We start from the raw sequence: 54875 nt of genomic DNA on the forward strand, positions 1-54875 counted from the left end.
CCTGGGTGGATGGGTTGGAGTAGATGCCGGACTCGATCTGCTCCAGCCAGAACTCCAACAAATCCTGGTAGTCCACCAGGTTCCACGATTCCTTCTTCTTGGTGTAGCGGCGGGCCGCCTCGGCCAATTCTCCGGGCACCGGCTGGCGTCGTTCCCGGGCAAGCTCAAGGGTGGCGAAGGCCTGCTTGAGCCGCGCTCCGGACAAATCGGGGGCGCCCTCGGCGAAAACGCGCAGGGCGGCCTCGTCGTCCATGACCACCGGGGCCTCGCCGTAGGCGTCGCGCCAGACCTCGAAGGCCAGGGCGTGCAGGGTGTCCGCCCTGGGCGGGGCGGAGTCGCCCCCCAGGGAAGCGCCCAGGCGGCGGCGCATGGACTCGGCCGCCCGGCGGGTGAAGGTCAGGCAGAGGATCTGCCGCGAGGGCACGCCGGCGTCCAGCAGGGAGGCCACCCGGGCCATGAGGGTCTGGGTCTTGCCAGTGCCCGGCCCGGCCTCCACCAGCACCGGCCCGGGCCCGGCCTCGGCCGCCTCGCGCTGCTCGGGATTGAGGCTGACCATGCCGCAGGCCTCGCCTTCTCCGGCGTTGGCCGGGGCGAAGGGCGTCAACGGCGATTCGGCGGGCCTTTCCGTGTCGGGCGCGGAGGCCACCAGGAAGCGGCCCTGGCGCATCTCCCGCTTTTCCGCCTCGGTAAAGACGTGGATGACCCCGAATCGTCCGTCGAAGCCGGGGTCGCGGAAGACCCTTCCGGCCCGCATGCGCTCCACCGCCTCGCCCAGCAGGGGATGGACCTTGGCCAGTTCCTCTTTGGGAGCCTCGGCCAGAGCGGCCATTTCCGAACCCACCCGGCTCACGGCGCGGGTGTAAAGATTTTTGACTTTCTTGGTCTTGGCCCCGCAGCCGAGGATTTCCGCCAGCATCTCGTCCAGGGGAATGAAGGAGTCGTAGCCGGGCTGGGTGCGCGGCTGGCCGGGCTGCTCGCGGTCGGCCAGCTCCATGACGCGGTGCAGCACGCCGAGGGTCAACGGCTTGTTGCAAACCGGGCACAGTCCGCCCCGCGACAGGGCTTCCCTGGGCTCCAGCACCACATCGCAGGCGCGGTGGCCGTCCAGGTGGTACTTGCCCTCCTCGGGGAAGAATTCGTAGGTGCCCAGGAAGGCGTTGCCCAGCCCCTCGCCGCGCAGGGCGCGGTAGACGGTTTCGTAGGAGACCTCGCCTCGGAAGATGTTGGCCTCGCGCCCCAGCTTCTCGCCGGAGTGGGCGTCGGAGTTGGAAACCATGCGGAAACGGTCCAGGGCGGACAGCATGCGGTTCATGTCCGGGTCGGAGGACAGCCCGGTCTCCAGGGCGAAAATCTCGTTGGACAGTTCGCCGAAGCATTCCTCGATGGTGTCGAAGCCGGAACGTGAGCCGAAAAGGGAGAACCAGGGCGTCCAGATGTGGGCGGGGACCAGGAAGGCCATGGGGTCCAGCTCGAGCACCATCTCCAGCAGGTGCCGCGCGTCCAGGCCCAGGATGGGGCGGCCGTCCGAGGCAAGGTTGCCCACCTGCTCAAGCCGCTGGTTGAGCTTTTCCGCGGCCTCGAAGGTGGGCACGTAGACCAGGTTGTGGATTTTGCGGACTTTGCCCCCGCGCTTGTAGATGGAGGAAATCTCCGCCTGCAGCATGAAGCGGGTGCGTCCCGGGGGCAGCCAGCCGTCCAGCCAGGAAATCTCGCGGCCCAGGCCCTGGTCGGTACGGGGGACCAGCAGGCCGGATCCGTCCTCCACCAGCGCCTCGCGCAGCTCCTCCAGCCAACCGGGGTGGGTGAAGTCGCCCGTGCCCAGCACGTCCAGCCCTTTGACCAGCCCCCAGGCCGCCAGATGGCGCGGGGTCAGGGCCTTGGAGGTGGCGCGGGAGTGGCGCGAATGGATGTGCAGGTCTGCCCGGAATTGATCCATGCGAAAGCCGCTCAGGTGTTGCCGAAGGTTTGCGGAACACGCCGGTGTCGCCGGGGTGTGGCCCGGAAAACCGCCGGATGCGCCGCGTTGTGGGGACCGTACTCGTTATGCCGCCAAAAAAACTCAGCCGGGAACGATGCGGGCGGCTCCCCGGAACCAACCGCCATGTCTGAAAAATCTTCCACTCTGTGTACGGTTTCCTTACACTTCCAGGGGATATGGAGAAACGTGGCCACGCCGCGCATGTTCTTCCCGTGAAGTGAAACCCTTATCCCCGCCCGGCGGACGGGTCAACCGCGGCGCAGTCCGCCGGGTCTCCGGCCAGCTTGTCCAGGCAGTGCGGCACGGCTGGCAGGATGGCCTCAAGGTTCTCGCCCACGCCCTTGGGCGAGCCGGGCAGGTTGACCACCAGGCTGGAACCCAGGGAGCCGCAGACCGCCCGGGACAGGGCGCCGTGCGGGGTCTTTTCCAGGGAGGCGGCGGTCATGGCTCGCTCCAGACCGGGGAAGCGCTTCTCAATGACGCCCAGGGTGGCCTCCGGAGTGTGGTCGCTGGGCGCGGGGCCGGTGCCGCCGCAGGTCAGCACCAGGTCGAAGCCCTGCGACAGGCACAAATCCATGAGCAGGGCAGCCAAGCCGCGCGGTTCATCCGGTAGCAGAAAACCCCTGGTCAAGGCCAGCTCCAGCCGCTGCCCGGCCAACTCGGCGATGAGCGGCCCGGCGGTGTCCTCCCGCTCGCCGCGCGCGCCTTTGTCGGACAACGTCACCCAGGCCAGGGCCCAGCCCGCCCGGCAGGGGGAGAGGTCCAGGCCGCCGTCCAGGGTGATGGGCTGGAGGGTGCGCAGCAGCCGGGTCGGGGCGGTCCCTTCGCCCGCGGGCCAGTTGACGGCTCCCTCCACCCGCATGAGCGGGCGGTCTCCCATGGACAGCACGGTTCCGGCTCGCAGTTCCGGGGCGGGCGGGGCGCAGCGCAAAAGCGGCAGGGGCAGGCCTTCCGGCCGGCGGGGGCCCAGCAGGCACAGGTCGCCCGCGTCCAGGGCCAGTCCGCTGGGCGTATCCACGGTGATGTCGGTCATGTCCTGTCCTCGCTGAAGGTGTGGCGCGCCAGCACGGCGTGCAGGAATTCCTCGCGGGCCTTGCCCCCGGCCAGCACGTGCTCGTCCGCCACGGGCAGCCCCTCGAAGGCGGCCAGGAACATTTTGGCGAAGAGGCCGAAGGATTCCCCGCAGGCCCGGCCGGTCTCCCGGTCGAAGACGGGGATGCGGCGGCAGACGGCGCAGGAGGGGGAGCGCGACTTGAGCAGCGCGCCGCACACCGGCAGGCCGCACAGCCGCCTTATCTGGGCGCGCATGACGCGGGTCAGGGCGAAGGTGTGGTCCTCGCCGTTCCGGTCGATGGCCCGGGGCGAGAGGGGGGAGTCGAAGAGATCCATGGGCTGTCGGGGCACGGGCAGCCCGGCCTCCACCTCCGGGCAAAAGGGCAGCGGGGTGAAGTGTTCGGTGACGAACTCCCACAGGCCGGGGTGGAACACGCTTCGGCCGTCGTAGCGGACGTTTTCGCCCGCCAGGCAGGCGCTGACGCAGAGCAAGGGTTTGTCCATGTGGCTCCCCTCCAGGTTGCCGTCAGGAAATGAGCACGGCGAAGATGCCGGTGATGAAAATGCCGTCGAAGGTGCCCGCGCCGCCGATGGAGAGCAGGGGGGCCTCGAGCTGCTCCATGGTCTTGGGGTTGAGGATGTGCAGGACGTCCGCGCCCAGCAGGGTGCCGGTGACGCCCGCGATGTAGGCGTAGGCCGGGGCCTGCTCCGGTCCGGCCAGGGTGAGGGCGCTGAGGGCCGCCACCAGGGGGGGCACCAGCAGGGGCACGCCCAGTCCCACGCCCTGCACCGGTCGGGTCAGCACATAGCACACGGCCGTGACTGCGGCCACGCAGAGCAGCAGCGGCAGGGAGACCCCCACGCGCATGAGCAGGAAGGCGGACAAAAAGCAGGGGATGAGGCAGCCCCCGAAGTTCACCGCCACCCACTGTTCCTTGGTCTCGCCTTCCTCGCAGCGCACCCAGGGGCCGGAGTGGCGTTTGAGCATGGCTTGCAGGTCCGGTTTGCAGACCCGCACCCGGCGGCCTGTGGAGAAGAGGGGGATGTTGATGCCGCCGCCGAAAAGGATGGCCAGCAGCAGCAGGAAGGCGGTGTTGGTGTCCAGGCCCAGCTTCTGGAAGGCCAGGGTGATGGCCCCCACCTGGATGAGGGCGAAGAGGAAGGCCACGATGACCAGGGCCAGCACGATGGCCGCCTTGGCCAGGGGCATGTGGTAGTTGGGGCCGTTGCGCATCGATTCTCCTTTGGTGGGGAGAATCTACACGCAAGGTTGCCCCGAGTTCAAGAAAGGGTCACTATCGCGCCCGGTGAAATTTCCCGGAAAAGGAGACGGCATGAAGGGCATCATACTGGCCGGTGGCTCCGGCACGCGGCTCTATCCCATCACCTACGGCGTCTGCAAGCAGCTGCTGCCGGTCTACGACAAGCCAATGATCTACTATCCCCTCTCGGTGCTCATGCTGGCGGGCATCCGCGAGGTGCTCATCATCTCCACCCCGCAGGACCTGCCCCGCTTCGAGGCCATGCTGGGCGACGGCTCGCGGCTGGGCATGTCCTTCTCCTACAAGGAGCAGCCCGAGCCCGAGGGGCTGGCCCAGGCCTTCATCCTGGGCGAGGAGTTCATCGGCGGGGAACCGGTATGCCTGGTGCTGGGCGATAACATCTTCCACGGCCACGGATTGTCCGAGAAGCTGCGCCGCTGCGCGGAGCTGGAAAAGGGCGGGGTGGTCTTCGGCTACAAGGTGCGCGACCCCGAGCGGTACGGCGTGGTGGAGTTCGACGGCCAGCACCGCGTGGTCAGCATCGAGGAGAAGCCCGAACGGCCCAAGTCCCGCTACGCCGTCACCGGGCTGTACTTCTACGACGCTGGCGTGGTGGACATCGCCAAGGGGCTGGGCAAGTCCGCCCGGGGCGAATACGAGATCACCGACGTGAACAACGCCTATCTCAGGCGCGGCGACCTGAACGTGGAGTTTCTGGGCCGGGGCTTCGCCTGGCTGGACACCGGCACCTTCGAGTCGTTGCACCAGGCCGGGTCCTTCGTGCAGGTCATCCAGCAGCGGCAGGACGTGGTGGTGGCCTGCATCGAGGAGATAGCCTACCGCATGGGCTTCATCGGCCTGGAGCAGCTGGACCGCCTGGGCGCGGAGCTGCGGAAGAACACCTACGGGGCCTACATCCGGGAAGTGGTGCGGGAGGAACGGGGCTAGCCCGCAGCCGCGATTCGGGAGCGGGCCGGGGGCTCACCGTTTTCGCGCCCGCTCCAGCTCCGCCCGCATGTCGCCCGCCAGCCGCTCCAGCGCGCCCGCCTCGGCCACGTCCGCTGTGCGGCGCAGCACGGCCAGGGTGGAGGCGGCCCGGTCATGCCGCCCCGCGTCCAGGTGGTGCCGGAACAGTTCGTAGGCCGCGCGGCTGACCGGCTTGACCGCCATGGAGCGGCGGATGGCCTCCATAGCCTTGGCCGGTCGCCCCAGCACCCTGCGGCAGGCCGCCGCCAGGGCCCATGCCTGGGCCGACTGGAAGCGAGTGGCCGCTACACTGGCCTCCCGCTCCGCCTCAATGACGTTGTTTTTCCGCAGCAAACCCTCGGCGCGCGCCAAAGCCTCCCCCTCGCTCTCCCGCCGTGCGGCCACCGCCTTCGCGGCCAGCTCAAGCGCCGCCGCGGGCCGCATGGCCCGGGCCACCGCCTCGGCGAAGGGCTCGGCGGTCATGTCCGTGCGCACGGCCGTGCGCGCCTGCTCATAGAACAGGTCGTACTTTTTGGGGGCGGAATAGTCCGCAGGTCCACGGGCCAGCTTTTCCTCGTACTCCCGCTGGGAGCGGAAAAAGTAGTGGTGGACCCGCAGCCGGTCGGCCTTGAAGGGGCTGAAGGCGTCGAACAGGGGCGTGCCCTCCTCGTCCACGCAGTGCCAGCCGGGCCGGAAGGTGAAGTGGTGGGCGGTGTTGGGCGCGGCCACCCGGTCCGGCCGGACGATGGATTTGACGTGGAGGTTGAAGGTGTGGGCCAGGGGCCAGCGCTGGGTGTACCGCTTGAGTTGCAGGCCGCCCGGCCGGGTGAGATGCCCCTCGGATCCGAAGCAGACCCAGTTGGCCCCCAGGCCGCCGTATCCGTCGTAGTCGGCCAGCAGGCGGGGCAGGTCGGGCGGGTCCAGGGGAATGAGGAACTCGTCGGCGTCGATGAAGGCCAGCCACCTGGCCCTGGGGCCGAACTCCTCCAGGCACCCGGCGTAGACGTCCAGCTGCCGGTTGCGGCCGCGAATCTCGCGCACGTGGCAGGCCCCGGCCTCCACCAGGTCGGCCAGGGTCTCGGCCACTGGCACGGCGGATTCGTTGTCGTAGACGATGAGGCGCTCGGCCCCGAGCAGCAGGTGGTGCAGGGCCCATTCGCGCAGGGTGGCGGTCTCGTCGCGGACGATGGCGCAGACGGCGAGGCAGTCCATGGCTGGTTCCATCCTGCCCAGGCTGATAGCCCGTTTTCCCCGCCCGGGGCAAACAGAAATGGCCGGGGGAGGACATCAGCGGCGCGAAAGAGGTACGGTGGCGGGAGCGAACCCATCCGCTGAAAAGGAGCCAAGCCATGAGCAAAGCCATTGTCATGCACGGGACGGGCGGGCCGGAGGTGCTGCTCTGGGAGGACTTCGACCCGGGCCAGCCCGGACCGGGCGAGGCCCTGCTGCGGCAGGAGGCCGTGGGCCTGAACTTCATCGACGTCTACCACCGCAACGGGCTGTATCCGCTGCCTTCGCTGCCCGCCGTCATCGGCATGGAGGGCGCCGGCGTGGTGGAGGCGGTGGGCGAGGGCGTGGACGAGGTCGCCGTGGGCGACCGCGTGGCCTACGCCGGACTGCCCCCCGGGGCCTACGCCCAGGCGCGACTTATTCCGGCGCACCGGCTGGTGAAGCTGCCCGAATCCATCCCCACGCGGGACGCCGCGGGAATGATGCTGCAGGGCATGACCGCCCGCTATCTGCTCAAGGGCTGCTACCCGGTGGGGAAGGGCACCACCATGCTGCTCACCGCGGCCGCGGGCGGGGTGGGGTCCATCGTCTGCCAGTGGGCCGCCAGCCTCGGGGCCACGGTCATCGGGCTGGTCGGCTCCAAGGAGAAGGCGGAGGTCGCCCGGAAAAACGGTTGCGCCCATCCCGTGCTCTACCGCGAACTGGACTTCGGGGAGGCGGTGCGGGAGATCACCGGCGGCCGGGGTGTGGACGTGGCTTACGACTCGGTGGGCAAGGCGACCTTCGATACCTCGCTGAACTGCCTGCGGCCCATGGGCACCATGGTCACTTTCGGCCAGTCCTCCGGCCCGGTGGAGCCGCTGGATCTTTCCCGGCTGGCGGCCGGGGGGTCGCTCTTTCTCACCCGTCCCATCCTCATGGACTACACCAAGGCGCGAGAGGACCTGCTGGCCCACGCCCATGACCTCTTCGACATGGTGGAGTCCGGCGCGGTGCGGATTCCCATCATGCAGGAGTACCCCCTGCACGAGGCGGCCAGGGCGCATGAAGACCTGGAAGGGCGGAGGACCACCGGCAGCACGGTGCTCATTCCCTGATCGGCCGTCGGGCTAATCCGGCGAAGGGCAAAAAAAAGCCCGGCATTACGCCGGGCTTGGAAAGGTCGATAGGCGTGGACGGTCTAGTGGTGGTCGTGCTCGTTCTTGATGTTGTTGTGGATTCGGATTCCGGCCATGGTCACCATCCAGACAAGATAGATGAAGATGAGGCTGACGCCGATGGTGCCGGGCAGCGTGGAGTGGGTCATGTCCGTGACCAGCTTGAAGATGGTGTCGATGCCGTAGTCCATGGCTCCTCCTGATCTGGGTATGGCCTGGCCGCCCGGAAAAGCCGGGCGATCCATGTGAATCCCTTGTCAAGAGGACTTTTCCCTCAAATCCCCCTGGCTGTCAAGGGCTGTGGGCGGATTCGGCGCGGCGCGGCGGTCGTTTGGGCGGCCGCGTGCCCACAAACACCCCCAGCAGGGCCAGCAGCCCGCCCGCGAAGGCCATGGGGGCGGGCAGCTCCCCCAGCCAGACCCAGGCGATGGCCACGGTCATGAGCGGCATGGCGTACTGGGTGACGATGACCTTGCCAACGGGCAGGCGGGAGATGGCGAAGGTCCAGGTGGCGTAGGCGATGGCCGAGGGGAAGATGCCCAAGTAGACCACCGCCCAGGTGGCCGGGGCGGGCGCGGCGGCCACGGCCTCCCCAAGCCCGGGCAGGAAGAGCAGCATGGGCAGGGTGCCGCCCCACATGGCGTAGATGGTGTAGTGCACCGCCCGGTAGACGTCGAGCTTGGGCTTTTGCAGCACGAAGAAGAGGGACTCGGACAGGGCCGCCGCCAGCACCCACAGCGCGCCCGTGTCGAAGGCCGCCCCGCCGCCCTCGGCCCAGGCGATGAGGCCGATGCCGCAGACCGAGACCCCGATGCCCGCCAGCACCCGCCGGGTGAGCGGCTCGGCCAGCAGCAGGGCGGCCAGCAGCACGGAAAAGACCGGGATGAAGCCGATGATGAAGCAGGCCGAACCCGCGGAGACGGTCTGCTCGCCGATGTTTAGGCAGACGTGGTAGCCGAAGTACCCCAAAAAGCCGTGCAGCAGTATGTGCGGCACGTCCGCCAAGCGGGGGAGGGGCAGGCGGAAGTAGGCGGCCAGGGGGACGAGGGCGGCCGAGGCCACCAGAAAGCGCAGCAGCGCTAGGTGTCCGGGCGAATAGGCCTCCAGCCCGGCGCGGATGCCCGCGAAGGCCGAGGCCCAGCAGACGAGGGTGATGGCCAGGGCCAGGGTTGTCGCCGGGGTGAATCGCTGCTGCATGGCCGCCTCCCGCGGCCGGTGCGCCGCGAGGGGGGCTTGTTACGTTCAGTTCCTGCGGTTGTAAAGCGTCAGGCCCGCCAGGGCGCCGACCAGCATGCCCAGAAACAGCCCGCGTTGTATGGTCAGGACAAACATTCCGGCCAAAACGCCCAGGGCGCCGCCGATGAGGATGCCGCGGGCGACGAAGTCGAGGATGGTCTTTGGTTTGCTCATGAGATGCGTCCGATTTCGGGGTCGTCGTTGGTGGAAAGGAGCCAGGAGTCGAGTTCCTCCGCCTGGGCGGAGGTCATGTTCACGAACGCGACGCCGATGCCTGGGATGGCCTGCCGTACGCCCCAAGGCTGCCGCCAGCGCACGGAGACCTCGATGGGCGTGCCGTCGCTCAGCTCGGACACGCGAAGCCAGAGCCGCTCGACCTGGAGGCAGTCGTCGCAAGTGGAGATGAAGCAGCCGCCCGGGGAGACGTTGGTGGTCACGGCGCGCACGGGGTTGTCCATGTCCGGCGAGCGGGAAACCAGAACGTTGAAGTGGACGTCGTCACGCCCGGCGGCGCGCAGGGTGCGCGGCGCGAAGGCGTCCGCCTCCAGGGCCAGGAAGTCGCGGAGGATATCCGTGCCTGGGCCCACCCGGCCGTGGAAGAGGCCGTGAATGGTCTGCTCTGTGTCGTCGAAGCGCAGGCGCAGCACGGGGAAGTGTTCCAGCAGGTAGTGCAGCAGGCGCTTTTCACCGGGCGGGGCTTTGACCAGGGTGGGGACATCCACCAGCAGGCCGCTGACCGGGGTCTCGGCCAACAAGCCGCGCATCTCTCCCAGGTCCTCAACTGTGGAGAAGGCGGCCCCGAGTGTCTCCAGGGCCGATAGGTAAGCCAGCCGGGCCGGTCCGTCCTCGGCCACCAGGACCACCCTGTGCCGCCTTGCGGCCGCATCGTTCCGTGTTCCGGAAGCGCCCATGGGCCATGTGTAGTCCATTCTGATTGCCCGGGCAAGGCGTGCCCGCCTGGTTAAATCCCAAGGTGCCGGAATGTCGTGGTTTTGCTCGAGTGGGGGGGCGGAGAACCAAGGCGGACAGAGGGCGCCGCGAGGTACGGGCAGCCATGGGCATGTGAATTTCCCCATGAACTCCGGGAATTGGTTTGACAAGACGTGGCGCGCACGGCAGGACTACTGGTGAAATTGGGTTCAAGGTAGGCAGAGGCGATACCGCCTCAAACTTTCCATACCGCCCAAGGAAGGAGGAACAACATGTTCAGCAAGGCCCAGTTTGTCGAGGAACTCCGCAACACCCTGCCCGACGTATTCCCCACCAAGGCCAGCGCGGAGAAGGCGTTCGACGCCTTCTGCAACATCCTGGTGAAAGGCGTCTCCAGCGACGAGACCGTGCGGCTCCCCAACGTGGGCACCTTCTCGCTGAAGCTGCGCGCCCGCCGGACCGGCCGCAATCCCCAGACCGGCGAGCAGATCACCATCCCCGCCAAGCGGATCGTCAAATTCAATTCGTCCAAGGGACTCGACGAGGTGCTGAACAAGTAGTTCTTCCGCCCGTGCGAAAGCGAAGGGCCGGGCGGCATGATGCCGCCCGGCCCTTTTTCGTCTGGGCGGGTCGCGCCGGCTTTATTGGCCGTTGAGGGCGAAGTTGCGCTCGCCCATGGAGACATAGAGGCGGGCCATGGCCTTCTGGTAGTCGGCCAGGGCGGTGGAGAGCTGGCTCTCGGCGTCGCTGACCCGTTCCTGGGCGTCCAGCACGTCCGTGTTGGTGCCCACCTGGGCTTGGTAGCGGGCCACGGCCATGCGGTAGCCCTCCCGGGCCGCCTCCAGCGACTTGCGGGCCACGGAGATGCGGTCGGCCGCTTCCTGCAGGTCCAGGCGGTTGCGCTTGACCTCGAAGGAGGCGTCCAGGCGGGTGTTGGCCAGTTCGCTCTCCAGCGCGCCCACCTGCTCCTTGGTTTCGCGGTAGGCGAAATAGTTCTCGCCCATCTCGAAAAAGGTCCAGCGGGCGTTGGCCCCGATGGACCATTCGGAATACTGCGTTTCGTTGACTTGGTCGCCCTGGGCGGCCGGGGTCATGCCGAACTGGGAGTAGTCGTAAGTGCCCTCGAGCTTGGGGTAGAACTCCGAGGCGGCGATCTTGACGTCCTTGCGGGCGATGGAGACGGCCTTGCGGGCGATGTCCAGGTCCGGCCGCTGGCGGTAGGCCCGGGCCAGACAGTCGGTCAGGCTCAGTTGGAAGGGCCGGTAGGTCAGCTCGCCGTCGTAGGCGGTGGCCTTTTCCAGGGGCAGGCCGATGAGGGTGTTCAGCCGGGCCATCTGGGTGTCAACGGTGTTTTTGTCCGTGAGCAGCTCCTGCTCGGCTGTGGCCAGGTCAACCTCCGCCTGCAGCACGTCCAGCTTGGGGCGCAGGCCCACGTCGTAGAAGGCGCTGGTGACTTGCAGCTGCGACTGCAGCCTGGCCACGGAGTCCTGGGAGTTCTTCACGTCCATGCGCGCCTTGAGCAGGTCCAGGAAGTTTGTCTGCACGGTTTCGATGAGTTGCAGCTCGGCCTGGTCCAGCTGGGCCTGGGCCTGCTCCTCGGACAGGGCGGCCCGCTGGTAGCTGGAAAGCAACCTGAAGCCCTGAAAGATGGGCTGGGTGATGTTGAAGGTGAAGGTCCAGCGGTTCTGGGAGCCGGTGGGGATGTTGGCCACGGTGGGCTCTCGTCCCTGGTGCTCGAAGGCGTACCCCGCGGTGAAGTCCGGCCCCAGGGCGGAGCGGGCGCTCTTGCTGCCGTACTGGCGGCTGGAGAGCTGGGCCCGCGCCTGGGATATCTGGGGGTTCAGCCGCAGACCGCGCCGCACCGTGCGGGAAAGGTCGAACGAACCGTCCGTTTCCCCTTCCTCGCCCGGCGGGGAGATGCCGCCGATGCCGGTGCTTGTTTCGGCCTGGGCCTCGGCGTGTTCCTCGGCCAGGGGCATGCCGTCCTGGGCCGCGGCCGGGCAGGCGAGAAGTACGAGAAGAAGAGCCAGGCAAGAGAGTGCGGCTTGCTGGAGAGTCTGCTGCATGAATAGTCCTCGCGGGGTCGGTGCCGCCGGCGGGAGCCAGCGAATCCGCAGAAAGGTAGCAAAAGCCGGGGGAAATGGAAATCTCCAAGTGGAGACAAAATTTTCCCATTACATCCGGCCCCTTGTGAGGAATTTTTGAATGTCACGCCCCCAGTAGGTAGGCTTCCCGCTTCTTCGCCCCGAAACGCAGGGCGTCCTGGGTGTCGTGCATGAAGATGTCCAACTGGCGCCGTTTGTCCTTGGCCATGAGGTCGTCGATGACGAATACGCCCTCGCCCTGAATGTAGACGCGCCGTCCGAAAACCCACCCCTGCTGGAAAAGGTCGCGCGATACGGCCACGATGCCGTGGCGCACCTTGTTGTTGGTGGCCGTCAGGGTGGGGGTGGAGTCGGTTTCCTGTTCGCGCGGGCTGTATGCCGTGACCGTGACCTTGCGCCGGCGGTTGGCCTGGTGGATGAGGCTTCGGTTGATGAAGGCCAGTTTGTGCAGCGTGACCACCGACTTGGCGTTCTCCTTGCTGGAGGCCCTGAGCAGGGCGAGTTCCTGGCGCAGTTCGTCGATGCGGTCGGCTTGGCTCTCGATTTGCCGCAGGCCCAGACCCAGGGTGGCGAACACGCCCAGCAGGGCGACTACAGCGATAAGACGTGTCAGCATGGCGGTACTCCTTTACTTCCTATCCCCAGCATGCGGACAAGGAACGCACATTGTCCTACTTTACCAGGAAAAAGACGTCTTGCAAGCACGGCAAGATTCACCAATCCTTCAGTTTTTTGCGGCATCCCCCCGAACCCCGCGAATGGCGGGGGGCGCTGGGCGCCATCTTTTTCACGCCCGCTCCGCCGGGTTCGCGGGGGGCGCTGTCAGCGCCGCGGGACGAGTGGGCCGGAATCGGCCCGTCCCGGGCGGTTGCCGGTTTGTGGTCCGGGGGCGTTGCATTACGGGTGGCGTGCGGCTATATTCTCCCTCTTTGTCTGCCAAGGAGTGAACGGTGTTCCGGATTCTGCTGTTTTTCCCCGTGCTTTTGGCGGCCCTCTGTCCGCCGCTCTCCGCTTCCGCCCAGGACGGGCGCCCCCCCGCCAGTGTGGTGGTGGACGAGGTACGCCGCGGCGATGTGGCCCCCACCAACCGCTTCGTCGGCTCGGTCTATTTCGGCGAGTCCTCCCAAGTGGCCAGCGAAGTGGCCGGGCGGGTGGAGTCCTACCACTTCGACCACGGCGGCCTTGTCGGCCAGGGCGATGTGCTGGCGCGCCTGAACACCGAGCTGCTGCGCAAGGAATTGGAAGCCAAGCGGGCCGAACTGGAACAGGCCCGTGTCAACCTGCGTCAGGCGGAGCTGGATTATCGCCGCCTGAAGCAACTTTTCGAGTCAGGTTCCGTTTCCCAGCAGGAATATGACGACAAGCGCTTCGCCAGGCTGGCCCTGCAGAGCAGGGTGGCCTCTCTGGAAGCCGAGGTCGCCCGGCTGGACGTGGAAATTTCCAAGGCGGTCATCCGCGCCCCCTTCGACGGCGTGGTCCTCTCCCGCGACGTGGCCAGGGGAGAGTGGCTGGACGTGGGCCAGGCCATTGGCGAAATCGGCCGCCACGACGTCATGCGCGTGGTGGTGGAGGTGCCCCAGGAGGTGCTGGCCCACCTGCCCGAAGACGGCACCGTGTCCGTGACCGTCGGCGGCAGGGAGCTCTCCGGCGAGAACCTGCGGCTGGCCCCCAAGGGCTCCATCTCCACCCGCACCTTCCCGGTGCATGTGGACGTGCCCAACCCCGGATTCCTGGCGGAGGGCATGGAGGCCGTGGTCAGCCTGCCCTCCGCCGGCATGCGGGAGAGCTTGCTGGTCCCACGCGACGCGGTCATCTCCGTGCGCGGCACCCTGGCGGTGTTCGCGGTGCGCGGAGGCAAGGCGGTCATGGTCCCGGTCGAGGTGGTCGGCTACCAGGGCATGTCCGCCGGCATCTCCCCCAAGGCGCCGCTGGAGCCGGGCGAGTCCGTGGTGGTCAAGGGCAACGAGCGGCTGCGACCCGACCAGCCGGTAAACCCCCAGCCCGTGCGGTAGCATGGATCCGGTAAGCTTTTCCGTACGCAACCCCGTCACCGTGCTGGTGGGGGTCATCCTGGTGGTCATGTTCGGCCTCATCGGCCTTTCCCGCATGCCCTACCAGCTGTCTCCGGACGTCACCGAGCCGGAGATCACTGTGGAGACCACCTGGCCCGGGGCCACGCCCTACGAGGTGGAGCGCGACATCATTGAGGAGCAGGAGGATGTGCTCAAGGGCATCCCCCGCCTGCGGGAGATGGTCTCGGAGTCCTACAACTCCCTGGGCACCATCACCCTGCGCTTCGAGGTGGGCACGGAGATCGACAACGCCCTGCTGCGCGTCTCCAACAAGCTGGAAGAGGTGCCCGAGTATCCGGACACCGCGGACAAGCCCATAATCCTGGCCACCGGCGCCAACACGTCCCCGGTCATCTGGACGCTGCTGCGCCCCCGCGAGGGCAACGAGCGGGACATCGCCACCTACAAGACCTTCTTTGAAAACGACGTCCGGCAGTACCTGGAGCGCGTGCCCGGCGTGGCCGACCTCTTCATCGGCGGCGGCACCGAGCGCGAGATGCACGTCATCGTGGACCCGGTGAAGCTGGCCGCCCACAACCTGACCATCGGCAAGCTCTCCTCCATCCTGCGCGCCGAGAACAGCAACGTGGCAGCGGGCAACATGGACCTCGGCCGCCGCGACTACCGCATCCGCACCACCGGCGACTTCCAGAGCCCCGAGGACATCCTCTCCGTGGTGGTGGACTCCACCGGCCAGCGCCGCATCACCGTGGGCGACCTGGGCACCGTGCGCTTTGGTTTCGAGAAAAAAGACACGGCCATGCTCCACAACGGGGAGCCGGCCATGGTGGTGGGCATCAAGCCCGAGCCGGGGGCCAACGTCCTGTCCATGACCAACGCCGCGGAAAAGGTGGTCAAAGAACTCAACGACGGCATTCTCAAGGACAACGACGTCAAGCTGGACTGGGTCTACGACCAGCGCCCCTACATCAACGGGGCCATCGACCTGGTGCAGCGGAACATCCTCATCGGCGCCATCCTGGCGGCCATCGTCCTGCTGCTTTTCCTGCGCTCCATCACAGCCACGGTCATCGTGGGCGTGGCCATCCCCATTTCCGTCATCGGCTCCTTCATTTTCCTCAACGCCCTTGGCCGCAATCTCAACGTGGTCTCCATGGCGGGCATCTCCTTCGCCGTGGGCATGTTGGTGGACAACGCCATCGTGGTGCTGGAGAACGTGGACCGACACCGTTCCATGGGCAAGGCCGCTCACAGGGCGGCCATCGACGGCACCCGCGAGGTGTGGGGCGCGGTGCTGGCCTCCACCCTGACCACCGTGGCAGTTTTCCTGCCCGTGGTCTTTATCGAGGAAGAGGCGGGACAGCTCTTCAAGGACATCGCCATCGCGGTGACATGCGCCATCTCCCTGTCCCTTTTCGTCTCGATCTCGGTCATCCCCATGCTCTCCTCCTTCCTTTTCCGGCTGGCCGGCAAAAAGGGCGGCGGGGAGAAGAACGGCAAGCCGCGCATCGGCCCGGTGGACCGGGCGGGCGAGCTCCTTGTCTCGGGCATCTCCGGGCTGGTCTCCCTGGCAATCCGCACCCCGCTTTCCCGGATAGCCACCATGGTGCTGCTCACCTCCCTGGCGGTGGGCCTCACCGTGGGGCTTTTCCCCAAGATGGAGTACCTGCCGCAAGGCAACCGCAACCTCATCATCAACGTGCTGGTGCCCCCGCCGGGGCTGTCCTACGAGGAGCGCAGCCAGATCGGCCACTCCATCTTCGACATGGCCGGGCCCTACTTCGGCGAGCCCAAGGACGGCTTCCCGGCCATCAAGCAGATGTTCTTCGTCTCCGGCACCCAGTTCAACATCTGCGGCGCCATCGCCAGGGACGAGAGCAGGGCGGCCGAGCTCATCCCGCTCTTCAACCGCTTTCTGGGCTCCATACCCGGCATCTTCGGCGTCTCCATCCAGGCCTCCATTTTCGAGCAGGGCATCGGCCAGGGCCGCACCATTTCCATCGATGTCTCCGGGCAGTCCATCGAGAGCATCGCCCAGGGCGCGGGCGGTCTCTTCGGCATGGTGCAAAAGAGTATCCCCGGCGCCCAGGTTCGCCCCGTGCCATCCCTGGAGCTGCTCTATCCCGAGGTGGTCTTCGAGCCCCTGCGCGACCGCGTTCGCGCCGCAGGGCTCTCCACCTCCGAGCTTGGACAGGCCGTGGACGTGCTCATGGACGGACGGCAGATCTCCGAATTCCGCGAGGTGGGACAGAAAACCATCGACCTTGTGCTGAAGGCCTCCCAGGAGGACGTGCCCACGCCCGAGGCCCTGTACGACCAGCTTGTGGCCACGCCGGAGGGAAGGGCCGTGCCCTTGTCTTCCCTGGCCTCCATAAAGCGGGACTACGGCATCTCCCAGATCCGCCACTTCGAGCGGCGGCGGACCATCACCCTGCAGGTCACTCCCCCCAGGGAAATGGCCCTGCAGGCGGCCATGGAAACCATCCAGGACGAGATTGTGCCCCAGGCCAGGCAGACCGGGATGCTGGAAGGCCTGCGGGTCTCCCTTTCCGGCGCGGCGGACAAGCTCACCACCACCCGCGTGGCCCTGCAGGACAACTTCCTGCTGGCCCTGGCCATCACCTACCTGCTCATGTCCGCCTTGTTCGGCAACTTCATCTACCCCTTCATCATCCTCTTCACCGTGCCCCTGGCCGCGGCCGGTGGATTCCTGGGACTGTGGCTGCAGAACGCCTTCCTCAAGCCCCAGCCCATGGACATCGTGACCATGCTCGGCTTCATCATCCTGGTGGGCGTGGTGGTCAACAACGCCATCCTCATCGTGCACCAAGCCCTCAACAACCTGCGCGATCACGGCATGGACCGCAGGCAGGCCGTCATGGAGTCCGTGCGCACGCGGCTGCGGCCCATCTACATGTCCGCGGCCACCTCCATCTTCGGCATGCTGCCCCTGGCCCTGGCCCCCGGACCCGGCTCGGAACTCTACCGGGGACTGGGCGCGGTTGTGCTGGGCGGCCTGGCCCTGTCCACCGTGTTCACCGTATTTGTCATCCCCTCTTTGCTGATGTTCTTCATTCGCATGGAGAAGCAGCCCGACGCGGAGGAGTAAATGGAAATCCTTGGCATTAGCGCCTCGCCGCGCAAAAACGGCAACAGCGACAAGATCCTGGCGGCCGCCCTGGAAGCGGCCGAGGGAGCGGGGGCGTCCACCCGCGCCGCGCACCTGCGCGATTACCGATTCGATTCCTGCACCGGCTGCGAAAAGTGCCGCCGCGACAAGATCTGTACCTGCATGGTGGACGGCATGACCACCCTCTATCCTCTCTTCCAGGAGGCAAAGGGGCTCCTGCTGGTCACGCCAGTGCACACTTACAACGTCACGGCCATGCTCAAGGCCTTCATCGACCGCCTTTACTGCTTCTACGACTTCACCAACGACCGCCCCCGGGGCTGGTCCTCCCGCCTGGCGGGCCAGAACCGCAAGGCCGCCCTGGCCTGCATCGGCGAACAGGCGGAAGAGGAAGACCTCGGCCTGGCCATGCCCGCCATGCGCCTGCCCCTCCTCTCCCACGACTACGAGATCGTGGCCGAACTCCCCGTCCTCAACCTTTTCGACGCCGGACGCGCTGCCAAACACCCGGAAATCATGAGCCAAGCCGCTGATATGGGCCGCAAATTGGCGGAAGCATTGAAGTAGGAAAGAAGGGAAGCTGGGAAGAAAGGGAAGATTTCGCCCTGCGGGCGACCAGGGGGCTGCGCGCCCCCTGGTCCCTGCGGCAAAGTAACTTTGCATGTGTTTCGCGGGTTGGCACACGGTGGTTCGCGAAAGTGGGAACCCCGGCGCATGGGTGATTGCGGAGGGCATCTACCCGGTAAAGCAAAGCTCCGCCGTTTGGCGACAGATGCGTTGGACGCGAAATTGGGCAGTACACCCCCTTTTCCCACTGCCCTGCACAACACCCCCGTCAGCCATCGTGCATTCCCCTCCACCACTCTTCCCACACCAAAAAAATGGCGCTGGAAACCGACGGTTTCCAGCGCCATTTTCAGTGATATAATTTCGCTTTCCTACAGGATTTGGCTGAGGAAGAGTTTGGTGCGTTCGTGTTCCGGGGTTTGGAAGAAGTGTTCCGGGGTGCCGGTTTCCAGGATGCGTCCCATGTCCATAAACAGGACGCGGTCGGCCACTTCGCGGGCGAAGCCCATCTCGTGGGTGACAACGACCATGGTCATGCCTTCCTTGGCCAGGGTTTTCATGACGTCCAGCACTTCGCCGACCATTTCCGGGTCAAGGGCGGAAGTGGGTTCGTCGAAGAGCATGACTTTTGGGGTCATGGCCAGGGAGCGGGCGATGGCCACGCGCTGCTGCTGTCCGCCGGAGAGGTTGTCCGGGTAGGAGCGCGCCTTGTCCGCCAAGCCCACGCGGTTGAGGAGGCGTTCGGCGTTTTCCTTGGCTTCCTTGCCGCCGCGTTTGCGCACCACCTGCTGGGCCAGGGTGAGGTTCTCCAGCACGGTCTTGTGGGGGAAGAGGTTGAACTGCTGAAAGACCATGCCCATTTCGGCGCGGGCCTTGTTGATGTTGGTCTTGGAGTCGAGAATGTCCACACCGTCCACCCAGACGTGTCCCTCGTCGGCGTATTCCAGCCGGTTGAGGCAGCGCAGGAAGGTGGACTTGCCCGAGCCGGAGGGGCCGATGATGACCACCACCTCGCCGCGCTGGATTTCGGCTGAGACCTTGTCCAGGGCGGTGATGCGCTCGGGGATGAAGAAGTACTTGGTTACGTTTTCCGCCTTGATCACTGCACCATTCTCCTCTCGAGGTATTGGGTGAAGAGGGAGAGGGCCGCGGTCAGGATGAGGTAGAGCAGGGCGCAGACGATCCACATCTCGAAGGGCTGCAGCGATGTGGTGACAATCTCTCGGGTGGCCTTGGTCAGCTCGCGGATGGCGATGATGCCCAACAGCGAGGAGTCCTTGACCAGGGAGATGAACTGTCCGGCCAGCGGCGGCAGGATGCGCCTGAGCGCCTGCGGCAGGATGACGTGCCGCATGGACTCGAAGGAATTCATGCCCAGGGAGCGGGCGGCCTCGATTTGACCCCTGTGGATGGACTGGATGCCGGCGCGCACGATCTCGCCCACATAGGCCCCGGAGAAGAAGGCCAGCGAGGCCACGCCGAACCACAGTGGCGGGAGCTGGGGCAGGCCCTGCGTGTTGAGGATGTCGTTGATGAGCGTGCCGAACAGGAAATACCAGATGAATATCTGCACCAACAGCGGCGTGCCGCGCACAAGCTCGATGTAGGTGATGGACCACGACTTGAGAAAGGGATTGTCGGAGATGCGGCAGATGCCGGTTATCAATCCCAGCAGGACGCCGAAGATAATGCCGATGAAGGAGACCTTCAGCGTCATCCATAAGCCGATGAGCAAGAGCCCCGGCTTGGTTTCGTGGTAGGTGCCGACGACGTCCCCCATGTACATGAAGTCGCCCTCGGAAGCCATGACCTCGCCTGTGGCGGGCATGGTGTAGGTCTCTTCCCCGTCCGGTCCCTCGATAGTGATGCTTGTCTGTTCACCTTTTGTGGTGATGGATTCGATCTCGCCGGGTACTTCGGCGCGTACTTCGATATCGGTTTCGGCGATGAAGTATTTGGGGACGTTGTACCATCTCCAGACATAGTCCACGGAGATGGACGCGTAATAGAAGAGGCCGATGACAACGACGACCGAGGCGATGAAAGCGGAACGCCAGAATAGCTTGTATCCGGGGCCTCTTCGGGTCAGCAAGCCGGAACTCATGGCGGGCCTTCTCCTTGGAGCCTGCGTTGGACAAAAAAATGGGGAGGCCCGATGGGCCTCCCCGGGGCCGCTCAGGGGCGGCCGGCTACTGCACCTTTTCGATCCACTCGGTGCTCTTGATCCACTTGTTGTAGATACGCTCGTAGCGGCCGTCGTTCTTGATCTGGCGCAGGAAGTTGTTGAGCCAGTTCAGGAAATCGGGGTCGCCCTTGCGCACGGCCCAGGCCAGGGGCTCGTAGGTGAAGGGCTCGTCAAGGAAGACCAGCTTGTCCTTGCCCTGCTGAGCCATGAAGACCACGCAGTTGGGCAGGTCGTAGACGTAGGCGTCGGCCTTGCCGGAGAGGACTTCCATGGCCGCCTCGGTCTCGGTCTCGAAGGACTTGTAGGTGGCCTTGGGGATCTTGCGCAGGACGGCCTGCTCGCCGGTGGTGCCCAGCTTGGAGACCACGGTGTACTTGGGATCGTTGAGATCCTTGTAGGACTTGACCTCGTTCTCAAGCTCCTTGCGCAGCAGGATGGTCTGGCCAACGGTAATGTAGGGGTCGGCGAAGTTGACCTTCAGGTTGCGCTCCTGAGTGACGGTCATGCCGGAAATGATGATGTCGAACTTCTCGGTGAGCAGGGCGGGGATGATGCCGTCCCAGGCGGTGTTGACCGGCACGAACTTGACGCCCATGTCCTTGGCCATCTCCTTGGCCACCTCGATGTCGAAGCCGACGAAATTGCCGTTCTTGTCGGTCATCTCGAAGGGCATGTAGCCCGCTTCGAAGCCCACGCGCAGTTCGCCGCGCTGCTGGATTTCCTCCAGGGTGGACTGCTTGACCAGCTCCATCCGGGTATTGGCGGCCGTGGCGGGCATGGCGGCTGCGGCGAGGAAGGCCAGGCTCAGGACCAGAGTGACGAGTTTTTTCATGGGGAATTTCCTCCGGGTCGGTGGGAACGCGTGCGCGACGGGGCTAATAATATTTGCCTTCCGTCAGGATTTCCTTGACCAGCATCCGCTTTTTGTGTCGCGGGCAGAGGGGGATTTCCTCTCTGGGAATGTAGACGATCTCGGTGTGACCGCACTTGGGGCAGTACACCTGCACTGGCTCGGAGTGACCCTCGCCCTCGCGTTTTTGCCGACCTTCCCTTCCGTCCATCTCGTACCCTCGCAATGTAGCGGCTGCGGGGGTTTCCATACCCCCAGCGGGCCCTTTCTGACAAGCTGTTTTTGACGTTCGTGCGACAAGAATGGGATGGGCGGATAGAGGTGGCGGGGGAGGTTGCCAAAAACGGCATGCAGTTCGGCGGCCTTTTCCGGGGTGGAAAGGTGGGCCGGATTGGGGTAGGCGGGGACGGACTTTTCGCAAACCCCAAGGAGGACCCAGTGGGATTCCTTTCCGCATCCACCAGCTTCACCAGATACATGCCAAACGGCGACGTGACCAAGGAACTGTGGGCCGAAGTGCCGGACAGGCTTCGCCAGCACGCCTTCGTGGAAATCGAGGAAACAGCCGACGAACGTTCCTTCGGCTGGGTCTGCTTCGATGACTACCTGGACTCCGCCTGGCGCACCGCGCCGTCGGAAAAAGCGCACTACTTCGCCTGGTCCTTGCGCCTGGACACCCGCCGCATCCCGCCCGCCGTGCTCAAGAAGCACACGGAGCTGGCAATCCGGCAATACAAGGCTTCCATCGAGGATGAGGACAAGAAGTTCGTCTCCAAGGCCAAGAAAAAGGAAATCAGGGAGAACGTCGTCCTGCGCCTGCGCGCCCGCACTCCGCCCATCCCGGCGGTTTTCGAGGTGGTCTGGGACACCCGCAGCCAGGCCGTGCTCTTTGGCTCCACCAACGCCAAGGCGCGCGCCCTGTTCGAGGACCTCTTCACCCTCACCTTCGAACTGGAGCTGGAGCCGCAGACCCCCTTCTACCTGGCCAGCCGCCTCAAGGGCGAAGACGCCGTTTCCCGCCTGGAAAACCTCGAACCCACGACCTTCTCGGCCGGATAAGGAGACCCCCATGGCAGACTACACGCTGACCGACAAGGAAAGCGCCCTGCTGGGACAGGAGTTCCTGACCTGGCTGTGGTTCCGCAGCGAGATGGACAACGGGCTCTTCGCCACGCCCGACGGCCACAACTTCACCGTGTTCATGGACCAGCGCGTCCAGGTCCAGGGCGGGGAGGGCGATGAAAAGGAGACCGCCGTGGTCACAGGGGCCCACGCCCGCATGGCCGAAGCCAAAATGGGCCTGCGGCGCGGCAAGAAAGTTGGCAAGGCCCAGCTCAAGTTCGACCAGGACGGCGAGGAGTGGACCGTCCAGGTCAAGGCCGAGGACTTCGCCCTGGGCTCCATGAAACCGCCCAAAGTGGAAAAAACCAGCGACGACGACCCTGACGCCGTTTTTTTGGAAAAACTCTTCCTCATCGAAAACTGCCTCACCTTCCTCGATACCCTCTACACCCGCTTCCTCGACCTGCGGCTCTCACCCAATAAATGGGAAGAAGAAGTCTCCTCCTTCCGCCACTGGCTTGCCAAGGAAGAATAGGCTGGATAGCACGTGGAGAATGAATCGGCGGGGTTCCGGGTTTGGCCCGGAACCCCGCCGTCTTTTTTGGGGGAAGCGGGGAATGAATGGTGGTTGGCGGGAGTGAAAGTTCAGGGCAGGATAAAGCCCCCTTTTTTTTCCTAGTGAAAATACGGCTTTCTTATCCTGCCCCCAGTTTGAAACAGCCTTGATTTAAGTGGAAGTCCGTGGCTTCTCAACAGGCAGGAGGTTTGCCATGAAGCGACGGAAGTGGACCCCGGAGCAGAAGACTCGGGTCGTCCTCGAAGGCCTTCGAGGACGACCCGTGGGCGAAGTGTGCGCCGAGTACGCCATCTCGCAGAACCAGTACTACAAGTGGCGCGATCAATTCCTTGCCCAGGCGCACAAAGCGTTCGAGACCGAGCACGGCGCACAGCGTACGGCCAAGCTTGAGCGCGAGAACATGAAGCTCAAAAGCCTGATCGGTGAGTTGACCATTGAGCTAAAAAAAAGCGGGCCGTTCGGATGAAGCGTGGACCATATGCAAAGGTCGCCGAGCGCAACGCCGACCTCCTGGCCCGCATTCGCGGCATCAAGGCCGACCATCCGTTCTGGGGATACCGTCGGGTCTGGGCGTTTCTGCGCTTCGTGGACGGCGTAGTCGTCGGCAAAAATCGCGTCTACCGGCTCATGAGCGAGCATGACCTCACGGTGAAGCCCAACCTGCGACTCAAGGCCAAACGCAGGCCGACCGGCGTCAAGCCCCGGCCCACGCGACCCAACGAGTGGTGGGGTATCGACATGACCAAAATCAAGATTGACGGCTACGGCTGGCTGTACGTGGTCATTGTGCTTGATTGGCGCACCAAGAAGGTCGTCGGCCATTACGCCGGCGACCAGGCCAAGGCGTGGCATTGGCTCTCGGCGCTCAACGCGGCTGTCGGCAGGCAGTTCCCCGAAGGCGTGCGCGACGGCGGTCTTCATCTCATGGCCGACAACGGCTGCCAGCCGACCTCGGCGAGCTTCATGAAGGCTTGCCGCGTCATGGACATCAAACTCGCCTTCACCAGCTACAACAACCCAAAAGGCAATGCCGACACCGAGCGCTTCATGCGCACCATGAAGGAAGAGCTGGTCTGGATTAATGAATGGCGTAGCCCGACGGCCTTTTGCCAAGCCTTGGGCTCCTGGATCGAAGAATACAACCAAGGCTACCTGCACTCGGCGCTGGGGTATAAAACCCCGGTGACAACCGAGCAGGAACTGATCAACTCGCGGACTCTCTTAAAAAAGGCTTGCTAAACCGGGGGCAGTACATTCTTTCCTGCCAACACCCCTCCTTTCTTTCTAAAAAATCTCGTATCGGTCGATTCGCTCGGAGGCTGGGTGCTGGCAACATGGAGTCGAGGAACATCAGCCCAACCCGCGTCCAACCCATGGGAAGCCAAACGACCGGGGCGGGATTATACCAGGTGCAACAATCGCCAGTTGGTTCGCCGGAGTGCTCCCCGCCCTCCCTCTGACGCGCGGCAACACGCGATACACATGCAAAGTTATTTTGCTGCGGGTCCAGGGCCTCGCAGGCCCTAGCCGCCGGAGGCATTTCCTGGTCTGCCGCCAGGGCGACATCTTTTCCTCCCGCCGGAGTCATTTTCCCTGTCGGGAATCCGTCCCTTCCGGCGGCACATATTGCCTCATCCCTCGTTTTTCATCCCTTTCCATTCGGAATCTAATGGATTCCCCGTCCGGGTCCGGTGTTTGCAAATTTGCCGTGCAGGACAACTGGGCAAGAGGATTTTTCCGCCGGGGCGGCCTTGTTCCGAGCGGAATCCTCAAACGGCACATTTCAGACCCACCTGGAGGGGGACGTGCGACTCTTCGGCAGCACCATCGAGCGGGACAGCGAGCAGATCGAGCGGATTCGCCGGCGCCTGGACGAAGACCGGGAAAAAAGCAAACGCCAAGCCTACCGCGTGACCACACCGCATTTGGCCGTGCTGGTGAGCGGGCGGGACAGGCAGCGGCTTTATCCCCTGCGCGACCTCAGCGTATGCGGCCTGGCCTTCTACCATCAGGAAAACCATTTTGAGACGGACGAGCCCGTTGCGTTGACCATACGGCGTGGCGACACCACCCTGGTGGACAACATCAAGGGCACCATCGTCCGCATTGACGAAACCACCTGCGGCTGCCGCTTCGACAACCCGAGCCTGGACGAAGACTGCCGACTCTCGGCCATCGTCCTCATCGAACAGAAAAAAGAACTCGACGCGCGCAGGAAACAGCGGATCATGGAACAAGCTCTGTAAACAAGCGGCTATTCATCCAAATGGAAACGGGGTTGGCCGGGCGGTTGCCCGGCCAACCCCGTTTTTTCATGGCGCGGGATATCCTTCCTTTCCACGCCCCTTCCATCCTTCCTGAAAATTCTCGTATTGCTCGCTTCGCTCGGTGGCGGGGTACTGACAACGTGCAGCCGGAGACAAAAGTCCAATCCCGCGTTCAACGCATGGGAAACCAAACGACCGAGGCGGGGTTATATTTGCTGCAACAATCGCCAATTGGTTCGCCGGAGTGCTTCCCGCCCAACTCCTGACGCGCGCCAATCCGCGAATACACATGCACACTTGGTTTGCCGCGGTTCCAGGGCCGCGCAGGCCCTGGTCGCCCGCCAGGGCGAAATCTTCATGCCCCAATCCCGCATCCAACGCAGCATGCGCCACACGGCCGGAGCGAGGTTTTTCCGGCTTGCAGCCCACGACGGACGTTGGATCGCGGACTACTCCCCGTAGCCCCTCTGACGCGCGCCACCCCGCGAACACACATGCAAAGGTAGTTTGCCGCAGGGTCTAGGGGGCGCGTAGCCCCCTGGTCGCCCGACAGGGCGAAATCTTCCCTCTTTCTTCACTCTTCCTTCATTTTCTTGCACGCTTCCACGAAAGCCCTGAACAGCGCCCGTTGTTCGGGTTTGTGGGGGAGGAATTCGGGGTGCCATTGCACGCCGAGGATGAAGGGCTCGGTGGTGTGCTCCACGGCCTGGACCATGCCGGTTTCGTCGCGCGCGGCGATGGCCATGCCCCGGCCGAGGTCGCGGACGGCCTGGTGGTGGAGGGCGTTGACGCGCGCGCTGGTGCGTCCCAGGGCGAGGGCGAGGTGGGAGCCGGGTTCCACGGCGATGAGCTTGCGCGGTAGAACTGTGCGCATGCGGGGGACTTCCACGGCCAGGGCGGAGATGTCCTGGTAGAGGGAGCCGCCTTCGGCCACGTTGAGGAGTTGCATGCCCCGGCAGATGCCGAATACGGGCAGGCGGCGCTGGAGGGCTTCTTTGAGGAGGCGTTGCTCCAGTTCGTCTCGTTTCGGGGCCAGCCGGGGTGTGCGGGCCAGGGCTGAGAGGCGGCGGAGCAGGTAGAGCAGGGGGAAGATGAGGGCGCCGATGATTTTACCGCCCAACGTGGGTTCGCTCTGCTTGAGGTCCTCCAGGAAGTGCTCGGGTTCCTCGCCGTAGAGGCTGGGGGAGATGTCCGCCCCGCCGGAGAGAAGCAGGCCGTCCAGGGATTCGGCCGAGGCCGGGCGGTCCGGGGTGATGCGCAGGGGGCGCGCCCCGGCCAGCCGCAAGGAGAGCCAGAGGAAGCACCACATGGGCATGCCGCCTTCGGAGGGGACGCTGACCCCGATGGCCGGACGGCTCACGCCAGGAACGCCTCCGCTTTTTCGGCCCAGGACTTGGAAAAGAGCTCCATGGGGAAGCCGGGCATGTCCAGATAGGCTTGGCTCATGGTGCGGATGCGGTCGGGGTCGTCGGCCAGGCGTTCCACCAGCAGCCAGCGGGACCACTCCATGGCGATGGTCCAGTCCGGGTCGTCAATGCGGCAATCCGGCAACCGGTAGTGGAAGGCGGGGCGCGGTTTGATGAGATGGTGCTCCACGTCGAAGGAGTGGACCAGGTCCTCGTTGATGTGTGCGAAGAGGGGCAGGCAGTCCAGAGGACGGTTCCGCGTGGGGTTGTCCTGCAGGTAGTCGCGGATGAGCCCGTCCACGCTGTCCGGGTCGTAGGCCGGGTCGATGAAGCGGCGCGTGAAGCGGTCGGGGAAGGGGTCCACAAACGGGGAGACGCGCCGGGAGAGGTCGATGTCCGCCTGCTTGCGGATGTAGTCGAAGAGCAGGAGGAAGGCCCGCAGGTAGGCCAGGATGGTTTCGGCGTCCAGGGCCGGGGCCTCGGGGTTGATCTGCATGCCGAAGGCGAAGAAGGGGGAGGCCTTGGTGCCTTCCGCCCCCAGTCCGCGCAGCTTTTCGCGCAGTTCGTCCAGGGGGGCGAGGCCGTCCATGGGCAGGGGTGGGGAGACCACCTCGGTAGGCACGAACTCGCTGGACACGGAACGCAGGGTTTGTTCCAGGGGCTTTTTGTCCTTGAGGCCGTCGAGGTCGATGCCCATCTTGGAGAGGAAGTGCTCGTACCGCTTGTGGCGGATGAGGTGGGAATCCAGCTCCACCTGGAACTCGCCCATCTCGGTGGTCACGCGGTAGGCGAACTCGTTTTCCTGTTTCACTTCTCCGCCGAAGACCTCGGCCACGGCGCGGGCGGCTTCGGGCAGGTCCACCCCGGCGAACTCGATCTCGAACCCGGCGCGCCGGGGGTTGCCTTCCGCGTTTTCCCGCCTGGGGGGCGGGGGAAAGTCGCTCATAAGGTCGTGTTCCTGGTTTGCCGCCCCGGCCGGGCCGGGGGAGCGTTGCTGGATTCCGCCGGAGGGTAGCCGACAGTCCGGACACGGGCAACGTCATTCGTTGCGCAGTATTTCCGCCGGTTTCTGCCGCAGCACACGCCGCATGCCGGACAGGCCCAGCAGCACGGTAACGGCCGTGGCCGCGCCCACGGTGAGCAGGGCGGTGCCGGGCATGAAGGTCCATTGCAGGTTCATGACCTCTTCCACCAGCAGCCAGGAGAGCAGCACGCCGAGCCCCGCTGCAGCGATGCCCGCCACCACCCCCAGCAGGACAAGCTCCAGGGTGAGCACGGCCAGGATGTCGCGGCTGGTGGCCCCCACCACGCGCATGACCACGGCCTCGAAGACGCGCCGCCGGGTGCCCGCGCGCAGGGCGGAGGCCAGCACCAGCACACCGGTGACGATGGCCGCCAAGGCCACGGCCCGCACGGCCTGGCCGATGGAGCCCAGCAGGTCGGCCACCCGCTGCAGCACCTCCTTGATGCGGATGCCGGAGACGTTGGGGAAGGCGTCGGAGACCTGTGACAGGACCCCGGCCTCGCTGCCGGTGTCGGCATAGACCGTGGCGATGTGCGTCTGGGGGGCGTTTTCCAGAATGCCGGGCGGAAAGACCAGGGTGAAGTTCATGGCCAGGGTGGACCACTCCACCTCGCGCAGGTTGGCGATTTCCGCCGTTATCTCCCGGCCCAGGAGGTTCACGGTGAGGGTGTCGCCCACGCCGGCGCCGTAGCCCTTGGCGATCTCCGCCGGGAAGGAGAGCAGGGGCGGGCCGGAGTAGTCCGCGCCCCACCATTTTCCGGCCACGATCTCGTTGCCGGGCGGAGGATCAGCCCGATAGGTCACGCCCCGGTCGGAGCGCACGGTCCAGCGGAACTCCTCGGGAATGTCCACCTCCTCCACCGGGCGACCGCCGATGCGGGTGATGCGGGCGCGAAGCATGGGCTGGCGGCGCAACTGGTTGACCCCCTTCAGGGAGCGGACCAACTCGTCGAACCGCTCGGCCTGGGCTGGCTGGATGTCGATGAAGAAGAAGGAGGGGGCGCGCTCCGGCAGGGCCAGGGCGATCTGGTTGCGCAGGTTGCCGCCCGCCAGGTTCACGGCCGTGAGCACGGTCAGCCCCAGGCCCAGGGCGAAAAGCACGGCCTGGGTGGCGTTGCCCGGACGGTGCAGGGCGGACAGGGCCAGCCGCAGCCTGGGGCGGCCGCGCGGGCGGATGCGGAAGGCGGTCTTGCGGACCGCCCAGGCCAGCATGCGGAAGACGGCCAGGGCGCCCAGGGCCGCGCCGCAGAAGGAGAGGGCGAGGAGGTGGTCGCTGGTGACGGCCACGGTGTATCCGGCCAGGGCCAGGGCGGCCAGGACCACGGCCGCACGGGCGCGGGCGGGAAGCCCTGTCCGGCCCGGATCAGCGTAGCCCCGGAAGAGGGAGGCACCGCGCACCCGCCCGGCGCGCAGCAGCGGCGGCAGGCTGAAGCTGAGGGCTGTGAGCAAGCCGAATCCCGCGGCCTTGAGCAGGGCCAGGGGGTAGATGCCTGCGGCCAGGGGCACAGGCAGCACGCTTTGCAAACTTTCCGCGGCCAGGGCGGGCAGGCCCCCGCCCAGAATCGCCCCGGCGGCGCAGCCGAGAAGGGTGAGAAAGAGCACTTGGGCCAGATAGACGCGCAGAATGAGGCCGGATTCCGCGCCGAAGGTCTTCATGACCGCGATGGAGCGGTTTTTCATTTCCAGAAAGGAGGACACCGCGCCGCCCATGCCCAGGCCGCCCACGAGGATGGCCGCCAAGCCGGTGAAGGTCAGGTAGAGATCCAGGTTGTCCATGAAGCGGCGCAGGCGCGGCCCGGCGGAGGTGAAGTCGCGCACCCGCCAGCCCGCGTCCGGGTAGTCGGCCCGCAGTTGCTCGGCCACGGCCTGGGCGTCCGCGCCGCGCAGGTCCGCCCGCAGCTTGTGGCGAATCATGGAGCCGGGAAGCAGCAGACCGGTGGCCTCGGCGGCCGGGCGGGAAATGAGCAGCCTGGGGCCGAGGGTGAACAGGGAGACGGCCCGGTCCGGCTCGCGCTGGATGGCGGCGCGGATCTCGATGTCCGCCGAGCCCACGCGGAGCACGTCGCCCACGGACGCGCCCATGCGTTCCAGAAGCTCCGGCTCAACGGCCGCGCCGTAACGGCCGCCGCGTTCGGCCAGGGCCGCGTCCAGGGGCTGCGAAGGGTCCAGCTCCATTTGGCCGAAGAGGGGGTAGGCGTCGTCCACGGCCTTGAGCTCCACCAGGAGCCGGGCGTTTTCGGCCGGGAGGCGGGCCATGGTGCGCATGGTCAGCACGCGGGAAACGCGGCCGGACTCTTCGAGCTCGCGCCGCACCGGCTCGGGCGGGGGCTGGAAGGTGGAGGTGATCTCCAGGTCGCCGCCCAGGATGGCCCGGGCGTCGCGGCGGATGCCCTCGTCCGCGGCCGAGGACAGGCTGCCCACCAGGCTGATGAGGCCCACGCCCAGCGTCAGGCAGGCCAGGAACACCCCAAAGCGGGAGAACCCCTGCCGCAGCTCGCGGCGGGCCAGGCGGAGGGAGAGGGGGAGGGTCACGCCTCGGCCACCCTGCCGTCGCGCATGGACAGCCGCCTGGAGCAGCGGTCCGCCAGGGCGCGGTCGTGGGTGACAAGGAGCAGGGTGCAGCCGGTTTCGCCCGCCAGGGTGAACAGCCGCTCGATGACCAGTTCACCCGTTTCGCGGTCCAGGTTGCCGGTGGGCTCGTCAGCCAGGATGATGTCCGGCCGGGAGGCGAAGGCGCGGGCCAGGCCCACCCGCTGCTGCTCGCCGCCCGAGAGCTGCGAGGGATAGTGCCCCAGCCGGTGCGACAGGCCCACCGCCTCCAGGGAGGCCTGGGCGCGGTCGAAGGCGTCGGGCACCCGGGCCAGTTCCAGGGGCAGGGCCACGTTCTCCAGGGCGGTCATGGCCGCCACCAAGTGAAAGGACTGGAAGACGATGCCCACGTGGCCGCCCCGGAAGCGGGCCAGGGCGTTCTCGTCCATGGCGCCCACGTCGCGCCCGGCCACCAGCAGGGTGCCGGACGTGGCCCGCTCCAGCCCGGAGACCACCATGAGCAGGGAGGTCTTGCCCGCGCCGGAGGGTCCCATGACCCCCACGGACTCGCCGGGTTCCACGCGCAGGTCCACATCCCGCAGGATGTTGACCGGGCCGCGCGCCCCCGGTAACGTCAGGGAAACTCCGGAAAGGGCGATAGCCGCGTCTCCCGCTCGCATTCGTCACGCTCCATAGGATGATATGTTCAAGCTTCCCCTTGTAGCACTCCTGCTCCTCATTGCAATGGTACAGCCCGCGTCCGCCGCCGACACCTGCCGCATCCTGGCCCTGGGCGACTCCCTGACAGCCGGGTACGGCCTGCCGGAGAAGGACGCCTTCCCCACGGTGCTGCAGAAGCTGCTGCGTGAGGAGGGGGTTCCGGCGGAGATAACCAACGCCGGGGTCTCCGGCGACACCTCGGCCGGGGGGCGCGCCCGCGTGGACTGGCTGCTGCAGGGCGAGGAGTACGACCTGGCCCTGGTGGCCCTGGGGGCCAACGACGCCCTGCGCGGCCTCTCGCCCGAGCGGCTGCGGGAGAATCTGTCGGCCATCGTGGAGACGCTGCAGGCCGGGGGCATCCGCGTTGTATTGGCGGGAATGAAGGCACCGCGCAACCTGGGTCCGGAGTATGAGCAACGTTTCAACGCGGTCTATCCGGATCTGGCCGAAAAGTACGGGCTGGCCCTGCATCCCTTCCTGCTGGAGAAGGTGGCCGCCGATCCCGCCCTGAACCAGGGCGACGGCATCCACCCCAACGCCGAGGGCGCGCGGGTCATCGCCAACGACCTGCTGCCGCTCATCAAGCGCGAGGCCCGAGTCGCCTGCGGGCTGGACTGAGCCGCCTTCCCGCATATTCTCCCTTTCAGATGATTCCCGCCGCCAAGGCGGCGGCGATGCACAGAAGCAACGCGCCCATGACCGCCTGAACCGTCCGCATGGGCACGGCGTGCAGATACCGCTTGCCCAGCATGACTCCGGCGAAGGCGGCGGCCACGGCCGCGCCCACCAGGGGCCACTGTTTAGGCCCCAGCGGGCTGCCCGCTCCGGCCAGCAGGAAGGTGGCCGTGTAGGTGGCGAGGCGGGCGACGTCCACCAGAAAGCCGATGACCGCGTTGGTGCCCACGAAGGCTTCCGTGGAAACGCCCGCCTGGGCCAGAAAAGCGGAACGAAGCGCGCCCTGGTGGCCGGAGAAGCCGCCGAAAAAGCCCGAGGCCAGCCCGCCCAGCACCAGCTTTTTGCCGTTGAACCGCAGCCGTTGCAGTCGAGGGGACAACTCCAGCAGGGCGAAGCCAAGCACGAGCGCGGCCACGGCCAGCTTGACCGGCGTGACCTCCGCCCGGATGGAGCCGATGGAATAGGTTGCCAGGGGTTGAACGTGGGAGACCAGCCCCAGGGCGGCCGCCCCGGCGAAGGCCGCCAGGATCGCCGGCAGCCCGAAGCCGAGCACCAGCCGGCTGGAGGCGTGCTTGCCCACCGCGCCCACCTTGAAGGCGTTGTTGGCGAAGTGGACCACGGCGGTGGCGGCCACGGCCACGTCCACGGGAAAGAAGAGCGCGAAGACGGGCAGCAGCAGGGTGCCCAGGCCGAACCCGGAAAACAGGGTCAGGGCGGAGACCAGCAGGGAGGTCAGGCCGACGGCCAGGAAGTCCATGAGCGTTCTTCCTTCACCGCCGGAGGGCGGTCCGCTAGGTGGCTCCCTTGTCCTGTTTTTTCTCCCCGAGGCGGAAGCGGGCCTGCAATTTGATGAGGGCGAAGAAGACGTAGGTCAGGTAGAGGGCGGTGAACAGGGAGGAGGCGGTGGAGAGGTTGAACTCCGGCCCGCCGGTGTTGCGCACGAAGATGGCCTGGAAGATGGCCATGAACATGCCCATGGTGGCGTTGCCCAGCCAGGTGAGATGGGTTTGCAGCGAGCGGATGGTCTCGGCGCGGCGCTGGGGGGCCAGCCAGTAGTCGCGGCCGGGCAGCACCTTGAAGTAGCGGTCCGGCAGCTTGCCCAGGAAGTGGCCGAGACCGAGGAACCAGGCCGTGCAGAACAGGAGCACGATGACGAAGATGGCCGCCACGCCGACCTTGATGATGGTGGTGGAGGGTTCCCCGTGGGCGTCGGTCTGGGTGACGACCTGCCTGGGAAGGTCCGGGAAGTAGACGACGAGTTGGGCCGCCCCCGCCGCCAGAAGCAGCAGGAAGACGGTCACGGCCAGCTTTTTTGCCATGGGTGGGGTTGTAGTCGGGGGCGGCGGGCGCGTCAACGCCCGTCATTGCAGGGGGGAGCCTTCGTCGATGCGCTCTCTGGTGGCCCGGAGTGTGCTGGACAGGGCTTCGGCCAAGCCGCGCAGTTCGGACCAGGGGCGGTCGGCCGAGGCCAGTTGCAGTTCCCGGGCCTGGTCGCGCAACAGGGCGGCACCGGCGTTGGCGGCCGCTCCTTTGAGGGCGTGGGCCGTCCGGCCAAGTTCGTCCCTGTCTCCCGCCTCCAGGGCCGAATGGATGGCCGCCAGCTTGGCTTGGGCGTCCGCTGCCAGGGCGTCCCACACCTCCCGCAGCAACTCCTGGTCCCCGTCCAGGCGGGCCAGGGCGTCGGCCGCGTCCAGCAGAGGGGCCGAGCCGGAGCCGCCGGAGTCCAGGTGGCGGGCCACGGCCCGCATCAGCCGTCCCGCGTCCAGGGGCTTGGTCAGGTAGCCGGACAACCCCATGGCCAGATACCGTTCCCGGTCGCCCTTCATGGCGTGGGCGGTCATGGCCACCACGGGCACTGTGGGCGGCACGCCCTCGGCCTCACCCGCGCGGATGGCCCTGGTGGCGGCCACGCCGTCCATGCGGGGCATCTGGATGTCCATGAGCACCAGGTCCACCGGGTTGGTGGCCAGGGTGTCCAGGGCCTGCAGCCCGTTTTCCGCCTCCAGGACGTTGAAGCCCTGCTTGCGCAGCAGGCCCGCGGCCAGCTTGCGCGAGGGCATGTTGTCGTCGGCTACCAGCACTGTGGTGGAGGCCGGGTCGCGCGGGAAGGCATAGCCCTCGGGGCAGGAGCTTTTGGGGAAGGAGGGCACGGGATGCTCCCGGGCGGGGGCAAGAAGCACGGTGAAGGTGAATACGCTGCCCTTGTCCGGCTCGCTGTTTACCTCGATGTCGCCGCCCATGGCGCGCACCAGCCGCCGGGCGATGGCCAGCCCCAGTCCGGCGCCACCGTGGCGGCGGGTGAGGTAGTTTTCCGCCTGGGTGAAGCTGCGGAATATCTCCCGCTGCTTGTCGCGCGGAATGCCCACGCCGGTGTCGGAGACCTGGAATCGCAGCCCAAGGCGTTCCCGCCCCTCCCGCTCGGCGGGAGGCTCGGCCAGGGAAACGCGCAGAGTGACCGCTCCGGACTCGGTGAACTTCACCGCGTTGTCCACGATGTTGTAGAGTGCCCTGCGCAGCCGTCCGCAGTCGCCGCGCAGCCTTGCGGGCACCTCCCCGTCCACCTTGCGGGTCAGGGTTATGCCCTTGGTCTGGGCCTGGAAGGAAAGCACCTGCATGGTCTTCTCCACCAGCGCCCGGAGGTCGAAGTCCTCTTCCTCGGGCTCGTCCTCGCCGGATTCGATCTTGGAGAGGTCGAGGATGTCGTTGAGCACCTTGAGCAGGGAATGGGCCGAGTCCTTGATGATCAGCATGTATTCCCGCTGCTCCTGGGTGTGCTCGGTGTCCAGAAGCAGGTTGGCCATGCCGATGATGCCGTTCATGGGCGTGCGGACCTCGTGGCTCATGTTGGCCAGGAAGGCGTTCTTGGCCCTGGATGCGGACTCGGCCTGCAGTTTGGCCTCCCGCAGCCGCGATTCCATGGCGTGCTTGTAAAGGGCGATCTCTATGGTGGATTGCAGCTCGCGCTGCTCGAAGGGCTTGATGAGGAAGCCGAAGGGCTGGGACGCCTTGGCCCGGCTGAGGGTGGAGGTGTCGGAGTAGGCGGTCAAAAAGACCACGGGCAGGTCGAAGAGGGAGGAAATTTGTCCTGCCGCCTCGATGCCGTCCATGCCGCGGCCGAGGTTGATGTCCATGAGGACGAGGTCCGGCCCCCGGTCCCCCGCCATGGTGACGGCCTCCTCGCCGGAAGTGGCCGCGCCCGACACCTCGTAGCCCAGCGACTCCAGGGTATGCTGGATGTCCATGGCCACGATGCGCTCGTCGTCAACGACCAGGATGCGGGGGGGCTGCTGCATGAATCTCCCTGTAACGCCGGGGGGTTCCCATTCCTGCCCTGCCAGGGAGGATATATAGTCCGGCGGAAGGGGACCTGTCCAGCCGAGCTAGGAACGCCGGTATTGCTGGGCCCAGGCCTGCAAATCGCGCAGGGTCTCTATACGTTCGTTGGTGGGCGGGTGGGTGGAGAGGAATTCCGGCGGGGCGTCCTTGCCCGCCTCCTCCTTCTTGGCCAGCATGCGCTGCCAAAAGGTCACGGCGGCCGCGGGGTCGTAGTCCGCCTCGGCCATGAGGCGCAGGCCGATCTTGTCCGCCTCGCGCTCTTGGTTGCGGGAGAAGGGCAGCAGCACGCCCACGTTGGCCCCGATGCCGAAGGCCACCATGGCCGCCTGCTGCTCGCGCGAGCCCCCGCCCATGGCCGCCGCGCCGATGGCGCTGCCCAGGTTCAAAGCCATGGCCGTGGACATGCGTTCCGAGCCGTGCCGCAGCAGGGCGTGGGCGATCTCGTGGCCCATGACCGTGGCCAGCTCGTCGTCGCTTTGGGCCAATTCAAGAATGCCGGTGTGCACGAACACCTTGCCGCCCGGCAGGGCGAAGGCGTTGGCCGAGTCGTCCTCGATGACGTAGAACTTCCAGTCCCAGTCCGGCCTGATGGAGACCCGGGAGATGTTCTTGCCCACGCGTTCCACCTGGGAAACGTACTCGGCGTTGTCGGAGAGCTTCTTTTCCTTCAGCACCTGGTTGGCGGCGTCCTCGCCCAGCTTCAGCGCCTGCGACTCGGAAATGAGGGTGAACTGTGAGTCGCCCGTGTAGGGCTGCGTGGCACAGGCGGCGGGCAGCAGGAAAAGGGCCAGGCAGAGAAGGTGCGGCAGGAACCGCCGGAATCGTCCCATCATGCGACATAACTAGCGCACACCGGCGGGCCTGTCCAGATGCGCGAGCGTTTGTCCGCTGCTGCTTGACGGGTGCGCCACCGTCCGTTTACCGTGCGCCGCATGTCTCCAATTCCCGCGCCAAACGCCGTGGAGGGGCCATGAAGGGCTTGTCCGTGGAAGACGTGCTGCAGCGCATGATGCACGCCACCGGCAGCCGCAACCAGGCGGATCTGGCCAACCGGCTGGGCGTCCGACGGGCTGCCGTGACCGACGCCAAGCGGCGCGAGACCGTGCCGCCCGACTGGTACATGCGCTTGGCCCGCATGCACCAAGCCAACCCGGTCTGGCTGGAAACGGGTCTGGGGCCGGAGCACATCGGCGGCGGCGACCCGGAAGACTTCGCCCTGGTGCCCAAGGTGGGCGCGGTGGCCCGCATGGGGCCGGAAGGGCTGGAGACTTCCGGCGATGTGGAGGGCTTCTACGCCTTCCGGCGCGATTTCCTGACCCGCCTTTCCACCGCCGGGCCGGAATCCCTCAAGCTCATGGGCGTGGCCGGGGATTCCATGGAGCCCACCCTGCGCGACGGCGACGTGGTGCTGGTGGACGAGAGCGTCACCGAGCCGGTCTACGGCCGCATCCACGTGGTGGGCATCGACGACGGCATCGTGCTCAAACGGCTGGACAAACGCCCGGGCGGACTGGTGCTGCTCTCGGACAACCGCGACCTCTATCCGCCCATCGAGATCGACGAGTCCGACGCGGAGCACGTCCGCCTCATCGGCCGGGTGGTCTGGATGGCCAGGGAACTCCACTAGCGGGTCGCCGCTCCATCTCCGCTTGACCCGAGTCCCCGCCGGGGACACAGTGCCACCATGCGAGACAAGACGGCCTGGTGCATCTACGACTGGGCCAACTCCGCCTACGTGCTTACCACGGCCACGGCCGTGCTGCCCGCTTACTTCGCCGCCCAGGTGGCCCCGGAGGGCGCGGTCCTGTTCGGCGTACAGGTCAGCCCCACCAGCCTGTGGGGCGCGGCCGTGGGGCTGTCCGCGCTGCTGGTATTCGTTTCCGCAGCCGTGCTGGGCGCGGTGGCCGACCTCTCCGGCAGGGCCGGGCTCTTCTGGCGCGTCTTTTGCGCCATCGGCTCGCTTTCCGCCATCGCCCTGTCCTTTTCCGGGCCAGGCGACTGGCTCTCCTGCCTGCTGCTCTTCGGGCTGGCCCAGTTCGGCTTCGCCTGCGGCAACGTTTTCTACGACGCCTTCCTGCCCGTGGTCGCCAAACGCGACGAGTACGACCAAGTCTCCGGCTCGGGCTTCGCCTGGGGCTACGCCGGCGGCGGGCTGCACTTCGCCCTCTGCCTGGGGCTGGTCTCCTTCGCTCCGCAACTGGGGCTGGACAAGGCCCGCGCTTCGCAGATCGCCATGGCCTCCTCCGGCGTGTGGTGGGGCCTTTTCGCCATCATCCCCCTGTCCCGACTCCGCGACCCCCGCAAACCATCCGGCATGGCACCGCGCGACTACCTGCGCGAAGGCGCCCGCCGCACCCTGGGCACCCTGCGCACCTTCACCAAGGGAGGCCCGGCCGCCTCCTTTCTCCTTGCCTTCCTGCTCTACAACGACGGCATCCAGACCACCATCACCATGGCCACCATCTACGGCAAGCAGGAACTCGGCCTCCCCCTCTCCACTCTCATGCTCACCCTGCTCATCATCCAGGCCGTGGCCCTGGCCGGGGCGCACCTCTTCTCCAGGCTGGCCGGACGCACCACCACCAAGACCGCCCTCGTCATATCCCTGTTCATCTGGACCGGCGCGGCCGTGTTCGGCTACTTCATCACCACCGCCTGGCAGTACATGCTCCTGGGCTGCCTGGTGGGCCTCTCCCTGGGGGGATCCCAGGCCCTCTCCCGTTCCCTCTTCGCCCGCCTCACGCCCGACGACCAGCGCGCCCAGTACTTCGGCTACTTCTCCGTGGTGAACAAACTCTCCGCCATCGGCGGACCCATCGTCTTCGCCGCCGTCCGCTTCGCCACCGGCTCCTCCCGCCCCGCCGTCCTCGCTGTGGCCGCGTTTTTCATTGGAGGAATGCTTTTGTTGCGGAGGGTCCGGGTGGACGATGAAGAAAAGAGCGGGGCGTAGGGGAATGGGTGGTGGCTGGCGGGGGTTAGTGTTTAGGGCAGTGGGAGAAGGAGGAAACCCTATCCTGCCCCCAGTTTGAAACAGCCTTGATTTAAGTGGAAGTCCGTGGCTTCTCAACAGGCAGGAGGTTTGCCATGAAGCGACGGAAGTGGACCCCGGAGCAGAAGACACGGGTCGTCCTCGAAGGCCTTCGAGGACGACCCGTGGGCGAAGTGTGCGCCGAGTACGCCATCTCGCAGAACCAGTACTACAAGTGGCGCGATCAATTCCTTGCCCAGGCGCACAAAGCGTTCGAGACCGAGCACGGCGCACAGCGTACGGCCAAGCTTGAGCGCGAGAACATGAAGCTCAAAAGCCTGATCGGTGAGTTGACCATTGAGCTAAAAAAAAGCGGGCCGTTCGGATGAAGCGTGGACCATATGCAAAGGTCGCCGAGCGCAACGCCGACCTCCTGGCCCGCATTCGCGGCATCAAGGCCGACCATCCGTTCTGGGGATACCGTCGGGTCTGGGCGTTTCTGCGCTTCGTGGACGGCGTAGTCGTCGGCAAAAATCGCGTCTACCGGCTCATGAGCGAGCATGACCTCACGGTGAAGCCCAACCTGCGACTCAAGGCCAAACGCAGGCCGACCGGCGTCAAGCCCCGGCCCACGCGACCCAACGAGTGGTGGGGTATCGACATGACCAAAATCAAGATTGACGGCTACGGCTGGCTGTACGTGGTCATTGTGCTTGATTGGCGCACCAAGAAGGTCGTCGGCCATTACGCCGGCGACCAGGCCAAGGCGTGGCATTGGCTCTCGGCGCTCAACGCGGCTGTCGGCAGGCAGTTCCCCGAAGGCGTGCGCGACGGCGGTCTTCATCTCATGGCCGACAACGGCTGCCAGCCGACCTCGGCGAGCTTCATGAAGGCTTGCCGCGTCATGGACATCAAACTCGCCTTCACCAGCTACAACAACCCAAAAGGCAATGCCGACACCGAGCGCTTCATGCGCACCATGAAGGAAGAGCTGGTCTGGATTAATGAATGGCGTAGCCCGACGGCCTTTTGCCAAGCCTTGGGCTCCTGGATCGAAGAATACAACCAAGGCTACCTGCACTCGGCGCTGGGGTATAAAACCCCGGTGACAACCGAGCAGGAACTGATCAACTCGCGGACTCTCTTAAAAAAGGCTTGCTAAACCGGGGGCAGTACAACCCCTTTTGGGAAAAAGCGGTTTCCTCCTTCTCCCACGCCCTCATCCTCCTTCCGCCAAACCTTTCATCGCTCGCTTCGCTCGGGGGCGTGGTACCGGCGCGTGGCAGCCGGAAAACCACGGCCCGATTCCGCGTCCAGCGCATCAGTCGCCAAACGGCGGTGCTTTGCTTTACCGGGTAGACGCCCTCCGCAATCGCCCGTGCGCCGGGGTGCTTCCCGTCCGTTTCCCCTGACGCGCGCCAACCCGCGAAACACATGCAAAGTTAGTTTGCCGCAGGGTCCAGGGGGCGCGCAGCCCCCTGGTCGCCCGCAGGGCGAAATCTTCTTGCCGTGCAGTGGGCGGGTGGGCGATGAAGAGATGAGCGGGACGCAGGGGAAAGGATGGTGGCTGGCAAGGGACTGCTGCGCCCAATTCCGCGTCCAGCGCATCAGTCGCCAAACGGCGGTGCTTTGCTTTACCGGGTAGACGCCCTCCGCAATCGCCCGTGCGCCGGGGTGCTTCCCGTCCGTTTCCCCTGACGCGCGTCAACCCGCGAAACACATGCAAAGTTACTTTGCCGCGGGTCCAGGGCCGCGTAGGTCCTGGTCGCCCGCAGGGCGAAATCTTCCCCAGCCTTTTCTTACTCAGCCTCCGCTCTCTGCATGGAGCGGAGCTGTTCGGCGAGTCGGACAATGGTGAGGGTGTAGGAGTGGGAGTGGTTGTAGTGGTAGAGGACGTCGCGTTGCTGTTCGGTGGAGAGGCCGGGTTTCCAGCCGTGGTAGACAAGGTAGTTGCCGATGGAGTGGAGGGCGTCTTCGGGGTGGAAGAGGTCCACGCGTCCGTCCTGGTTGGCGTCCACGCCGAAGCGCTGGGCGTTGGAGGGCATGAATTGGCAGAGGCCGATGGCGCCGTAGGGCGAGGAGGGGATGGAGAGGGGGTCGAGGTCGCCGGTTTTGGCGTATTCGATGAAGGCCAGCAGTTCCTCGTAGGCCCAGTTGGCTTTTTGGCGCGTGCGGCGGACGAGCCATTTTTTGAGGGTGGGGGTGAGTTCGTTCATGGGCAGGTAGGGCTGCACCAGGAGGAAGTTTTCCGAGAGGGCCATGGAGGCCAGGGTGAGGAAGGCGTTGCCTTTGCCCAGGTAGGAGCCCAGCCGGGTTTCAACCAGCATGATGGAGGTGAGGATTTCCGGCGGAACGTTCCAGGATTGTTCCGCCTCGCGCAGGGCTTGGGCGTGGTCGTCCATGAAGCGCAGGGCGGAGGAGAGCATGGTGGGGGTGAAGTAGCGCTGCAGGACGCGGCCGCGCGGCTTGGGGGGCGAGGGTTCGGTGCCGCCTTCGGCCTTGGGCTGGGGCTTGGGTTCGGGGCGCGGTGTGGTCTTGATCTTGAGCAGGCTGACCATCTTGTTGGCCATGGCGCGGGGCTGGTAGCGCACCTGGGGCCGGGAGAATACGTCGCGGAGGTAATCGCGGTTCAGTCCGTCCTCGGCCAGCCGTTCCACCAGGGGGCGCCAGAGGCCGACGTCCGAGGCGCGGACGGGCTGGGCGGGTGCGGCCAGGGCGGCCAACAGAGCGGCCAATGCCAGGAGGGCTGCGGGTCGCATGGGGAATGTCCGGGATGCTCGCTCAGCAGCGGTCCAGGGGCAGGTTGGCCATCTGCTCTTCAAAGTCGTCGTCCAGTTCGGGGACGTGGTCGGTGATTTCCTCGCGGCGTCCGCAGTCGGCGCAGCGCAGGTAGGCCCGCGCGCAGGTGCGGGCCGGGGCGAGTTTTCCCTGGCATCGCGGGCAGGCGGCCCGCTCCAGGGAGTGGGGGTCGAAGCGGATCATGGTTCCTCCTCCCGTCAGGCCCGAGTATGCCCCGGAGGCGGGCCGAAGGCAAGGTTGGCGACCCTTGATTTGCACGGGCTTTCAGCTATGGTGGGTTCATGCGACCGGCGATGTTCGATTGGACTCCGATCCCGGCCCCAGGGCAGCGGGAGCCGTTCGTGCCCATGTTCGAGAGGCTGCTGCGGCACATGGACGAGCTTGTGGACGAGCTGCGGGAACGGGACAACTTGGCGTACACCTTCCGGGAGGGCGCGGCCACTTCCGACAGCCTGACCGCCTCGTTCTACCGGGAGACCGGGCGGGTGGTGGACTGGAGCGGCTGATGGCCGACGACATGCAGAGCGCGTTGTTGCGCGACATTCTGGAGAAGCAGGGCGAAATGCTGCAGGAGCTGCGGGCCATTCGCGACGAGCTGCGCGAATTGCGCGGCATGGAGCGGGAACAGGCCGGGAGCGGCGGCCGGGAGGCCGGACAGCGCGAGCCCGCGGCCGGACGGCCGGAGCAATCCGAGGAGCCGGGGCGCGCCGGCGCGCCGGACGGCGACGCCCTGCTGGAGTCGCTGAAGAGCCGCAACCGCCAGGCCATGCAGGCCCGCCGCCTGGCCAAGCGGATGGACGGAAAGGATTTTTGAGGTGGTATTGTTCGGCAACAAAAAGCGTCCGCAGGAAGGCGGGGACGAGGGCAAGTTCGAGCACGCCCGGCAGTCCTACTTTTCAGGCAAGCTGAAGATCGTCACCACCGAACGCATCGAGGGCCGCAAGATCAAGTGGACCTTCGGGCTGGTGGCTTCGCGGTCGTTCTCGTCTGAGACAGCCTTTTACGGCCTGGTGCACAACGCCCTGGAGGCCGGGGCTGACGCCGTGGTGGGCTACCGCGAGAACGTGGCCTTCCATCCGGACGGCGACCGCCACTACACCTGCTACGGCACGGCCGTCTTCCTGGAGCCGCTGAAGAAGCCCGGCATGCCGCTGGAGCAGGCCATGGGCGGCGAGGCCCCCCAGGACGCGGGGCAGGACCAGTCCGGTTCCGGCAAGGGCAAGAAGAAGCGGGGCCGGATTGTCTGAGAAATCCTCCCGCGTGGTGCCCGCACGGCAGAACAGCCCGCCCGACAAGGCGGGCGTTTTTTTGGCGGATGAATGGAGCGGGCGGGACGGAAACCAGGGAGTGTCGGGGAATGTGGCTTGAAGCGTTTCTGTACTGGCTGCCGCTGGTGCCGTTGGCCATCGCCAACGGATTCCTGCGGGAGGCCGTGCTGGCCAGACGTCTGTCCGCGCATCGGGCCAACCAGCTTTCCTGCCTGACACTGGTCCTGTTGTTCTGCCTGTACGCCGTGGCCGTGGCGCGCTGGTGGGGTGTTGACGGCCCGCGCGAGGCGGGAGCGGTCGGCGCGCTGTGGCTGGCGCTGACCGTGACCTTCGAGTTCGGCTTCGGCCACTGGGTGGCCGGGGAGTCCTGGGAAAAGCTACTGGCCAACTACAATCTGGCCGCCGGGAGGCTGTGGGTGCTGGTGCTGCTGGCGGTGGGGCTGCTGCCTTTTGTGGTTCTGCTGGCTGGCTGAAGGGCGCAAGGTTTTCCAATCGGGGCGGAAATTGAAAGGCCCCCGGCGAGGAACCGCGCCGGGGGCCTTTCGTATGCTGAGGCGGGAGGAATGTCGCTCGCTAGGGCTTCTTCACGCTGATGAAGTGCTCCTGCATGCAGATGTAGCCGGCTTCCTTGGACCAGTTTTCCAGGCCGCCGGGCATGAGCAGGTTGTCGGCCACGCCTTTGCCGTAGGCGCGGGATTCGGGCGGCAGCTTGTGGCCGAAACCGTGGACCATGAAGGCGGCCTCGGGGTGGATGAAGGGGGTGACGAAGGCCTTGATCTCGCCGGAGTGGCCGTTGCTGCCCACCACCACGGTGTCGCCGTCGGAGACGCCCATGCCCTTGGCCACGTCCTCGTTGAGCCAGAGGACGTTCTCGGGCATCTGCTCGGCCAGCTTGGGGTTGTTCACGGTGTGCCCCTGGGTGTGCACGCCGCAGCGACCGAAGATGATGCGGAACTTGCCCTCGGGCGGATGCTCCGGGGACTCGTAGGGCTTCAACGACTGCATGCCGTCCTCTTCCCAGGCGGGGTGGACCATCTCCAGCTTGCCGGAAGGGGTCTTCCAGGTGAACTCGTCCATGTTCCGGTAGTAGGGCTCCTTGCACAGGGGCACGAAGCCCTTGGCGTCGAAGTCCTCAATGGACACGCCGGTGCCATCCAGCTGGTAATTCCAGATGTCCTCGATTGACTCGAAAGCCAGCTTCTCCACGCCCATGCGCTTGGCCAGGCCGCAGATGATCTCCCAGTCGGCGCGGGTGTCGTAACGCGGTTTGAGCGCCCGCTTGCGCACGAAGAACTGCGGCTTGACCCCGCCCTTCTGGGCGATGATGGACTCGCGCTCCAGGTAGGGGGACAGCGGCAGGACCACGTCCGAATGCCAGGCGGTGTCGGACCAGGAGAAGGTCACGGAGACCAGCAGGTCCAGCTTCTTCCACTTCTCCTTGAGCCGCTCGGGCTCCGGGAAGGCCATGAGAGGGTCGTGGCGGTAGCAGATGTAGCCGCGCACGGGGTAGGGCTCGCCGGTTTCGATGGCGTCGTAGGCCAGGTTGACCAGGCCGGGACCGGCGTCAATGTGCTTGTACTTCCAGCCCGCGCCATCGGCCCGCTTGGCCTCGGGCTTCTCGAACATGGCGGCCAGCTTGTTGAGTCCCTTGGCGCCCACGTCGCCGGGGCCGTTGGAGATGGCCAGGCCGCCCTTGGCGCCGATGGAGCCGAGCAGGGCGTTGATGATGTAGGCGGTGCGGGAAACGTAGAAGGAGTCCTTGTAGCGGGCGGTCATCCAGCCGGGGTGCCAGATGACCGCGGGGGCGGCGTCGGCCAGCTGCTTGGCCAGGTCGTAGATGCGCTTGGCCGGCACGCCGCACTCCTCGGCGGCCCACTCCGGAGTGTAGGAGCGCACGAACGACTTGAGCTTGTCGAAGTCGTTGAAGTGCTTGGCCACGTAGTCCTTGTCGTAGAGGTTCTGGCTGATGAGGGCGTTGATGACGCCAAGGTTGAAGGCGTAGTCGGTGCCGGGCCGGACCAGGAAGAAGTTGTCCGCCTTGCCCGCGGAGACCGTGGCCCGGACGTCGATGACGGTGAGCTTGCCGCCCTTGTCCAGAGAGTCGAGGGTCTGGTTCACCTCGGAGACGTTGATGGCCTCGAAGATGTTGCGGGTCTGCAGGATGATGTGCTTGGCGTTCTTGAGGTCGTAGGCCACGCCCTTGCGGCCCATGCCCATGACTGACTTGGCGGCGTGCAGCACGCCGCGCGCGCAGGCGGAGTCGTGGTTGCAGTAGTTGGGGGAGCCGATGCCCTTGACGAAGGCCTGGTGCAGGTCGGGGAAGGGTCCGCCGCGGTCGGACCACATGACGGATTCCTTGCCATGTTTTTCCTGGATGGCCGAGAGTTTGTCAGCCACGTACTGCAGGGCTTCGTCCCAGGTGGCGCGCCGCCATTTGCCCTCGCCGCGTTCCCCCTCGCGGATCATGGGGTACTGGGGGCGCTCCCGATCCTGGGTGAGATCGTACCCGGCCGCGCCCCTGGCGCAGAGGGCGCCCTTGAGCGAGTGGGGATTGCCCTGGATGAACGCGCATTCGTCGTTCTCCACGTCCACTTGGATGGGACAGCGCACGGTGCACATGCCGCAGACGCTGTAGACCTGTTTCTTTTCCATCTGCACCCTCCACGAGATTTATTTCACAAAGATACGCAGCAGGCGAATTGGTGTTGCATTGTATGGCAGGTAGCAGGTGGTGGGGGGCATGGCAAGAAGGAGGAGACTTTGTGAAAAAGAACGCGATGGAGCGTGAGGAGGACGGGATATAATGTGCGAAAATGCACGAAAGCAATCAATTGGAATGAACGGAGGGGGTTGACGCAACGAGACTTTTGTGGTTTCTGTGACACAAAATTGCAACACTGGCGAACCACGCCAATATAGACCGTAAAAGGAGGTTTCCGCGTGGTCTTCACATGGATCAACTTGGCTATGCTGGTCTTTTTGGTTGCCGGGTTCGCCTTCGCCGCCGGCCCCGTGGTCGGCTCCCTGCTCCTTTCCCCCCACTACACCAAGGGTGATGTGGGCATGTCGTACGAATGCGGCATGCCTCCGCATGGAACGTCCTGGGTGCGTTTCGGCATCAATTACTACATCTACGCCCTCATCTTTCTCGCCTTCGACGTGGACGTACTCTATCTCTTCCCTGTCGCGGCCCATTATCCGGACGCGGAAGGATTCGTTCCCCTGGTCAAGGTCTTCATCTTCCTTGCCGTGCTCGCCCTCGGTGTCGCCTACTTCTGGAGGAAAGGAGTCTTTACATGGCCGAGAAGAATCTCGGAGTAAGGCCGGCGGAGACCGGGAGCGAACCGCCCCTGGTCGACATTCCGCTGGCCAACAAGTTCCTCGACGTCTGCCGGGCCATGTCGCTTTGGCCCATGACCTTCGGCCTGGCCTGCTGCGCCATCGAGATGATGGCCGTTGGCATGGCCCGATTCGATATCTCCCGCTACGGCGCGGAGGTCTTCCGCCCCTCCCCGAGGCAGTCCGACCTGATGATCGTGGCCGGCACGGTCAACAAGAAGATGGCCGGGCCGCTGGTGCGGCTGTACGAGCAGATGCCCGCCCCCAAGTACGTCATGGCCCTGGGCAACTGCGCCATCGCGGGCGGCCCCTTTGCCATCAAGGGCCAGTACAACGTCATCGAGGGCGTGGACCAGCTGGTGCCGGTGGACGTCTACGTGCCCGGCTGCCCGCCGCGCCCGGAGGGACTGCTGGAGGGCCTCTTCCAGCTGCAAGACAAGCTCATCGGCCACCGGTTCTGGCCCGAACCCGACCAGCCCCCAGTCGTGGGCGAGCAGAAGTAGGGGACGAGAATGGCGAACGGCTTCAGTTTTCCGGCCATGTGCCGGCTCGAATCGGACTACGCCAAGACGGGCTCCACGGCCGTCTACCACCTCAACCCCGGCCAGCTGAAAGCCGCGGCCAACGCCTTCAACAACCGCGGCTGGTTCCTGGAGGACATCACCTGCCTGGACGTGGAGGAGGGCATCCTGGTCCTGTATCACTTCGATCACATGGAGCGGGCCGAGGCCCGGGTGACTCTGCGCGTGCTGGTGCCCCACGACGACGCAGTGCTGCCCTCCATCGGCTCCGTCTTCGGCGCGGCCTACTGGCACGAGCGCGAGGCGCAGGACATGCACGGGATGACCTTCACCGACCATCCCAACCCCCTGCCCCTGCTGCTGCCCGAGGACGCCGACTTCCACCCCCTGCTGCATGACGAAAAGCGGCGCAAATCCGCCCGCGACATCCTTGAGGAATACCACCACGCCTACTGCTGGCCCTCCTTCGTGAAGATCGAGGAAGAGCCGAACGGCGAGGCCGCCGAAGAGGGCGGCCAGGAAGCGGCGGGGGAGGAAGGCTGATGACGCATCTCACAGGCGACTACTACACCCGTCATTTCGAGAAGGGCCCCCGCGACGACACGCTCATCCTGAACATGGGGCCGCAGCACCCTTCCACCCACGGCGTCCTTCGCATCCTGGTGGAGCTTGACGGCGAGTACGTCATCAAGGCCGAGCCGGTGCTGGGCTACGTGCACCGCATGCACGAGTTCATGGGACAGACCAAGTCCTGGGCCCAGTTCTGGCCCAACCCCGGCCGGGTGGACTACCTGCACGCCCTGGCCTGGAACTGGGGCTACGCCGGGGCCGTGGAGAAGCTGGCGGACATCGAGGTGCCGGAGCGGGCCGAGTACATCCGGGTCATCACCTGCGAGTTGAACCGCATCTCCTCGCACCTGCTGTGGTGGGGCGCCTACCTGCTTGACCTGGGCGCCTTCACCCCCATCATGTACGCCTTCACCGACCGCGAGCACATCATGGATATCCTGCAGGAGCCCACCGGCTCGCGGCTCACATACGCCTACTACCGCTTCGGCGGAGTCACGGCCGACCTCTCCGACCGCTTCCTGCAGCGGGTGCGGGAGTTCGTGCCCTACATGCGCTCGCGGCTGCCGATGTTCCGCGACCTGGTCACTGAGAACATCATCCTGCGCAAGCGTGTCGAGGGCGTTGGCCACTTCTCGCCGGAGCTCATCCGCAGCTACGGCGCCACCGGTCCCGTGGCCCGGGGGTCGGGCATCGCCTACGACGTGCGCCGGTCCGAGCCGTACTCGGTGTACGACCGCTTCGACTGGGACGTGGTGGTGGAGGACGGCTGCGACGCCATGGCCCGCTACCTGGTGCGCATGGGCGAGATCGAGCAGTCCCTGCGCATCATCGAGCAGGCCGTGGAGCAGATCCCGGAAGGGGAGTACCTGCCCAAGAACGCCCCCAAGCCCAAGTGGAGCCCCCCGGCGGGGGAGACCTACTTCGCGGTGGAGGGCGGACGCGGCAAGATCGGCTACTACATCGCCTCGGACGGCGGCCGCCAGCCCTACCGGCTGAAGCTGCGCGCCCCGGGGTTCAGCAACATGAGCATCTTCTCGGACGGCGCCAAAGGCGTGCTGCTGGCGGACGCCGTGTCCATCCTGGGCAGTCTGGACCTGGTCATCCCCGAAATCGACAGGTGAGCCATGGACATCGCGAGCATTCCCCCCGAACTGATCCGCCTGGCCCTGGGGCTTGTCCTGCTGGCCGCCTTCGTGGGCGGCAACGCCACCCTCCTCGTGTACGTGGAGCGGAAGGTGGCGGGCCACATCCAGCGTCGGCCCGGCCCCTTCGAGGTCGGCCCCCACGGCATCCTGCAGACGGTGGCCGACGCCGTGAAGCTGGTGGGTAAACAGCTTCTCACCCCGCGCGACGCGGACCGCTTCGTTTTCTGGCTGGCCCCGTTCATGGCCTTTTTGCCGGTCTTCGTCATGTTCCTGCCCATCCCCTTCGCCCCCAATCTCTACGCCCTGGAGACCAACGTCGGAGTAATCCTCATCCTGGCTTTCGCCGGGCTGGGTGTGCTCTCGCTGTGTCTGGCGGGCTGGGCCTCCAACAACAAGTGGGGCCTGCTGGGCGCGGCCCGCGCCGTGGCGCAGTCCGTGGGCTACGAGATCCCGCTGCTGCTCTCGGTGCTGGCCGTGTGCTTCATGCACGGCTCCCTGGACCTGCTGACCATCTCGAAGGAGCAAGGGGCCTGGCCCTGGCAGTGGAACGTGGTGCTGCAGCCGGTGGCCTTCGTCATCTACTTCATCTGCGCCCTGGGCGAGACCAACCGCGCGCCCTTCGACCTGCCCGAGGGCGAGAGCGAACTGACCGCCGGGTTCCACACCGAGTACTCGGGCATGGGCTTCGGCCTCTTCTTCCTGGCGGAATACGCCAACATGATCGTGGTCTCGTCCGTGGCCACCGTGCTCTTCCTGGGCGGGTTCAACGGCCCGGGCGCGCCGGGATCCTGGTGGTTCCTGGCCAAGGTCTACGCCCTCATCCTGGTCATGATGTGGATTCGCTGGACCTACCCCCGGGTGCGGTTCGACCAGCTGCTGAACCTCAACTGGAAGTGGCTGGTGCCCCTGGCCACCATCAACCTCTTGGCCACCGCCCTGGTGATGAAGCTGTAGGAGGGTCCGCGTGAGCGTGATGCATGAGCTGAAGGAGGCCGCCAGGGGCCTGAAGAGCCTGCTGGTGGGCCTGAAGATCACCGGCCGCGAATTCGGGCGCAGCCAGGTCACGGTCCACTTCCCGCGTCAGGTCGTGGACGACATCCTCACCTTCCGCGGCCACGTGGAGCTGGTGGGCAAGCCCAAGGACCCGGCCACCCCCAAGTGCATTTCCTGCATGATGTGCGTCAGCGTCTGCCCCTCGGGCTGCCTGGCCCTGAAAAAAGCGCCCAAGCCCAAGCCCCCGCCGGAACCGGAAGGGGAAACCGGGGCGGAGGACGCCATGGTCAAGCCCAAGGAGAAGAAGGAGCCGCCCAAGGCCTCCAAGACGCCGGTGAAGTTCACCTACAACTACAACCTGTGCTCGTTGTGCGGGTTGTGCGTGCAGTCCTGCCCGGTGAAATCCCTGCGTTTCTCCACGGACATCTACATCGCCTCCCCGGACAGGGAGACCTTCCACTACGACCTGCTGGCCCGGCTCAAGGACCAGGCCGAGCGGGTCGGCGAGGAGGCCTCGGCCAAGGCCAAGAAGCCCGGCAAGCCCAAGAGCGAGGCGGAGCGCGCCACCGAGCCGGGCGGTGTGAAGGCCGAAACCACCATCGAACCCCAGGGAGGAGAGTCCTGATGGAGACCGCGGCCCTGGTCCTGTTCATCATCTACGCGGCCATCATCGCCTTCGGCGCGTTGGCCGCCGCCCTGGCGGCCAACCTGGTGCGGGCCCTGCTGGGCCTTATCCTGGCGCTCTTCGGCGTGGCCGGCATGTACCTGCTCATGAACGCCCCCTTCGTGGCCGTCATGCAGCTGCTCATCTACGTGGGCGCTGTGGTCGTGCTGATCTTCTTCGCCATCATGCTCACCAAGGCCCCTGCCGGGGCGGAGGAGAGCAAGCCCAGGCCGATCCGCAAGTACTTCACCGCGCTTGTGGCCGCTTCGGCCCCGGTCTTTGTCCTGGGCTGGGTGCTGCTCACCTTCCCCGAGCAGGGCTCCGAGCTGCCCGCCGAGGTGGCGGTGAGCGAATTGGGCAAGGGGCTCATGGAACCGTACATCGTGGCCTTCGAGCTCATCTCGGTGGTCCTCTTCGTGGCCATGTCCGGGGCGGTGCTCCTGGGCTTCAAGAAAAGGAACGGCAAATGAGCGCGCTGCTTCTCTACCAGCTTGTGGCCCTGATGCTGCTGGCCATCGGGCTCTACGGCCTCTGCTTCCGCCGCAGCTTCGTCGGCATGCTCATCAGCGTGGAGCTGATGCTCAACGGCGCGGGCCTGTCCATCGTGGCCGCGGCCCAGCTCACCCCGGCCTCGGCTTCGCTGGGTCAGCTGGCCACGCTCTTGGTCATGGGTTTGGCCGCGGCCGAGGCGACCCTGGTGCTGGCCATCGTCATCGTGGTCTCCAAGCGCTTCGGCGAGACCGACTCCGAAACCGTTTCCGAGCTGAAGGGGTAGGGCATGGAACTGTACGAGTCCACGCGGGTCCTGGCGCCCATCATCATCACCCTGCTGGCCCCCTTCTTCATCTACTGGAACCGGCACTCCCCGGACAAGCGCGAGGCCATCTCCTTCGTGGCCGCGGCCTCGGCCTTCGTGACCGTGCTCTCCATGGCCCCGGCCGTGCTGAGCGGCCGCGTCTGGGCCTACGAGCTATTCACCCTCCTGCCCGGCATCCACATCTCCTTTTGCGTGGACGGGCTGTCGCTGGTGTTCGCCCTCATCGCCACCTTCTTGTGGATGCTGGTGACGAGCTACAACATCGGCTACATGCGCGGGCTCAAGGAACACGCCCAGACTCGCTACTACTTCTGCTTCGCGGTGGCCATCTTCGGCGCCGTGGGCGTGGCCTTCTCCAAGAACATCTTCACCCTGTACCTCTTCTACGAGGTCATCACCGTCTTCACCTATCCGCTGGTCGCCCACCACCAGGACCACGAGGCCTATCACGGCGCGCGCAAGTACCTGGTCTACCTCATGGGCACCTCCAAGCTGTTCCTGCTGCCGGCCATGGTGCTGACCTACGTGCTGTGCGGCACCCTGGACTTCCACCTGGGCGACGTGGTCACGGGCATGGCCTTCCCCTACGAGCAGCAGCCGGTGCTGGTGACCATCACCTACATCCTCTACATCGCCGGGCTGGCCAAGGCGGCCATCATGCCCTTCCACAACTGGCTGCCCTCGGCCATGGTTGCGCCCACGCCGGTCTCCGCCCTGCTGCACGCGGTGGCGGTGGTCAAGGCGGGCGTCTTCTGCGTCTCCCGCATCATTCTCTCCGGCTTCGGCCTGGAGACCATGGAGGCGCTGAACCTGGGCATCCCCACCGCCTTCCTGGCCGCCTTGACCATCGTGGCGGCCTCGGTCATCGCCCTGACCAAGGACGACCTCAAGGCGCGGCTGGCCTATTCCACGGTGTCGCAACTGTCCTACATCGTCATCGGCGTGTGCATGCTGACCCCCATGGCGGTGCAGGGCGGGGTGCTGCACATCGCCAACCACGCCTTCTCCAAGATCACCCTCTTCATGTGCGCGGGCGCCATCTACGTGGCCGCCCACACCAAGAAGATCAGTCTCATGGGCGGCATGGGCTGGCGCATGCCCCTGACCTTCGGGGCCTTCGCCGTGGCGTCCATGTCCATGATCGGCGTGCCCTTCGTCTGCGGGTTCGTCACCAAGTGGTATCTGGTCAACGGGGCCATCCAGGCCAAGCAGGTCATTCTGGTGGTGGCGCTTCTGGCCTCCACGCTGCTCAACGCCTCCTACTTCGGCCCCATCGTCTACCGCGCCTTCTTCCGGCCGGCGGCCGAGGGCGTCGATCTGGAGGAGTTCTCCGAGCCCGGGCTGACCATGGTGGTGCCGGTGCTGCTCACGGCGGCCATGTCGGTGTTCCTCGGGCTGTATCCCGAGCTTTTCCTGAACTTCATCAAGGCCTTCGGCAACTTCTAGGAGGAGGGGAGCGATGCTTCAGCGACTTGGCCGATTCTTCTCCGGGCTTCGGGACAGATCCGCGGCCTTCAAATGGCTCTTCTTCCTGGTGCTGGTCCTGCTGGTGGTGCTGAACTTCTTCATCCACCCCCACCATCCCCATGTCTCCCTGGAAAAGTACGCTGGCTTCTGGGCCGCGTTCGCCCTGGTTTTCGCCGGGCTGATGGCCTTCGTCATCAAGCGCATCATCGCCAATCTGGTCAAAGTGCCCGAGGATTTCTATGACCCAGACGCTTGAGTTCTACCATCCGGCGGCGGGTTTCATCGCCCTGGCCGCGGCCCTGCCGTTCTTCTGCGGCAGATGGTGGCGCTGGCTGTTGCCCGTGCCCGCGATTCTGGCCATCATCTCAGTGTTCACCATGTCTCCGGGCAACTACGGCGGGCTGGAGTGGATGGGCTTCGATCTCAGCCTGGGGCGGGTTGACGCCCTTTCCCTGGTCTTTGCCAACGTATTCGCCATCCAGGCGTTCATCGGCTTCATCTACTCCTTCCATCTCAAGCAGAAGCGCCAGCACGTATTCTCTTCGCTCTACGTGGCGGGCGGCTTCGGCTGCGTCTTTGCGGGCGACTACCTGACCCTGTTCGCCTTCTGGGAGCTGATGAGCGTCGCCTCCACCATGCTCATCTGGTACAACGCCCGCGAGAACAATCGGGCCGGGGGAGCCGGTTTCCGGTACTTCCTGATCCACTCCCTGGGCGGGCTGCTGCTTCTGGGCGGCATGCTGCTGCGCTACAAGGCGCTGGGCACCTTCGACTTCGTGCCCATCGATCCCTCCACCGCCCACTACTACGACTGGCTCATCCTGCTGGGCTTCGGCGTCAACGCGGCCTTCATCGGCCTGCACGCCTGGCTTCCGGACGCCTACCCCGAGGCCACCATCACCGGCGCGGTCTTCATGTCCGCCTTCACCACCAAGACGGCCGTCTACACCCTGGCGCGCGGCTTCGCGGGCTGGGACTTCCTGGCCTGGATGGGCGTGGGCATGGCTCTCTACGGCGTTTTCTACGCTACCATGGAGAACCAGGGACGGAGGATTCTCTCCTACCACATCATGTCCCAGGTGGGGTACATGGTGGCGGGCATCGGCATCGGCACGGCCATGGCGCTGAACGGCGCCACGGCCCACGCCTACGCGCACATCCTTTACAAAGGCCTGCTCTTCATGAGCGTGGGCGCGGTCATCTACGCCACCGGCACGGGGCGTCTGACCGACCTAGGCGGCATGGTGGGCAAGCTGCCCCTGGTCATGATCCTCTATGTGGTGGCCGGGCTTTCCATCTCAGGCATGCCCATCTTCAACGGCTTCATCTCCAAGACCATGACCATCGCCGGGGCCTTCGAGGACCACCAGACCCTCATCGGCATCGGGCTGGAGGTCGCGGCCGTGGGCACCTTCCTCTCGGTGGGCATCAAGCTGCCGTACTTCGCCTTCTGGGGCGGCAAACGGGACAACCCCATCAAGCCCAGGCCAATCCCGGTGAACATGTACCTGGCCATGGGGATTGCCGCGCTGCTCTGCACGGCCCAGGGCCTGTACCCCCAGATGCTCTACGCCCTGCTTCCCTTCCAGGAAGCCGTGCACGAGTACCACCCCTGGACCGCCTGGCACGTGCTGCAGACCAGCCTGCTGCTTGGCTTCACCGGCCTTGTCTTCTACCTCATGCGCAAGACCATGAAGCCGCACGTGCAGCGCAACGTGGACTTCGAACTGCTCTACATCCTGGCCGGCCGCGCCTTCCTCTTCCTGGTGTCGCGGCCCGTGGCCTGGGCGGATTCCATCTGGACCACGGTCTACCGCGTGGTGGGACTGCGGGTTCTGCTGTTCTTCGGCTGGCTGACCTCGGCCTTCGACTGGCGGGCCATCGATGGCGTCGTCGACGGGGTGGCCTACACCACGCGCAACGTTGGAGGCCGCACGGCCAAAACGCAAACCGGCAAGCTGGGCGACTATCTGGCCATGGCCATCGCCTTCGCCCTGGTCGTCCTGGCCTTCATATGGGCCGTGAGCTAACCAAAGGGAGCAGCCAAGCATGACCGAAGTCGGCTACCCGGTCCTTTCCAGCATCATCTTCTTCCCCTTGCTGGCCGCCCTGGTGCTCTTGTTCGTGCGCCACGACGGGGCGGCGCGCTTCATCACCCTGTGCGCCTCGGTGGTGGAGATCATGCTGGCCATCCCCCTGCTGATGCACTTCGTGCCCTCGGACGTGGGCTTTCAGTTCGTGGAGCAGTACCAGTGGGTGCCCTCGCTGGGGCTTTCCTACTACCTTGGCGTGGACGGCATCTCCTATCTGATGGTGCTGTTGACCATCCTCATCCTGCCGCTCTGCGTCCTCTGCTCCTGGACCTACGTTAAACAGCGGGCCAAGGAATTCCACATCTGCCTGCTGCTCATGACCACGGCCTGCATCGGGGTCTTCCTGGCCCTGGACTTCGTGCTCTTCTACATCTTCTGGGAGGCCATGCTGGTCCCCATGTACCTCATGATCGCGGTCTGGGGCGGTCCCAGGCGGCGCTACGCCTCCATCAAGTTCTTCCTCTACACCCTGGCGGGCTCCACCCTGCTGCTGGTGGCCATGGTGGCCTTCTTCCAGTCCCAGGGCACCTTCTCCATCCCGGAGTTGATGCAGGGCGAGTACTCCTTCCGCTTCCAGTTCTGGGCTTTCCTGGCCATGGCCCTGGCCTTCGCCATCAAGGTGCCCATGTTCCCCTTCCACACCTGGCTGCCCGCGGCCCACGTGGAGGCGCCCTCGGCCGGATCGGTGGTGCTGGCCTCGGTGCTCATCAAAATGGGGGCCTACGGCTTCCTGCGCTTCTGCATGACCCTCACCCCCATGGGCATGGATTACTTCACGCCGCTATTCATCGCCCTGTCCGTGGCGGGCATCCTCTACGGCGGGATTATCTGCCTGGGGCAGACCGACGTGAAGAAGCTCATCGCTTACTCCTCGGTGGCCCACATGGGCTTCTGCACCCTGGGCATCTTCATGTTCAACCTGCGCGGCATCGAGGGCGCGCTGATGATCATGCTCAACCACGGGCTGGTCACGGGCGCGCTCTTTATGATGATCGGAGCCATCTACGAGCGCTCCCATTCCCGGGAGATCGAGGACAACCAGGGCATGGGCAAGTTCCTGCCCGCCTTCATGGGCTTCTTCGGTCTCTTCGCCCTGTCCTCCCTGGGCTTCCCCGGACTGAACAGCTTCGTGGGCGAGGCGCTGGTGCTTATCGGGGCCTTCACCTCGGACTGGGTCATCGGCCTCATCGTCATTCCAGGCGCCATGCTGGGCGCGGCCTACATGCTGCGGCTCACCCAGCGCATGACCTACGCCCCCATCGGCCAGGAGCCGTCGCCCAAGGGCAAGGGCTGGCGGGACCTCTCCCCGCGCGAAGTGACCTACCTGCTGCCCCTGGCCGTGCTGACCATCTACATCGGCCTGGCCCCGGGGTTCGCCCTGCGCATCATCGACCCGGCCATCGAGAACCTGCTGGCCGGATACAAGCAGAAGAGCCAGCCCGCGGGATATTTGGCGGAGGAGGGGGAGCGCGAGGTTCCCACGGTTGTCGAGGCCGCCCTGAGCCGGGTCGAGAAGGTTTTCTAGCCAAAGGAGACGCGACGTGAATCTCGACGCAACGCTGATCGCCCCCGAACTCTACCAGCTCCTGGTGGTTCTGGGGCTGTTCGTGCAGACCCTGGCCCCAGCGCCCAAGGACCACAAGCCGGTGGCCTGGATAGGCGCGGCCGCTCTGGTCGGGGTGCTGGTCTCCCTGGTCTCCCTGGGGGGCGGCGCGACCATGTTCTATGGCTCCTACCGGGTGGACGGCATCTCCCAGTTCTTCAAGCTGGCCGTCTCCATCGGCTTCTTCATCGCCGCGGTCAACGCCGTGCGGCAGCCCACCCTGCGGCCCAGGCATGGCCCGGACTACTTCCTTTTCCTTGCCCTGTCCGCCTGGGGGCTCATGCTGCTGGCCTCCTCGGTGGAGCTCATCACAGCCTTCATCGCCCTGGAGATTTCCTCCTACAGCCTCT

General features: G+C 65.8%; 59 protein-coding genes (2 of these 59 cut by a window edge). 33 read left to right on the forward strand and 26 right to left on the reverse strand.

What is annotated here, in order from left to right; all coding sequences use genetic code 11:
- From N911_RS0113555 to N911_RS0113570, 4 genes are all read right to left on the reverse strand, one after another.
- Positions 1–1936, reverse strand: the 5' portion of a protein-coding gene (locus N911_RS0113555) for a UvrD-helicase domain-containing protein (protein WP_029898059.1). 1178 nt of this gene lie to the left of the window's left edge; 1936 of the gene's 3114 nt are visible here — the first part of the coding sequence; it begins with the start codon at positions 1934–1936; the stop codon falls past the left edge of the window.
- A 268-nt stretch (positions 1937–2204) separates the two neighbouring features.
- On the reverse strand, positions 2205–3011 hold the full coding sequence (locus N911_RS0113560) for a MogA/MoaB family molybdenum cofactor biosynthesis protein (RefSeq protein ID WP_035105553.1): 807 nt from the start codon (positions 3009–3011) through the stop codon (positions 2205–2207).
- A complete protein-coding gene (locus tag N911_RS0113565) occupies positions 3008–3535 on the reverse strand; it encodes a 2-thiouracil desulfurase family protein (RefSeq protein ID WP_029898063.1) in 528 nt (175 codons plus the stop codon). Before N911_RS0113565 ends, N911_RS0113560 begins: the two co-directional genes overlap by 4 nt.
- A gap of 22 nt (positions 3536–3557) precedes the next feature.
- Complete coding sequence (locus N911_RS0113570; protein ID WP_081859258.1) at positions 3558–4265, reverse strand: DUF1614 domain-containing protein; 708 nt, start codon at positions 4263–4265, stop codon at positions 3558–3560.
- Between the two features lie 100 nt (positions 4266–4365).
- Between N911_RS0113570 and rfbA the strand changes: the two genes are divergently transcribed.
- Positions 4366–5241 carry a glucose-1-phosphate thymidylyltransferase RfbA gene (gene rfbA, locus N911_RS0113575; RefSeq protein WP_029898068.1) on the forward strand — a complete coding sequence of 292 codons (876 nt, stop codon included), beginning with the start codon at positions 4366–4368 and terminating at the stop codon, positions 5239–5241.
- Positions 5242–5274: 33 nt separating this feature from the next.
- On the opposite strand, the gene N911_RS17700 is transcribed toward rfbA, so the two are convergent.
- On the reverse strand, positions 5275–6471 hold the full coding sequence (locus N911_RS17700) for a glycosyltransferase family 2 protein (RefSeq protein WP_051694430.1): 1197 nt from the start codon (positions 6469–6471) through the stop codon (positions 5275–5277).
- A 137-nt stretch (positions 6472–6608) separates the two neighbouring features.
- Between N911_RS17700 and N911_RS0113585 the strand changes: the two genes are divergently transcribed.
- Positions 6609–7586: a quinone oxidoreductase family protein gene (locus tag N911_RS0113585; RefSeq protein ID WP_029898071.1), complete on the forward strand. Its 978-nt coding sequence runs from the start codon at positions 6609–6611 to the stop codon at positions 7584–7586.
- An 83-nt stretch (positions 7587–7669) separates the two neighbouring features.
- Here N911_RS0113585 and N911_RS18650 read toward each other — a convergent pair whose 3' ends face one another.
- The 4 genes from N911_RS18650 to N911_RS0113605 all read right to left on the reverse strand — a co-directional run bounded on the left by N911_RS18650 (position 7670) and on the right by N911_RS0113605 (position 9793).
- A complete protein-coding gene (locus N911_RS18650) occupies positions 7670–7837 on the reverse strand; it encodes a hypothetical protein (RefSeq protein ID WP_202593879.1) in 168 nt (55 codons plus the stop codon).
- 100 nt (positions 7838–7937) lie between these two features.
- Complete coding sequence (locus tag N911_RS0113595; RefSeq protein ID WP_029898072.1) at positions 7938–8843, reverse strand: DMT family transporter; 906 nt, start codon at positions 8841–8843, stop codon at positions 7938–7940.
- A 45-nt stretch (positions 8844–8888) separates the two neighbouring features.
- The gene (locus N911_RS18655; protein ID WP_202593880.1) at positions 8889–9056 is read right to left on the reverse strand and encodes a hypothetical protein; all 168 of its coding nucleotides are present in this window, start codon (positions 9054–9056) and stop codon (positions 8889–8891) included.
- Positions 9053–9793, reverse strand: coding sequence for a PilZ domain-containing protein (locus N911_RS0113605; RefSeq protein WP_161781637.1), 741 nt, complete (start codon positions 9791–9793; stop codon positions 9053–9055). The genes N911_RS18655 and N911_RS0113605 overlap by 4 nt, the downstream gene beginning before the upstream one ends.
- A 291-nt stretch (positions 9794–10084) precedes the next feature.
- Here N911_RS0113605 and N911_RS0113610 point away from each other — a divergent pair, with 291 nt between their 5' ends.
- A complete protein-coding gene (locus N911_RS0113610) occupies positions 10085–10372 on the forward strand; it encodes an HU family DNA-binding protein (protein ID WP_029898076.1) in 288 nt (95 codons plus the stop codon).
- A gap of 81 nt (positions 10373–10453) precedes the next feature.
- Here the strand turns inward: N911_RS0113610 and N911_RS0113615 are convergent, their stop codons facing one another.
- Both N911_RS0113615 and N911_RS17705 read right to left on the reverse strand, forming a co-directional pair.
- Positions 10454–11878 carry a TolC family protein gene (locus tag N911_RS0113615; RefSeq protein WP_035105555.1) on the reverse strand — a complete coding sequence of 475 codons (1425 nt, stop codon included), beginning with the start codon at positions 11876–11878 and terminating at the stop codon, positions 10454–10456.
- Positions 11879–12020: 142 nt separating this feature from the next.
- Positions 12021–12533 (reverse strand): 3D domain-containing protein, encoded by a 513-nt coding sequence (locus N911_RS17705; protein WP_051694435.1) that lies wholly within the window; start codon positions 12531–12533, stop codon positions 12021–12023.
- Between the two features lie 334 nt (positions 12534–12867).
- On the opposite strand from N911_RS17705, the gene N911_RS0113625 reads away from it, so the two are divergent.
- Genes N911_RS0113625 through N911_RS0113635 form a run of 3 tightly spaced genes read left to right on the forward strand, consistent with a single transcriptional unit; the run spans position 12868 to position 17647 of the window.
- Complete coding sequence (locus tag N911_RS0113625) at positions 12868–13929, forward strand: efflux RND transporter periplasmic adaptor subunit (RefSeq protein ID WP_029898082.1); 1062 nt, start codon at positions 12868–12870, stop codon at positions 13927–13929.
- 1 nt (position 13930) lies between these two features.
- The gene (locus N911_RS0113630) at positions 13931–17059 is read left to right on the forward strand and encodes an efflux RND transporter permease subunit (protein WP_029898085.1); all 3129 of its coding nucleotides are present in this window, start codon (positions 13931–13933) and stop codon (positions 17057–17059) included.
- Positions 17060–17647 (forward strand): flavodoxin family protein, encoded by a 588-nt coding sequence (locus N911_RS0113635; RefSeq protein WP_029898087.1) that lies wholly within the window; start codon positions 17060–17062, stop codon positions 17645–17647.
- 371 nt (positions 17648–18018) lie between these two features.
- Here N911_RS0113635 and N911_RS0113640 read toward each other — a convergent pair whose 3' ends face one another.
- From N911_RS0113640 to N911_RS17710, 4 genes are all read right to left on the reverse strand, one after another.
- Positions 18019–18750, reverse strand: a complete 732-nt coding sequence (locus tag N911_RS0113640; protein ID WP_029898088.1) for an amino acid ABC transporter ATP-binding protein — start codon at positions 18748–18750, stop codon at positions 18019–18021.
- Positions 18747–19751 (reverse strand): amino acid ABC transporter permease, encoded by a 1005-nt coding sequence (locus tag N911_RS0113645; protein WP_029898090.1) that lies wholly within the window; start codon positions 19749–19751, stop codon positions 18747–18749. The genes N911_RS0113640 and N911_RS0113645 overlap by 4 nt, the downstream gene beginning before the upstream one ends.
- A gap of 85 nt (positions 19752–19836) precedes the next feature.
- On the reverse strand, positions 19837–20664 hold the full coding sequence (locus N911_RS0113650; protein ID WP_029898092.1) for a transporter substrate-binding domain-containing protein: 828 nt from the start codon (positions 20662–20664) through the stop codon (positions 19837–19839).
- Between the two features lie 43 nt (positions 20665–20707).
- Positions 20708–20893 carry a hypothetical protein gene (locus N911_RS17710; protein ID WP_029898094.1) on the reverse strand — a complete coding sequence of 62 codons (186 nt, stop codon included), beginning with the start codon at positions 20891–20893 and terminating at the stop codon, positions 20708–20710.
- A 227-nt stretch (positions 20894–21120) separates the two neighbouring features.
- Here N911_RS17710 and rdgC point away from each other — a divergent pair, with 227 nt between their 5' ends.
- From rdgC to N911_RS0113685, 5 genes are all read left to right on the forward strand, one after another.
- Positions 21121–21741: a recombination-associated protein RdgC gene (gene rdgC, locus N911_RS0113665; protein ID WP_029898096.1), complete on the forward strand. Its 621-nt coding sequence runs from the start codon at positions 21121–21123 to the stop codon at positions 21739–21741.
- Between the two features lie 10 nt (positions 21742–21751).
- Positions 21752–22279: a hypothetical protein gene (locus tag N911_RS0113670; RefSeq protein WP_029898098.1), complete on the forward strand. Its 528-nt coding sequence runs from the start codon at positions 21752–21754 to the stop codon at positions 22277–22279.
- A gap of 235 nt (positions 22280–22514) precedes the next feature.
- Entirely contained in the window at positions 22515–22787 is a 273-nt protein-coding gene (locus N911_RS0113675) for a transposase (protein ID WP_029895442.1), read from the forward strand.
- On the forward strand, positions 22784–23560 hold the full coding sequence (locus N911_RS0113680) for an IS3 family transposase (protein WP_051693969.1): 777 nt from the start codon (positions 22784–22786) through the stop codon (positions 23558–23560). The genes N911_RS0113675 and N911_RS0113680 overlap by 4 nt, the downstream gene beginning before the upstream one ends.
- Before the next feature lie 566 nt (positions 23561–24126).
- Complete coding sequence (locus tag N911_RS0113685) at positions 24127–24567, forward strand: PilZ domain-containing protein (protein ID WP_029898100.1); 441 nt, start codon at positions 24127–24129, stop codon at positions 24565–24567.
- A 595-nt stretch (positions 24568–25162) separates the two neighbouring features.
- On the opposite strand, the gene N911_RS0113690 is transcribed toward N911_RS0113685, so the two are convergent.
- From N911_RS0113690 to N911_RS0113705, 4 genes are all read right to left on the reverse strand, one after another.
- The gene (locus N911_RS0113690) at positions 25163–25948 is read right to left on the reverse strand and encodes a gamma-glutamyl-gamma-aminobutyrate hydrolase family protein (protein ID WP_029898101.1); all 786 of its coding nucleotides are present in this window, start codon (positions 25946–25948) and stop codon (positions 25163–25165) included.
- Entirely contained in the window at positions 25945–26940 is a 996-nt protein-coding gene (locus N911_RS0113695) for an amidoligase family protein (RefSeq protein ID WP_035105558.1), read from the reverse strand. Before N911_RS0113695 ends, N911_RS0113690 begins: the two co-directional genes overlap by 4 nt.
- A gap of 93 nt (positions 26941–27033) precedes the next feature.
- A complete protein-coding gene (locus N911_RS0113700; RefSeq protein ID WP_029898104.1) occupies positions 27034–29550 on the reverse strand; it encodes an ABC transporter permease in 2517 nt (838 codons plus the stop codon).
- Positions 29547–30227: an ABC transporter ATP-binding protein gene (locus N911_RS0113705; RefSeq protein ID WP_029898107.1), complete on the reverse strand. Its 681-nt coding sequence runs from the start codon at positions 30225–30227 to the stop codon at positions 29547–29549. Before N911_RS0113705 ends, N911_RS0113700 begins: the two co-directional genes overlap by 4 nt.
- A gap of 64 nt (positions 30228–30291) precedes the next feature.
- On the opposite strand from N911_RS0113705, the gene N911_RS0113710 reads away from it, so the two are divergent.
- On the forward strand, positions 30292–30885 hold the full coding sequence (locus N911_RS0113710) for an arylesterase (protein WP_051694531.1): 594 nt from the start codon (positions 30292–30294) through the stop codon (positions 30883–30885).
- 25 nt (positions 30886–30910) lie between these two features.
- On the opposite strand, the gene N911_RS0113715 is transcribed toward N911_RS0113710, so the two are convergent.
- From N911_RS0113715 to N911_RS0113730, 4 genes are all read right to left on the reverse strand, one after another.
- Positions 30911–31699 carry a TSUP family transporter gene (locus N911_RS0113715; RefSeq protein WP_029898110.1) on the reverse strand — a complete coding sequence of 263 codons (789 nt, stop codon included), beginning with the start codon at positions 31697–31699 and terminating at the stop codon, positions 30911–30913.
- A gap of 34 nt (positions 31700–31733) precedes the next feature.
- Positions 31734–32261: a hypothetical protein gene (locus tag N911_RS0113720; protein ID WP_029898119.1), complete on the reverse strand. Its 528-nt coding sequence runs from the start codon at positions 32259–32261 to the stop codon at positions 31734–31736.
- Positions 32262–32303: 42 nt separating this feature from the next.
- A complete protein-coding gene (locus tag N911_RS17095; protein WP_051694436.1) occupies positions 32304–34235 on the reverse strand; it encodes a hybrid sensor histidine kinase/response regulator in 1932 nt (643 codons plus the stop codon).
- Between the two features lie 87 nt (positions 34236–34322).
- Positions 34323–35111 (reverse strand): M48 family metallopeptidase, encoded by a 789-nt coding sequence (locus N911_RS0113730; protein ID WP_029898123.1) that lies wholly within the window; start codon positions 35109–35111, stop codon positions 34323–34325.
- A gap of 137 nt (positions 35112–35248) precedes the next feature.
- Here N911_RS0113730 and N911_RS0113735 point away from each other — a divergent pair, with 137 nt between their 5' ends.
- The 4 genes from N911_RS0113735 to N911_RS0113750 all read left to right on the forward strand — a co-directional run bounded on the left by N911_RS0113735 (position 35249) and on the right by N911_RS0113750 (position 38408).
- On the forward strand, positions 35249–35905 hold the full coding sequence (locus N911_RS0113735; RefSeq protein WP_029898126.1) for a LexA family transcriptional regulator: 657 nt from the start codon (positions 35249–35251) through the stop codon (positions 35903–35905).
- 57 nt (positions 35906–35962) lie between these two features.
- A complete protein-coding gene (locus N911_RS0113740; protein ID WP_029898128.1) occupies positions 35963–37228 on the forward strand; it encodes an MFS transporter in 1266 nt (421 codons plus the stop codon).
- A 134-nt stretch (positions 37229–37362) separates the two neighbouring features.
- Positions 37363–37635, forward strand: a complete 273-nt coding sequence (locus tag N911_RS0113745) for a transposase (protein ID WP_029895442.1) — start codon at positions 37363–37365, stop codon at positions 37633–37635.
- Positions 37632–38408: an IS3 family transposase gene (locus N911_RS0113750; protein WP_051693969.1), complete on the forward strand. Its 777-nt coding sequence runs from the start codon at positions 37632–37634 to the stop codon at positions 38406–38408. Before N911_RS0113745 ends, N911_RS0113750 begins: the two co-directional genes overlap by 4 nt.
- A gap of 637 nt (positions 38409–39045) precedes the next feature.
- On the opposite strand, the gene N911_RS0113755 is transcribed toward N911_RS0113750, so the two are convergent.
- Together N911_RS0113755 and N911_RS0113760 are read right to left on the reverse strand one after the other, a co-directional pair.
- The gene (locus N911_RS0113755; RefSeq protein ID WP_035105561.1) at positions 39046–40005 is read right to left on the reverse strand and encodes a lytic murein transglycosylase; all 960 of its coding nucleotides are present in this window, start codon (positions 40003–40005) and stop codon (positions 39046–39048) included.
- 22 nt (positions 40006–40027) lie between these two features.
- Positions 40028–40228 (reverse strand): dual CXXC motif small (seleno)protein, encoded by a 201-nt coding sequence (locus tag N911_RS0113760; RefSeq protein ID WP_029898132.1) that lies wholly within the window; start codon positions 40226–40228, stop codon positions 40028–40030.
- 158 nt (positions 40229–40386) lie between these two features.
- Between N911_RS0113760 and N911_RS18525 the strand changes: the two genes are divergently transcribed.
- The 4 genes from N911_RS18525 to N911_RS0113780 all read left to right on the forward strand — a co-directional run bounded on the left by N911_RS18525 (position 40387) and on the right by N911_RS0113780 (position 41786).
- Complete coding sequence (locus N911_RS18525; protein WP_161781638.1) at positions 40387–40551, forward strand: hypothetical protein; 165 nt, start codon at positions 40387–40389, stop codon at positions 40549–40551.
- Positions 40551–40859, forward strand: coding sequence for a hypothetical protein (locus N911_RS0113770; RefSeq protein ID WP_029898134.1), 309 nt, complete (start codon positions 40551–40553; stop codon positions 40857–40859). The genes N911_RS18525 and N911_RS0113770 overlap by 1 nt, the downstream gene beginning before the upstream one ends.
- A gap of 1 nt (position 40860) precedes the next feature.
- On the forward strand, positions 40861–41292 hold the full coding sequence (locus N911_RS0113775) for a hypothetical protein (protein WP_237559980.1): 432 nt from the start codon (positions 40861–40863) through the stop codon (positions 41290–41292).
- A 110-nt stretch (positions 41293–41402) separates the two neighbouring features.
- Positions 41403–41786 (forward strand): hypothetical protein, encoded by a 384-nt coding sequence (locus N911_RS0113780; protein ID WP_029898138.1) that lies wholly within the window; start codon positions 41403–41405, stop codon positions 41784–41786.
- Between the two features lie 100 nt (positions 41787–41886).
- Here N911_RS0113780 and N911_RS0113785 read toward each other — a convergent pair whose 3' ends face one another.
- Complete coding sequence (locus tag N911_RS0113785) at positions 41887–43965, reverse strand: molybdopterin-dependent oxidoreductase (protein WP_029898140.1); 2079 nt, start codon at positions 43963–43965, stop codon at positions 41887–41889.
- 288 nt (positions 43966–44253) lie between these two features.
- Here N911_RS0113785 and N911_RS0113790 point away from each other — a divergent pair, with 288 nt between their 5' ends.
- The 13 genes in view from N911_RS0113790 to N911_RS0113850 are tightly spaced (at most 19 nt apart) and all read left to right on the forward strand, a layout consistent with a single transcriptional unit that may run on beyond the window.
- Positions 44254–44634 (forward strand): NADH-quinone oxidoreductase subunit A, encoded by a 381-nt coding sequence (locus N911_RS0113790; RefSeq protein ID WP_029898142.1) that lies wholly within the window; start codon positions 44254–44256, stop codon positions 44632–44634.
- A complete protein-coding gene (locus tag N911_RS0113795; RefSeq protein ID WP_029898144.1) occupies positions 44610–45155 on the forward strand; it encodes an NADH-quinone oxidoreductase subunit B in 546 nt (181 codons plus the stop codon). The genes N911_RS0113790 and N911_RS0113795 overlap by 25 nt, the downstream gene beginning before the upstream one ends.
- A gap of 9 nt (positions 45156–45164) precedes the next feature.
- Complete coding sequence (locus tag N911_RS0113800) at positions 45165–45716, forward strand: NADH-quinone oxidoreductase subunit C (protein ID WP_051694438.1); 552 nt, start codon at positions 45165–45167, stop codon at positions 45714–45716.
- Positions 45716–46864, forward strand: a complete 1149-nt coding sequence (locus tag N911_RS0113805) for an NADH-quinone oxidoreductase subunit D (RefSeq protein ID WP_029898148.1) — start codon at positions 45716–45718, stop codon at positions 46862–46864. Before N911_RS0113800 ends, N911_RS0113805 begins: the two co-directional genes overlap by 1 nt.
- A gap of 3 nt (positions 46865–46867) precedes the next feature.
- The gene (gene nuoH / locus N911_RS0113810) at positions 46868–47842 is read left to right on the forward strand and encodes an NADH-quinone oxidoreductase subunit NuoH (protein ID WP_029898150.1); all 975 of its coding nucleotides are present in this window, start codon (positions 46868–46870) and stop codon (positions 47840–47842) included.
- A gap of 19 nt (positions 47843–47861) precedes the next feature.
- A complete protein-coding gene (locus N911_RS0113815; protein WP_237559999.1) occupies positions 47862–48506 on the forward strand; it encodes a 4Fe-4S binding protein in 645 nt (214 codons plus the stop codon).
- Complete coding sequence (locus N911_RS0113820; protein ID WP_029898154.1) at positions 48506–49015, forward strand: NADH-quinone oxidoreductase subunit J family protein; 510 nt, start codon at positions 48506–48508, stop codon at positions 49013–49015. The genes N911_RS0113815 and N911_RS0113820 overlap by 1 nt, the downstream gene beginning before the upstream one ends.
- A complete protein-coding gene (gene nuoK / locus N911_RS0113825) occupies positions 49012–49320 on the forward strand; it encodes an NADH-quinone oxidoreductase subunit NuoK (protein ID WP_029898155.1) in 309 nt (102 codons plus the stop codon). The genes N911_RS0113820 and nuoK overlap by 4 nt, the downstream gene beginning before the upstream one ends.
- A gap of 3 nt (positions 49321–49323) precedes the next feature.
- On the forward strand, positions 49324–50808 hold the full coding sequence (locus tag N911_RS0113830; protein WP_029898156.1) for a monovalent cation/H+ antiporter subunit D family protein: 1485 nt from the start codon (positions 49324–49326) through the stop codon (positions 50806–50808).
- A 13-nt stretch (positions 50809–50821) separates the two neighbouring features.
- A complete protein-coding gene (locus tag N911_RS0113835; RefSeq protein ID WP_029898157.1) occupies positions 50822–51085 on the forward strand; it encodes a hypothetical protein in 264 nt (87 codons plus the stop codon).
- Positions 51069–52859, forward strand: coding sequence for a Na(+)/H(+) antiporter subunit D (locus N911_RS0113840; protein WP_029898158.1), 1791 nt, complete (start codon positions 51069–51071; stop codon positions 52857–52859). The genes N911_RS0113835 and N911_RS0113840 overlap by 17 nt, the downstream gene beginning before the upstream one ends.
- Before the next feature lie 19 nt (positions 52860–52878).
- The gene (locus N911_RS0113845; RefSeq protein WP_029898159.1) at positions 52879–54447 is read left to right on the forward strand and encodes a complex I subunit 4 family protein; all 1569 of its coding nucleotides are present in this window, start codon (positions 52879–52881) and stop codon (positions 54445–54447) included.
- Positions 54448–54463: 16 nt separating this feature from the next.
- Positions 54464–54875, forward strand: the start of a protein-coding gene (locus N911_RS0113850; protein WP_029898161.1) for an NADH-quinone oxidoreductase subunit N. It continues 1010 nt past the right edge of the window; 412 of the gene's 1422 nt are visible here — the first part of the coding sequence; it begins with the start codon at positions 54464–54466; its stop codon lies beyond the right edge, outside the window.

Origin of the sequence: Desulfohalovibrio reitneri, from assembly GCF_000711295.1 — a bacterium.
Classification (GTDB): Bacteria; Desulfobacterota; Desulfovibrionia; order Desulfovibrionales; family Desulfovibrionaceae; genus Desulfohalovibrio; species Desulfohalovibrio reitneri.

Coding starts and splice junctions, on each gene's coding strand:
- N911_RS0113670 (WP_029898098.1), top strand. CDS start 21,752: ATGGCAGACTACACGCTGACCGACAAGGAAAGCGCCCTGCTGGGACAG.
- nuoH (WP_029898150.1), top strand. CDS start 46,868: ATGGACATCGCGAGCATTCCCCCCGAACTGATCCGCCTGGCCCTGGGG.
- N911_RS0113795 (WP_029898144.1), top strand. CDS start 44,610: ATGGCCGAGAAGAATCTCGGAGTAAGGCCGGCGGAGACCGGGAGCGAA.
- N911_RS0113650 (WP_029898092.1), bottom strand. CDS start 20,664: ATGAAAAAACTCGTCACTCTGGTCCTGAGCCTGGCCTTCCTCGCCGCA.
- N911_RS0113615 (WP_035105555.1), bottom strand. CDS start 11,878: ATGCAGCAGACTCTCCAGCAAGCCGCACTCTCTTGCCTGGCTCTTCTT.
- N911_RS0113675 (WP_029895442.1), top strand. CDS start 22,515: ATGAAGCGACGGAAGTGGACCCCGGAGCAGAAGACTCGGGTCGTCCTC.
- N911_RS0113595 (WP_029898072.1), bottom strand. CDS start 8,843: ATGCAGCAGCGATTCACCCCGGCGACAACCCTGGCCCTGGCCATCACC.
- N911_RS17710 (WP_029898094.1), bottom strand. CDS start 20,893: ATGGACGGAAGGGAAGGTCGGCAAAAACGCGAGGGCGAGGGTCACTCC.
- N911_RS0113845 (WP_029898159.1), top strand. CDS start 52,879: ATGACCGAAGTCGGCTACCCGGTCCTTTCCAGCATCATCTTCTTCCCC.
- N911_RS0113735 (WP_029898126.1), top strand. CDS start 35,249: ATGAAGGGCTTGTCCGTGGAAGACGTGCTGCAGCGCATGATGCACGCC.
- N911_RS0113630 (WP_029898085.1), top strand. CDS start 13,931: ATGGATCCGGTAAGCTTTTCCGTACGCAACCCCGTCACCGTGCTGGTG.
- N911_RS0113805 (WP_029898148.1), top strand. CDS start 45,716: ATGACGCATCTCACAGGCGACTACTACACCCGTCATTTCGAGAAGGGC.
- N911_RS0113785 (WP_029898140.1), bottom strand. CDS start 43,965: ATGGAAAAGAAACAGGTCTACAGCGTCTGCGGCATGTGCACCGTGCGC.
- N911_RS0113740 (WP_029898128.1), top strand. CDS start 35,963: ATGCGAGACAAGACGGCCTGGTGCATCTACGACTGGGCCAACTCCGCC.
- N911_RS0113830 (WP_029898156.1), top strand. CDS start 49,324: ATGGAACTGTACGAGTCCACGCGGGTCCTGGCGCCCATCATCATCACC.
- N911_RS18655 (WP_202593880.1), bottom strand. CDS start 9,056: ATGAGCAAACCAAAGACCATCCTCGACTTCGTCGCCCGCGGCATCCTC.
- N911_RS0113835 (WP_029898157.1), top strand. CDS start 50,822: ATGCTTCAGCGACTTGGCCGATTCTTCTCCGGGCTTCGGGACAGATCC.
- N911_RS0113565 (WP_029898063.1), bottom strand. CDS start 3,535: ATGGACAAACCCTTGCTCTGCGTCAGCGCCTGCCTGGCGGGCGAAAAC.
- N911_RS0113730 (WP_029898123.1), bottom strand. CDS start 35,111: ATGATGGGACGATTCCGGCGGTTCCTGCCGCACCTTCTCTGCCTGGCC.
- rfbA (WP_029898068.1), top strand. CDS start 4,366: ATGAAGGGCATCATACTGGCCGGTGGCTCCGGCACGCGGCTCTATCCC.
- N911_RS0113705 (WP_029898107.1), bottom strand. CDS start 30,227: ATGCGAGCGGGAGACGCGGCTATCGCCCTTTCCGGAGTTTCCCTGACG.
- N911_RS0113755 (WP_035105561.1), bottom strand. CDS start 40,005: ATGCGACCCGCAGCCCTCCTGGCATTGGCCGCTCTGTTGGCCGCCCTG.
- N911_RS0113815 (WP_237559999.1), top strand. CDS start 47,862: ATGCATGAGCTGAAGGAGGCCGCCAGGGGCCTGAAGAGCCTGCTGGTG.
- N911_RS0113645 (WP_029898090.1), bottom strand. CDS start 19,751: ATGAGTTCCGGCTTGCTGACCCGAAGAGGCCCCGGATACAAGCTATTC.
- N911_RS17700 (WP_051694430.1), bottom strand. CDS start 6,471: ATGGACTGCCTCGCCGTCTGCGCCATCGTCCGCGACGAGACCGCCACC.
- N911_RS17705 (WP_051694435.1), bottom strand. CDS start 12,533: ATGCTGACACGTCTTATCGCTGTAGTCGCCCTGCTGGGCGTGTTCGCC.
- N911_RS0113680 (WP_051693969.1), top strand. CDS start 22,784: ATGAAGCGTGGACCATATGCAAAGGTCGCCGAGCGCAACGCCGACCTC.
- N911_RS0113720 (WP_029898119.1), bottom strand. CDS start 32,261: ATGGCAAAAAAGCTGGCCGTGACCGTCTTCCTGCTGCTTCTGGCGGCG.
- N911_RS0113750 (WP_051693969.1), top strand. CDS start 37,632: ATGAAGCGTGGACCATATGCAAAGGTCGCCGAGCGCAACGCCGACCTC.
- N911_RS0113635 (WP_029898087.1), top strand. CDS start 17,060: ATGGAAATCCTTGGCATTAGCGCCTCGCCGCGCAAAAACGGCAACAGC.
- N911_RS0113570 (WP_081859258.1), bottom strand. CDS start 4,265: ATGCGCAACGGCCCCAACTACCACATGCCCCTGGCCAAGGCGGCCATC.
- N911_RS0113840 (WP_029898158.1), top strand. CDS start 51,069: ATGACCCAGACGCTTGAGTTCTACCATCCGGCGGCGGGTTTCATCGCC.
- N911_RS0113780 (WP_029898138.1), top strand. CDS start 41,403: ATGTGGCTTGAAGCGTTTCTGTACTGGCTGCCGCTGGTGCCGTTGGCC.
- N911_RS0113760 (WP_029898132.1), bottom strand. CDS start 40,228: ATGATCCGCTTCGACCCCCACTCCCTGGAGCGGGCCGCCTGCCCGCGA.
- N911_RS0113745 (WP_029895442.1), top strand. CDS start 37,363: ATGAAGCGACGGAAGTGGACCCCGGAGCAGAAGACACGGGTCGTCCTC.
- N911_RS0113715 (WP_029898110.1), bottom strand. CDS start 31,699: ATGGACTTCCTGGCCGTCGGCCTGACCTCCCTGCTGGTCTCCGCCCTG.
- N911_RS0113710 (WP_051694531.1), top strand. CDS start 30,292: ATGGTACAGCCCGCGTCCGCCGCCGACACCTGCCGCATCCTGGCCCTG.
- N911_RS18650 (WP_202593879.1), bottom strand. CDS start 7,837: ATGGACTACGGCATCGACACCATCTTCAAGCTGGTCACGGACATGACC.
- N911_RS0113820 (WP_029898154.1), top strand. CDS start 48,506: ATGGAGACCGCGGCCCTGGTCCTGTTCATCATCTACGCGGCCATCATC.
- N911_RS0113770 (WP_029898134.1), top strand. CDS start 40,551: ATGGCCGACGACATGCAGAGCGCGTTGTTGCGCGACATTCTGGAGAAG.
- N911_RS0113585 (WP_029898071.1), top strand. CDS start 6,609: ATGAGCAAAGCCATTGTCATGCACGGGACGGGCGGGCCGGAGGTGCTG.
- N911_RS0113800 (WP_051694438.1), top strand. CDS start 45,165: ATGGCGAACGGCTTCAGTTTTCCGGCCATGTGCCGGCTCGAATCGGAC.
- N911_RS17095 (WP_051694436.1), bottom strand. CDS start 34,235: ATGCAGCAGCCCCCCCGCATCCTGGTCGTTGACGACGAGCGCATCGTG.
- N911_RS0113610 (WP_029898076.1), top strand. CDS start 10,085: ATGTTCAGCAAGGCCCAGTTTGTCGAGGAACTCCGCAACACCCTGCCC.
- nuoK (WP_029898155.1), top strand. CDS start 49,012: ATGAGCGCGCTGCTTCTCTACCAGCTTGTGGCCCTGATGCTGCTGGCC.
- N911_RS0113560 (WP_035105553.1), bottom strand. CDS start 3,011: ATGACCGACATCACCGTGGATACGCCCAGCGGACTGGCCCTGGACGCG.
- N911_RS0113695 (WP_035105558.1), bottom strand. CDS start 26,940: ATGAGCGACTTTCCCCCGCCCCCCAGGCGGGAAAACGCGGAAGGCAAC.
- N911_RS0113605 (WP_161781637.1), bottom strand. CDS start 9,793: ATGGGCGCTTCCGGAACACGGAACGATGCGGCCGCAAGGCGGCACAGG.